General features: G+C 71.5%; 48 protein-coding genes (2 of these 48 cut by a window edge). 24 read left to right on the top strand and 24 right to left on the bottom strand.

Annotated features, from left to right (window positions below):
- Together ACFO6V_RS07995 and ACFO6V_RS07990 are read left to right on the top strand one after the other, a co-directional pair.
- Window positions 1-84, top strand: the 3' end of a protein-coding gene (locus tag ACFO6V_RS07995) for a peptide MFS transporter (RefSeq protein WP_377134006.1). It extends 1497 nt beyond the left edge of the window; the window shows 84 of its 1581 coding nt (coding positions 1498-1581); its start codon lies beyond the left edge, outside the window; its stop codon occupies window positions 82-84.
- Window positions 85-139: 55 nt separating this feature from the next.
- Complete coding sequence (locus ACFO6V_RS07990) at window positions 140-1195, top strand: LacI family DNA-binding transcriptional regulator (RefSeq protein ID WP_377134004.1); 1056 nt, start codon at window positions 140-142, stop codon at window positions 1193-1195.
- Window positions 1196-1290: 95 nt separating this feature from the next.
- Here ACFO6V_RS07990 and bglS read toward each other — a convergent pair whose 3' ends face one another.
- Window positions 1291-2103 (bottom strand): beta-glucanase, encoded by an 813-nt coding sequence (gene bglS / locus ACFO6V_RS07985; protein ID WP_377134002.1) that lies wholly within the window; start codon window positions 2101-2103, stop codon window positions 1291-1293.
- Between the two features lie 50 nt (window positions 2104-2153).
- Window positions 2154-3452 carry a glycoside hydrolase family 6 protein gene (locus tag ACFO6V_RS07980; protein ID WP_377134000.1) on the bottom strand — a complete coding sequence of 433 codons (1299 nt, stop codon included), beginning with the start codon at window positions 3450-3452 and terminating at the stop codon, window positions 2154-2156.
- 344 nt (window positions 3453-3796) lie between these two features.
- On the opposite strand from ACFO6V_RS07980, the gene ACFO6V_RS07975 reads away from it, so the two are divergent.
- Both ACFO6V_RS07975 and ACFO6V_RS07970 read left to right on the top strand, forming a co-directional pair.
- Window positions 3797-4693, top strand: coding sequence for an aminoglycoside phosphotransferase family protein (locus tag ACFO6V_RS07975; RefSeq protein ID WP_377133997.1), 897 nt, complete (start codon window positions 3797-3799; stop codon window positions 4691-4693).
- A 100-nt stretch (window positions 4694-4793) separates the two neighbouring features.
- The gene (locus tag ACFO6V_RS07970; protein ID WP_377133995.1) at window positions 4794-5573 is read left to right on the top strand and encodes a glutamine amidotransferase-related protein; all 780 of its coding nucleotides are present in this window, start codon (window positions 4794-4796) and stop codon (window positions 5571-5573) included.
- Here the strand turns inward: ACFO6V_RS07970 and putP are convergent.
- Window positions 5563-7065 carry a sodium/proline symporter PutP gene (putP, locus tag ACFO6V_RS07965; protein ID WP_377133993.1) on the bottom strand — a complete coding sequence of 501 codons (1503 nt, stop codon included), beginning with the start codon at window positions 7063-7065 and terminating at the stop codon, window positions 5563-5565. The two genes, ACFO6V_RS07970 and putP, sit on opposite strands and share 11 nt — an antisense overlap.
- Window positions 7066-7321: 256 nt before the next feature.
- On the opposite strand from putP, the gene ACFO6V_RS07960 reads away from it, so the two are divergent.
- The 7 genes from ACFO6V_RS07960 to ACFO6V_RS07930 all read left to right on the top strand — a co-directional run bounded on the left by ACFO6V_RS07960 (window position 7322) and on the right by ACFO6V_RS07930 (window position 13825).
- On the top strand, window positions 7322-8731 hold the full coding sequence (locus ACFO6V_RS07960) for a hypothetical protein (protein WP_377133991.1): 1410 nt from the start codon (window positions 7322-7324) through the stop codon (window positions 8729-8731).
- A gap of 45 nt (window positions 8732-8776) precedes the next feature.
- Window positions 8777-10276: an arylsulfatase gene (locus tag ACFO6V_RS07955; protein ID WP_377133989.1), complete on the top strand. Its 1500-nt coding sequence runs from the start codon at window positions 8777-8779 to the stop codon at window positions 10274-10276.
- Window positions 10273-11286 carry a formylglycine-generating enzyme family protein gene (locus ACFO6V_RS07950; RefSeq protein ID WP_377133987.1) on the top strand — a complete coding sequence of 338 codons (1014 nt, stop codon included), beginning with the start codon at window positions 10273-10275 and terminating at the stop codon, window positions 11284-11286. Before ACFO6V_RS07955 ends, ACFO6V_RS07950 begins: the two co-directional genes overlap by 4 nt.
- The gene (locus ACFO6V_RS07945) at window positions 11283-12260 is read left to right on the top strand and encodes a haloacid dehalogenase-like hydrolase (protein ID WP_377133985.1); all 978 of its coding nucleotides are present in this window, start codon (window positions 11283-11285) and stop codon (window positions 12258-12260) included. The genes ACFO6V_RS07950 and ACFO6V_RS07945 overlap by 4 nt, the downstream gene beginning before the upstream one ends.
- Before the next feature lie 54 nt (window positions 12261-12314).
- The gene (locus tag ACFO6V_RS07940; RefSeq protein WP_377133983.1) at window positions 12315-12743 is read left to right on the top strand and encodes a DUF6325 family protein; all 429 of its coding nucleotides are present in this window, start codon (window positions 12315-12317) and stop codon (window positions 12741-12743) included.
- 96 nt (window positions 12744-12839) lie between these two features.
- Entirely contained in the window at window positions 12840-13121 is a 282-nt protein-coding gene (locus ACFO6V_RS07935) for an SHOCT domain-containing protein (RefSeq protein ID WP_377133981.1), read from the top strand.
- A 35-nt stretch (window positions 13122-13156) separates the two neighbouring features.
- On the top strand, window positions 13157-13825 hold the full coding sequence (locus ACFO6V_RS07930; RefSeq protein ID WP_377133980.1) for a hypothetical protein: 669 nt from the start codon (window positions 13157-13159) through the stop codon (window positions 13823-13825).
- Window positions 13826-13920: 95 nt separating this feature from the next.
- Here the strand turns inward: ACFO6V_RS07930 and ACFO6V_RS07925 are convergent, their stop codons facing one another.
- The 6 genes from ACFO6V_RS07925 to ilvD form a co-directional block, all read right to left on the bottom strand.
- Window positions 13921-16677: a LuxR C-terminal-related transcriptional regulator gene (locus ACFO6V_RS07925; RefSeq protein WP_377133977.1), complete on the bottom strand. Its 2757-nt coding sequence runs from the start codon at window positions 16675-16677 to the stop codon at window positions 13921-13923.
- A 205-nt stretch (window positions 16678-16882) separates the two neighbouring features.
- On the bottom strand, window positions 16883-17335 hold the full coding sequence (locus ACFO6V_RS07920; RefSeq protein WP_377133975.1) for a DUF7144 family membrane protein: 453 nt from the start codon (window positions 17333-17335) through the stop codon (window positions 16883-16885).
- A 66-nt stretch (window positions 17336-17401) separates the two neighbouring features.
- Window positions 17402-17899, bottom strand: coding sequence for a DUF1269 domain-containing protein (locus ACFO6V_RS07915; RefSeq protein WP_377133973.1), 498 nt, complete (start codon window positions 17897-17899; stop codon window positions 17402-17404).
- 127 nt (window positions 17900-18026) lie between these two features.
- A complete protein-coding gene (locus ACFO6V_RS07910; protein ID WP_377133971.1) occupies window positions 18027-19724 on the bottom strand; it encodes a SulP family inorganic anion transporter in 1698 nt (565 codons plus the stop codon).
- A 129-nt stretch (window positions 19725-19853) separates the two neighbouring features.
- Window positions 19854-20399 carry a TM7S3/TM198-like domain-containing protein gene (locus ACFO6V_RS07905; RefSeq protein ID WP_377133969.1) on the bottom strand — a complete coding sequence of 182 codons (546 nt, stop codon included), beginning with the start codon at window positions 20397-20399 and terminating at the stop codon, window positions 19854-19856.
- 178 nt (window positions 20400-20577) lie between these two features.
- Window positions 20578-22287 (bottom strand): dihydroxy-acid dehydratase, encoded by a 1710-nt coding sequence (gene ilvD / locus ACFO6V_RS07900; protein WP_377133967.1) that lies wholly within the window; start codon window positions 22285-22287, stop codon window positions 20578-20580.
- 76 nt (window positions 22288-22363) lie between these two features.
- Between ilvD and ACFO6V_RS07895 the strand changes: the two genes are divergently transcribed.
- From ACFO6V_RS07895 to ACFO6V_RS07870, 6 genes are all read left to right on the top strand, one after another.
- Window positions 22364-23398, top strand: coding sequence for a TerC/Alx family metal homeostasis membrane protein (locus tag ACFO6V_RS07895; RefSeq protein ID WP_377133965.1), 1035 nt, complete (start codon window positions 22364-22366; stop codon window positions 23396-23398).
- Between the two features lie 124 nt (window positions 23399-23522).
- Window positions 23523-24353 carry an SDR family NAD(P)-dependent oxidoreductase gene (locus ACFO6V_RS07890; RefSeq protein ID WP_377133963.1) on the top strand — a complete coding sequence of 277 codons (831 nt, stop codon included), beginning with the start codon at window positions 23523-23525 and terminating at the stop codon, window positions 24351-24353.
- Between the two features lie 34 nt (window positions 24354-24387).
- On the top strand, window positions 24388-25377 hold the full coding sequence (locus ACFO6V_RS07885; RefSeq protein ID WP_377135190.1) for an aldo/keto reductase: 990 nt from the start codon (window positions 24388-24390) through the stop codon (window positions 25375-25377).
- 136 nt (window positions 25378-25513) lie between these two features.
- Window positions 25514-27052 carry a sugar ABC transporter ATP-binding protein gene (locus ACFO6V_RS07880; protein ID WP_377133961.1) on the top strand — a complete coding sequence of 513 codons (1539 nt, stop codon included), beginning with the start codon at window positions 25514-25516 and terminating at the stop codon, window positions 27050-27052.
- Complete coding sequence (locus tag ACFO6V_RS07875) at window positions 27049-28071, top strand: ABC transporter permease (protein ID WP_377133958.1); 1023 nt, start codon at window positions 27049-27051, stop codon at window positions 28069-28071. Before ACFO6V_RS07880 ends, ACFO6V_RS07875 begins: the two co-directional genes overlap by 4 nt.
- A 71-nt stretch (window positions 28072-28142) precedes the next feature.
- Window positions 28143-29129 carry an ABC transporter substrate-binding protein gene (locus tag ACFO6V_RS07870; RefSeq protein ID WP_377133956.1) on the top strand — a complete coding sequence of 329 codons (987 nt, stop codon included), beginning with the start codon at window positions 28143-28145 and terminating at the stop codon, window positions 29127-29129.
- A 99-nt stretch (window positions 29130-29228) separates the two neighbouring features.
- Here ACFO6V_RS07870 and ACFO6V_RS07865 read toward each other — a convergent pair whose 3' ends face one another.
- From ACFO6V_RS07865 to ACFO6V_RS07820, 10 genes are all read right to left on the bottom strand, one after another.
- Window positions 29229-29933 (bottom strand): FadR/GntR family transcriptional regulator, encoded by a 705-nt coding sequence (locus tag ACFO6V_RS07865; RefSeq protein WP_377133954.1) that lies wholly within the window; start codon window positions 29931-29933, stop codon window positions 29229-29231.
- Window positions 29920-31287: an enolase C-terminal domain-like protein gene (locus ACFO6V_RS07860; RefSeq protein WP_377133951.1), complete on the bottom strand. Its 1368-nt coding sequence runs from the start codon at window positions 31285-31287 to the stop codon at window positions 29920-29922. Before ACFO6V_RS07860 ends, ACFO6V_RS07865 begins: the two co-directional genes overlap by 14 nt.
- Before the next feature lie 322 nt (window positions 31288-31609).
- Window positions 31610-32854: an amidohydrolase gene (locus tag ACFO6V_RS07855; RefSeq protein ID WP_377133949.1), complete on the bottom strand. Its 1245-nt coding sequence runs from the start codon at window positions 32852-32854 to the stop codon at window positions 31610-31612.
- A 23-nt stretch (window positions 32855-32877) separates the two neighbouring features.
- Complete coding sequence (locus ACFO6V_RS07850) at window positions 32878-33597, bottom strand: DUF4232 domain-containing protein (protein WP_377133947.1); 720 nt, start codon at window positions 33595-33597, stop codon at window positions 32878-32880.
- Between the two features lie 97 nt (window positions 33598-33694).
- Window positions 33695-34543 (bottom strand): alpha/beta fold hydrolase, encoded by an 849-nt coding sequence (locus ACFO6V_RS07845; protein WP_377133945.1) that lies wholly within the window; start codon window positions 34541-34543, stop codon window positions 33695-33697.
- 140 nt (window positions 34544-34683) lie between these two features.
- On the bottom strand, window positions 34684-35349 hold the full coding sequence (locus ACFO6V_RS07840; RefSeq protein WP_377133943.1) for a DUF4097 family beta strand repeat-containing protein: 666 nt from the start codon (window positions 35347-35349) through the stop codon (window positions 34684-34686).
- Between the two features lie 195 nt (window positions 35350-35544).
- Window positions 35545-36744 carry an MFS transporter gene (locus tag ACFO6V_RS07835; protein ID WP_377133941.1) on the bottom strand — a complete coding sequence of 400 codons (1200 nt, stop codon included), beginning with the start codon at window positions 36742-36744 and terminating at the stop codon, window positions 35545-35547.
- A gap of 53 nt (window positions 36745-36797) precedes the next feature.
- The gene (locus tag ACFO6V_RS07830; protein ID WP_377133939.1) at window positions 36798-37190 is read right to left on the bottom strand and encodes a hypothetical protein; all 393 of its coding nucleotides are present in this window, start codon (window positions 37188-37190) and stop codon (window positions 36798-36800) included.
- Between the two features lie 114 nt (window positions 37191-37304).
- Window positions 37305-37934 (bottom strand): hypothetical protein, encoded by a 630-nt coding sequence (locus tag ACFO6V_RS07825; protein ID WP_377133938.1) that lies wholly within the window; start codon window positions 37932-37934, stop codon window positions 37305-37307.
- A 133-nt stretch (window positions 37935-38067) separates the two neighbouring features.
- Window positions 38068-39093, bottom strand: coding sequence for a LacI family DNA-binding transcriptional regulator (locus ACFO6V_RS07820; RefSeq protein WP_377133936.1), 1026 nt, complete (start codon window positions 39091-39093; stop codon window positions 38068-38070).
- Between the two features lie 103 nt (window positions 39094-39196).
- Here ACFO6V_RS07820 and ACFO6V_RS07815 point away from each other — a divergent pair, with 103 nt between their 5' ends.
- Entirely contained in the window at window positions 39197-40408 is a 1212-nt protein-coding gene (locus ACFO6V_RS07815; protein ID WP_377133934.1) for a Gfo/Idh/MocA family protein, read from the top strand.
- A gap of 83 nt (window positions 40409-40491) precedes the next feature.
- The gene (locus ACFO6V_RS07810) at window positions 40492-41565 is read left to right on the top strand and encodes a Gfo/Idh/MocA family protein (protein WP_377133932.1); all 1074 of its coding nucleotides are present in this window, start codon (window positions 40492-40494) and stop codon (window positions 41563-41565) included.
- Window positions 41566-41786: 221 nt separating this feature from the next.
- On the opposite strand, the gene ACFO6V_RS07805 is transcribed toward ACFO6V_RS07810, so the two are convergent.
- From ACFO6V_RS07805 to ACFO6V_RS07795, 3 genes are all read right to left on the bottom strand, one after another.
- Window positions 41787-42956 (bottom strand): hypothetical protein, encoded by a 1170-nt coding sequence (locus ACFO6V_RS07805; protein ID WP_377133930.1) that lies wholly within the window; start codon window positions 42954-42956, stop codon window positions 41787-41789.
- 79 nt (window positions 42957-43035) lie between these two features.
- Window positions 43036-43407: a YybH family protein gene (locus ACFO6V_RS07800; protein ID WP_377133928.1), complete on the bottom strand. Its 372-nt coding sequence runs from the start codon at window positions 43405-43407 to the stop codon at window positions 43036-43038.
- A gap of 79 nt (window positions 43408-43486) precedes the next feature.
- Window positions 43487-44194, bottom strand: a complete 708-nt coding sequence (locus ACFO6V_RS07795; RefSeq protein WP_377133926.1) for an SDR family NAD(P)-dependent oxidoreductase — start codon at window positions 44192-44194, stop codon at window positions 43487-43489.
- A gap of 77 nt (window positions 44195-44271) precedes the next feature.
- Between ACFO6V_RS07795 and ACFO6V_RS07790 the strand changes: the two genes are divergently transcribed.
- Window positions 44272-44919 carry a TetR/AcrR family transcriptional regulator gene (locus tag ACFO6V_RS07790; RefSeq protein WP_377133924.1) on the top strand — a complete coding sequence of 216 codons (648 nt, stop codon included), beginning with the start codon at window positions 44272-44274 and terminating at the stop codon, window positions 44917-44919.
- Window positions 44920-44947: 28 nt separating this feature from the next.
- Here ACFO6V_RS07790 and ACFO6V_RS07785 read toward each other — a convergent pair whose 3' ends face one another.
- Window positions 44948-46003, bottom strand: a complete 1056-nt coding sequence (locus ACFO6V_RS07785; RefSeq protein ID WP_377133922.1) for a hypothetical protein — start codon at window positions 46001-46003, stop codon at window positions 44948-44950.
- A gap of 94 nt (window positions 46004-46097) precedes the next feature.
- On the opposite strand from ACFO6V_RS07785, the gene ACFO6V_RS07780 reads away from it, so the two are divergent.
- Complete coding sequence (locus ACFO6V_RS07780; protein ID WP_377133920.1) at window positions 46098-46676, top strand: dihydrofolate reductase family protein; 579 nt, start codon at window positions 46098-46100, stop codon at window positions 46674-46676.
- Window positions 46677-46966: 290 nt separating this feature from the next.
- Here the strand turns inward: ACFO6V_RS07780 and ACFO6V_RS07775 are convergent, their stop codons facing one another.
- Window positions 46967-48820, bottom strand: coding sequence for an HNH endonuclease signature motif containing protein (locus ACFO6V_RS07775; protein ID WP_377133918.1), 1854 nt, complete (start codon window positions 48818-48820; stop codon window positions 46967-46969).
- Between the two features lie 362 nt (window positions 48821-49182).
- Between ACFO6V_RS07775 and ACFO6V_RS07770 the strand changes: the two genes are divergently transcribed.
- The 3 genes from ACFO6V_RS07770 to ACFO6V_RS07760 form a co-directional block, all read left to right on the top strand.
- Window positions 49183-49713: a glyoxalase superfamily protein gene (locus ACFO6V_RS07770; protein ID WP_377133916.1), complete on the top strand. Its 531-nt coding sequence runs from the start codon at window positions 49183-49185 to the stop codon at window positions 49711-49713.
- A 500-nt stretch (window positions 49714-50213) separates the two neighbouring features.
- The gene (locus ACFO6V_RS07765) at window positions 50214-55151 is read left to right on the top strand and encodes a rhamnogalacturonan lyase family protein (RefSeq protein ID WP_377133914.1); all 4938 of its coding nucleotides are present in this window, start codon (window positions 50214-50216) and stop codon (window positions 55149-55151) included.
- Between the two features lie 312 nt (window positions 55152-55463).
- On the top strand, window positions 55464-57671 hold the 5' portion of the coding sequence (locus ACFO6V_RS07760; protein ID WP_377133912.1) for a CARDB domain-containing protein. 1293 nt of this gene lie beyond the right edge of the window; only the first 2208 of its 3501 coding nucleotides appear in the window; it begins with the start codon at window positions 55464-55466; the stop codon falls past the right edge of the window.

The raw sequence follows: 57671 nt of genomic DNA, 5'->3' as shown, positions 1-57671 counted from the left end.
CTGCTCGCGCTGCTCGGCCCGTGGGTCACGCGGCACGTGCGCCTGGCCGACCGGATGGAGGGTGTGCGCACGGCGGGGGACTGAGCGGCGAGAGCGTGTGCGGAGACCAGGAGCCGGACGACGGCACTAGGCTTGCCGGATGCTAGACCCCATGACCACCGGCCCGGGCCGAGCGCCGAAGGTGCCCACGCTCGAGGAGGTCGCCCGGCGGGCAGGGGTCTCGCGTTCCGTGGCGTCCCGCGCGATGAACAACGCCCGCAACGTGAGCCCGGCGAAGCGCGAGGCGGTCGCCCGCGCGGCGAGCGAGCTCGGCTACGTCCCCAACGCGACGGCGCGTGCCCTGGCGACGAGCACCGGCGGGTCGGTGGTGCTCGCGATCTCCAACGACGACCCCGCGCTGTTCGGGGACCCGTTCTTCTCGCAGGTCCTCGTCGGCGTGGCCGCGGCGCTGGACCGGTCGGAGCTCGACCTCACGCTCATGCTGGCGTCCTCGCAGCGGGCCCAGGCCCGGCTCGAACGGCTGCTGCGGTCCCGTCGTTCCGACGGGGTGATGCTCATGGCCCTGCGCGGCGACGACCCGCTGAACCGCGTCGCGGCGGCGACCGAGCTGCCGGTGGTCATCGGTGGCCGGCCGCTGCACGGCGAGGCCCGCTGGTACGTCGACGTCGACAACCGGGGCGGGGCCCGTTCGGCCACCGAGCACCTGCTGAGCTCCGGATGCCGGCGCATCGCGACGATCGCCGGTCCTACGGACCTGCAGGCGGCGGTCGCCCGGTACCAGGGGTTCGCGGATGCCATGGCGGTGGGAGGGCAGCCGGCCGACCGGGTGGAGCACGCCGACTTCAGCTTCGAGGACGGCGCCAGGGCCATGACCCGGCTCCTCGACGCGTACCCCGACCTCGACGGCGTCTTCGCGGCGTCGGACAACATGGCCGCGGGCGCCCTGCGCGCCCTCAAGGAGGCGGGGCGCCGCGTCCCTGAGGACGTGGCGGTGGTGGGGTTCGACGACCTGGAGATCGCGCGCCGCACGGAGCCGGCGCTCACCACGGTCAGCCAGCCGATCCGTGGCCTCGGCCAGGAGATGGCGACGATGCTGGTGCGCCTGATCGACGGCGAGTCGCCGACCCCGGTCATCCTGCCCACGCGCCTGGTGGTGCGGGGATCGGCGCCCGGTGGGGCACCTGGTCACGACTGAGTCGTGCATGAGACACCGGCGGGAGGGGTTGGGACGTCACCCTCCCGCCGGGCGTTTTCGAGGTCAGTACCAGTTCGAGATCAGTGTGCTCGAGCTCAGTACTGCGTGTACCGGACCCAGTCGTAGGTGGCGGTCTTCTGACCGGTGTAGTTGAACGGCCCGAGCCAGCCGTCGACCCCGGTCCCCGGCCACAGGTTCATCATGATGCGCTGCGGACGTGTCGGGAGCGCACCGCGTGAGCCGTTCTCCTCGTGCACCTGGCGACCGTCGACGAACCACTTGATGTTGCCGTTCCGCCACTCGATGGCGTAGTTGTGGTACCCGGCCGCGGCGTCGAAGCCGAGGTTGATGACGGCCTCGTGCCCGCCGGTCCCGTTGGTGAAGTAGTTGGTCTGCATCTGCCAGGTGTTCTTGCCGAGGATCTCGACGTCGATCTCGTCCCACGGCTGGCCGTCGCTCGGCCCGGTGTAGGTGAAGAACGAGGAGACGAGCCCGGATCCGGACGCCGCCTTCATCCGGACCTCGTAGCGCCCGTAGGAGTACAGCTCGTTGGTGCGGTACTCCCCGGAGGCGTACGGCTTGTTCGAGCAGCCGCCCGGGCACGGGGTGTTGTTCAGGTTCAGGCCCAGGACGCCGCCGCTGTGCCAGACGTGGTCGGCGCGCCAGCCGGCGTTGAACATGCCGCCGTTGCTCCACCCGTCGGCCTTGTTCCAGCGCCCGCCGTTGTGCGAGTCGAAGTTGTCGGTGAAGCTGCCGCCGACGGCGGCGGCAGGGGGCGTGAGTCCCGGCGTCGCCGAGAGCCCGAACAGCAGGCCCAGGGCCAGAGCGGGAGCCAGGCCGAGGAGCCGGCGGCGTGAGCGTGCGGTGGAGCGGGGCTGCGTCGTCGTTGATCGCATGGTTGATCGCATGAGTACCTCCATTGGTACCGGTGGGTGACTTGTGGGCTGGTGGTGGGTCTTCAGCTGCCGCCGCCGAGCGGGGGCTGGGCGAGCTCGATCAGCTCGCGTGCCTGCTCGGGGAACCACTGGCCGGCGGCCGGGTCGACCATGCCGCGCTCCGGGTCCTCGGGTCCGCCGAGGCCGCGGAAGCACTGGCCGTCGGACTCGCCGGGGATCTTGATCCAGAGGAGCGCGTCGACGAGCTCGTTGCCGGTGCTGGTCGTCGGACGCAGGCCGAGGCCGCGGTCCGGCGGGTTGCACCAGGTCTCGGCGTCGGGGTAGACGCCGGCCGGTGCGGCCCAGGCGCCCCGGCCGTTGCGGCTGGTGTCGATGACGAAGTGCGTGCTGGGTTCGACGCCGCCGAGCGCTGCCTCGTAACGCGAGTCGATGCCCGCGGTGTTCAGCGCGGGATCGGCCGCCGTCGGGCTCCAGATGCCCTGGTTGGACAGGGTCACGCCGGTCCAGTCGTTCGCGGGGCCGCCGCTCCAGTACTGGTTGCCGCAGCTTGCGTAGTCACCGGGAACGACCTGCGTGGCGTAGGCGATGCACTGGGAGATCCAGGTGCCGTAGGCGGTGCTGTTCTCGGTGAACTCGTAGTTGGACACGTTCAGGAAGAACCCGTCCGCGCGCTGGACGCCCGCCTTGACGAGGCGGTCGGAGGCCTCGCCCACGTTGAGCCAGGACGTGTTCGTCCCGTCCAGGTACACGACGGTGTTCGGCAGCTGCCCCAGGCGGTCGACCGCGTAGTTGAGCATCTCGAAGCGCTCGGCGGCGGCGTCCCGGCCGGTGGTCACGGGGTCGTACTCCGGCGGCTGGCACCGCTCGAGCTGCCCGTCCAGCGTGGTGTACCAGGGGATGACGCCGAGCCCGTCGGGCTCGAGCATGACAGCGACCTCCTCCCGTCCGATCCCGGCCGCGAAGCCGTCGATCCACGCCTTGTACTCGGCGACGCCGAGGGCGCCACCCGCCGAGTAGAGCGCGCAGTCGCGGAACGGGATGTTGTACGCGACCAGGACCGGGACCTTCCGGTCGGTGTGCTTGACCAGCTTGCGGACCTCGCGCTTCACCTCGGCGGGCGTGCCGTCCGTGAACCAGGTGGAGCTGGGCACCCGGCTGAGCTGGAGCGCGTCGAGCTTGGCCTGCCCGCGCAGCTTGCGGGCCGCTTCCCTGGTGGAGCTGTGGGGGTCGTTGTAGATCTGCGTCCCGGGGGACAGGACGTCGTTGCTCGCCTGGGCGGGGCCGGCGCCGAGCAAGGCCGCGCCGATGGCGCAGACGGTCAGGGCGGCCAGGAGCCGGCGCCGAGAGGTCGGTCGGGTCATGTGGGGGATCTCCCAGGGTCTCTGCGAACAGGGTCTCCGCGAACGCTTCGTTGCTGTTCGCTACGGTGAGCTTCCGCTGCGGTGGGCATGCGACTGGAAGATTGTGGAAGCGCTCCCAGTCGCACCATGGTCAGGTCCGTCCGGCGGCTGTGTCAAGGTTTCGTGCGTCGCAGTTCCGTCGCTATCAGATTGCCGGCGGATCCGGTGCCGGCCCGCGCACCCGGTCATGTCGCGGACCCGCAGGCAGCATGCGTGGTGAGCATCACCTCTTGCCGGAAGGGCAAGGCGGCGGGCATAGGGTTGCCGGGCGCGGGTAAAGCGCCCGCTTTGCCCAAGGAGCATGCGTGACATCGGACTTCCTCACCGTCCCCGAACCGTTCGCCGTCCAGACCGTCGAACGCGAGCAGCGGGCCGGGCGCGAGTGGCTCGACCGGCTCCCGGGCCTGGTCGAGCAGCTCCTGCGCGACTGGGACCTGACGCTGGCCGGCCCGCCGGTCGCCGGCAACGTCGGCCTGGTGTGGGAGGTGCGCCGTACGGACGGGAGCGCCGCCATGCTGAAGGTGGGCTGGCGTGACGCGGAGACGAGGAACGAGGCGGAGGCCCTGCGCCGGTGGGACGGGCAGGGCGCGGCGCGGCTCATCGAGGCGTCCGGTGCGGCAGGCGCCCTGCTGCTCGAACGCCTCGACGCGGGGACGAGCCTGACCTCCGCACCGATGGACGCCGCGATCGAGGTCGCCGCTGGGCTCCTGAGCCTCCTGCACGTCGCGGACTGGTCGGGCTCGGGATGGTCAGGGCTTGACGACGCGCTGGAGCTCGAGTCGCACGCCCCGGAGCCGGGCGAGACCTACCGCGAACCGATCCGCGAGCTCCGCCCCGACGTCGAACGCGCCTTCCGCAGCGCGCCCCACGTGCTGCTCCACGGCGACTTCCACTACGAGAACGTGCTCCGGTCGGGAGCGTCCTGGAAGGCGATCGATCCCAAGCCGTCGCACGGCCCGGGCGAGTGGGACCTCCTGCCGCTTCTGAGGAATCGCTTCGACGAGTTCCCGCCGGGTCCGCAGCTGCTGCCGGGGATCCGGGACCGCCTCGAGTCCCTGATCGCGGCGACCGGCGCGCATCCCGAGCGGGCCTACCTGTTCGCCCACTACCGGGCGCTCCGGGACGCGGACTACGCCCGCCGGATCGACGACGGCGGGTTCGAGGAGGTCGCGACAGCGATAGCGGAGGCCACGGCCAGCTAGCGCCTCGGCTTCCCGTCGGCGAAGATCCCCGTCAGCGCCGATCCCTACCAGCAAAGATCCCTACCAGCGAAGACCGGAACCTGGCCGAGGAGCCGCACCCATGACCCACCCCATGACGCGCGACGCGCTCGCGATCCGGCACGTGCCCTTCGAGGATCTCGGGCTGCTCGAACCCCTGCTCCGCGCCCGCGGATTCCGGACGTCGTACCTGGACGTGCCGGTCGAGCCCGTCACCCCGGAGGCCGCGCTGGAGCCGGACCTCCTGGTCGTGCTCGGCGGCCCGATCGGCGTGTACGAGACCGAGGCCTACCCCTTCCTGGGTGCCGAGCGGGCAGCCGTCGCGGCGCGGGTCCAGGCAGGGCGCCCGACCCTCGGCGTCTGCCTGGGGGCGCAGCTTGTCGCCGCAGCGCTCGGGGCGGACGTCGTCGCCACCGGCCGCAAGGAGATCGGCTACGCCCCGCTGACCCTGACTGCCGAAGGCCGTGACACCGTCGAAGGCCGTGACACCGTCGAAGGCCGTGACACCGCCGAGGGCCACGACCCGGTGCTGGCGCCGCTGGACGGCGTCCGGGTGCTGCACTGGCACGGCGACCAGTTCGCGATCCCGGAGGGCGCCGTCCGACTCGCGGAGACACCGGGCTTCCCGAACCAGGCGTTCGCGATCGGCTCGCACGTCCTGGGGCTGCAGTTCCACCTCGAGGCCGACCACACGCAGATAGAACGGTGGCTGGTGGGCCACGCGCACGAGCTCGCGAGCGCCGGTATCGACCCGGCAGGCATCCGGTCGGACGCCGCCGCGTACGGCCCGGCGCTTGCCGAGGCCGCGCGGCGCACGTTCGACCGGTGGCTCGACCAGTCGCTCGGCGCCGTCAGGCCTTGACGGTCCGCTTCGCCGACGCGAGGCGGGTCGCCTCGGCGAACTCCGCCCGGACCGCCTCGGACGGCGCGGGCGTGAGCAGGCTGACGACTATCGCGACGAGCCCGCCCAGCACGAAGCCGGGGACCAGCTCGTAGAGCGTGTCCGCGAGCGGGGACCGGCCCCAGGCGAACGCGACGACGGCGCCGACGAGCATGCCGGACAGCGCACCCCAGCTGGTGAGGCGGCGCCAGTACAGGCTCAGGAGCACGGTCGGCCCGAACGCGGCGCCGAACCCGGCCCACGCGAACCCGACGAGGTCCAGGATCGTGTCGGTGCGGTCGAACGCGATGATCCCGGCGACCAGTGCGACGAGCAGGACGCCGGCGCGGCCCAGCATGACCTCGGTGCGCGGGGTCATCGGGCGGCCGGTGATCTTGACCAGGTCCTCGACCAGGGCGGACGAGGAGACGATGAGCTGCGACGAGATGGTCGACATGATCGCGGCGAGGACCGCAGCCAGGACCAGGCCCGCGATCAGCGGGTGGAACAGCACCTGCGACAGGAACAGGAACACCGTCTCGGGGTTCTCCAGCGTCTCGCCGTGGATGTTCGTGTAGGCGACGCCGATCAGGCCGGTGACTATCGCGCCGAGCGCGGTGAGCACCATCCAGGTGATGCCGATGCGGCGTCCGGCGACGGCGTCCTGCGGGGAGCGCATGGCCATGAAGCGCACGATGATGTGCGGTTGGCCGAAGTAGCCGAGGCCCCACGCGGCGGCCGAGACCACGCCGGTGAAGGTGGCGCCGGCCAGGAGCGACAGGTGGTTCGCCGCGTCGCTGGTCTCGGCGGCGAGGATGCCGTCGTGGATCGGGCCCCAGCCCCCGAGGTCGATGAACGCCACGACGGGCACCGCGACCAGGGCGAGCAGCATCAGGATGCCCTGCGCGACGTCGGTCCAGGTGGCGCCCAGGAAGCCGCCGAACAGCGTGTAGGCGAGCGTCACGCCGCCCACCACCCAGATACCCGTCGTGTAGTCGAGCCCGAACGAGCCCTCGAAGAACGTGCCGCCGGCCACCATGCCGGAGGAGACGTAGAACGTGAAGAACACCAGGATGATGGCGCCCGACGCGACCCGCAGGAACCGCGACGTGTCGTGCAGCCGGTTCTCGAAGAAGCTCGGGATGGTGATCGAGTTCTTCGCCGTCTCCGTGTAGGCCCGCAGGCGGGGAGCGACGAACTTCCAGTTCAGCCAGGCGCCGATCGTCAGGCCGATGGCGATCCAGGCCTCGACGAGACCGCTCACGTAGATGGCGCCGGGCAGACCCATCAGGAGCCAGCCGGACATGTCCGACGCGCCGGCGCTGAGCGCGGCGACGCCCGGGCTGAGCCGCCGGCCGCCGAGCATGTAGTCGTCGAGGTTGTCGTCCGTGCGGCGGAACGCGGCGTAGCCGATACCCAGCATCAGCGCCAGGTACGCGACGATCGCTATCGTCTTCCAGGCCTCGGGGGTCATGGAGGTGCTCCAGTACTTGTTGCGAGTTCTTGCTTCGGAAAACTTGTTACATGCGGGTGCGTCAGCCCGGCAGTCTGGCACGAAGTGCCGCCGGGGGACCAAATTCACCCCTGACCCCCTGCCCTGCCCCGCCCCGCAACCGTTCCCGGCCCCGTGACCACCGATCACCCGTTCTGGGTGAGGCCCCCGGGGGATGCGCTGGCGACCATCGAACCCAGGTGCCGCCGATCCGCGGCGAGCGCCGGGGGGAGCCAGCATGAGCGAGCCTGCGGGGGCGGAGAGCGGTGTCCGGTCACCTGACGCCGCTGCGCGTCTCGCCGCCCTCGAGCGGGAGAACGCGGATCTCCGGCGGCGGCTCGACGAGGCGGCGATCTCGCCCGGCAACCTGGCGGGGCGCTCAGCCGGCTCACCTGACGTGCCAGGACGGCACCGCTCGCGGAGTGCCGCCGCCGTCGTCCTGATAGTGGTCGGCGCGCTGCTCGCGCCCGTGGGCGTGGTCGCGGCCTGGGCAGAACGCACACTGACCGACACGGACCGCTACGTCGCGACGGTCGGCCCCCTGGCGGACGACCCGACCGTGCAGTCCGCGCTCGCGGGCCGGATGACCCAGGCCGTGATGACGCGGATCGACGTCGGCTCCCTGCTCGACTCCGTCGCCGGCGGCCTGGCCGAACGGGACGTGGCACCGCGGGCCGCCGCGGCGCTGCCCCTGCTCGAAGCACCTCTGACCAGCGGGATCGAGTCGTTCGTCCGCAGGGCCGCGGACCGGGTGGTGACGAGCGACGAGTTCGCCGGCTCGTGGGAGCGGGCCAACCGCGTGGCGCACGAGCAGCTCGTCGCGGTCATGCGGGGCTCCGGGGGCGACGTCGTCCAGCTGGGCCAGGACGGTCAGCTCACCGTCCAGCTCGCGGGAATGATCGACCTGCTCAAGACCCGGCTCGTCGACGGCGGGTTCCAGCTCGCCGCCAACCTGCCGACGATCAACGCGACGTTCACCGTCCTGCAGACCCCACAGCTCGTCGAGGTCCGGAACCGGTACGCCCAGGTCGTCGCGCTGGGCACCTGGCTCCCGTGGGTGGTGCTGCTCCTGCTGGGCGCCGGCGTCGTCCTCGCGGTCCGCCACCTGCGCGCCCTGGTCGTCGCCGGGCTCGCGCTGGTCGCCGGCATGCTCGTCCTCGCCCTTGGCCTCGCGGTCGCCCGCGGCCTCTACCTCGACGCGCTCAGCGGCGTCGTGCTGCGGCTGGATGCCGCTGAGGTCGTCTTCGACCAGCTCGTGAAGTTCCTGCGTGCCGCGCTCCGCACCGTCGGCGTGCTCGGCCTGGTCGTGGCGCTCGCCGCGTACCTGGGCGGGTCGAGCCCGTCGGCGCGCGGTCTGCGGGCCGGCGTCGGCAAGGGCTTCGGCACCGCCAGGGCCTGGGCCGAGGGCCGGGGCGTGACCTCGGGCCCGGCCGGGGTGTGGCTCGCCCGGTACCGCGGCGTCGTGCGCGCGGCTCTGATCGCGCTCGCGGCCCTGGTCCTCCTGCTGGCGGCCAACCCGACACCGGGCCTTGTCGTCGGGACCGCCGTCGGTGCGGGCCTGCTCATCGCGCTGGTCGAGCTGCTGGCCCGGCCACAGGCTCAGCCGCTGCCTCAACCCTTGCCCAGCACCCGGGACGACGCGTCCTGAGAGTGCGCTGCTCGCACGAGAAACCGTCTACACGAAGGAGACATCGTGGCCGACAAGCCGAACATCCTGGTCATCTGGGGTGACGACATCGGGATGACCAACATCAGCGCCTACTCCAACGGGGTGATGGGCTACCGCACCGAGAACATCGACCGGATCGCGGCGGAGGGCGCGATCTTTACCGACTACTACGGGGAGCAGAGCTGCACCGCGGGCCGCGCCGCCTTCATCACCGGGCAGAACCCGTACCGGACCGGACTGACGAAGGTCGGCATGCCGGGTGCCAAGCTCGGCCTGCAGGACGAGGACCCGACCATCGCGACCGCGCTCAAGGAGCAGGGATACGCGACCGGCCAGTTCGGCAAGAACCACCTCGGCGACCGGGACGAGCACCTGCCGACCAGGCACGGGTTCGACGAGTTCTTCGGCAACCTCTACCACCTGAACGCCGAGGAGGAGCCGGAGCTCGACGACTACCCGGACCCCGAGGAGTTCCCCGACTTCCGCAAGAACTTCGGGCCGCGCGGGGTGCTGCACACCTGGGCGAACGGGGACGGGACCCAGCGCATCGAGGACACCGGCCCCCTGACCCGCGAGCGCATGCGGACCGTCGACGAGGAGTTCCGCGACGCCGCGCTCGGCTTCATGCGGGACAAGGCGGGTGACGACCAGCCGTTCTTCGTGTGGTTCAACTCGACGCACATGCACTTCCGCACCCACGGCAAGCCCGAGAGCAGGGGCAGGGCCGGCCGGTGGCAGTCCGAGTACCACGACACGATGCTCGACCACGACGACGTCGTCGGCTCGCTGCTGGACCAGCTCGACGAGCTGGGCATCGCGGAGAACACGATAGTCATCTACTCCACGGACAACGGCCCGCACATGAACAGCTGGCCCGACGCCGGGATGACGCCGTTCCGCAACGAGAAGAACTCCAACTGGGAGGGTGCGTACCGGGTCCCGGCGATGGTGCGCTGGCCCGGACGGATCCCGGCCGGCACGGTGCTCAACGGGCTGTTCAGCCACAACGACTGGTTCGTGACGCTGCTGGCGGCGGCGGGTGATCCCGGCATCGCGGACCGGCTCAAGGAGGGGACCGACCTCGCGGGCACGCGCTTCAAGGTGCACCTGGACGGGCACGACCAGCTCGCGTACCTCACCGGCGAGACCGAGGAGTCGCCGCGCAAGCACTTCTTCTACGTGTCCGACGACGGCGACCTCACCGGGCTGCGGTACGACAACTGGAAGATCGTGTTCCTGGAGCAGCGGGTCGTCGGCACGCTCGACATCTGGCTGGAGCCCTACGTCGAGCTGCGCGCACCGAAGATCTTCAACCTGCGCACCGACCCGTTCGAACGGGCCGACGTCACGTCCAACAGCTACTTCGACTGGATGCTGGACCACGTCTGGCTGCTCGTGCCCGCGCAGACGTACGTCGGCGGGATGCTGGCCAGCCTCGCCGAGTTCCCCGCCCGGCAGGAGCCCGCGACCTTCAACATCGACCAGGCCCTGGCCAAGCTCAAGTCGGGCGCACCGAGCGCATGACGGCGCGCACCGGGCACGTCCGGGCCCGAGGCCCCCGGACCCACGACACCGTCCGGCTCGACGGCGGGACGTTCACCATGGGCTCCGACGCCCACTACCCGGAGGAGGCGCCCGCGCACCCGGTGCGGGTCGACGGGTTCCGGATCGACCGGTTCGCCGTGACGAACGCGCAGTTCGAGGCGTTCGTCGAGGCGACGGGCTACGAGACCGTCGCAGAGCGCCCGGTCGATCCCGCGCTCTTTCCCGGGGCACCGCCGGAGAACCTCGCGCCCGGGTCGATGGTGTTCGTACCGACACCGGGCCCGGTGGACCTGCGCCACCTCAGCCAGTGGTGGGCCTGGGTCCCCGGAGCCTCGTGGCGCCGGCCCGAGGGGCTCGGGTCCGGGATCGACGACCGGGGCGACCACCCCGTCGTCCACGTCGCCCACGAGGACGCGGCGGCGTACGCCGCATGGGCCGGCGCCGAGCTGCCGACCGAGGCCCAGTGGGAGTACGCCGCCCGGGGCGGTGTCGAGGGCGCGGCCTTCACGTGGGGCGACGAGGCCCGGCCCGCCGGCCGCATCCTCGCGAACACCTGGGACGGCCCGGACTTCCCGTGGCGGTCCACGGGGGAGTCGGGCTGGCTGCGCACCGCACCCGTCGGGTCGTTCGCCCCCAACGGGTACGGCCTGTACGACATGGCCGGGAACGTCTGGGAGTGGACCGGGGACTGGTGGACCGACCGGCACCCGGACGCCGTGCCGGACCCGTGCTGTGCTCCGGTGAACCCGCGCGGGGGCGACGCCGGGTCCAGCACCGACCCCCGCCAGCCGCAGTTCGCCGTGCCACGAAAGGTCATCAAGGGCGGGTCGTTCCTCTGTGCGGACACGTACTGCCGGCGCTACCGCCCCGCGGCACGCCGGCCGCAGGCGATCGACACCGGGATGAGCCACGTGGGCTTCCGGTGCGTCCACCGCGACACGGCGCTCGCGATGTCGCCAGACGCCGAGCCTCTGGAGATGGCTTCATGAACCGGGACGACGTCAGGAACTCCGGTCATCCGCTGCCGTCCTGGCGCCCTGGACCCACCCGGGACGCGGTCCTCGGGTTCCTCGCGGACGCGAGCTCGATCCCGCCGGAGGACCGGGTCGCCTACTTCGACAACGACGGCACGCTCTGGTGCGAGCGGCCGACGTACGTCCAGTACGAGTTCTTCCTCGACGCCCTCCGACGCCGGGTGCACGGCGATCCGGCGCTCGCCGAGGAGGCCGAGTTCCGGGCGGTGCTCGCGGGCGACGCGTCGGCGGTCGGCGAGATCGGGCTCGAACGGGTGGCCCTGGCGCTGGCCGGCCTCTTCCGGGGGATCAGCCCTGGCGCGTTCACGCGGGAGGTCCGCGCGTTCCTCCGCTCGGGTACCCACCCGACCCTCGGCCGTCCCCTGAGCGACCTCCGGTACGGCCCGATGCTGGAGCTCGTCGAGGCGCTGCGAGGGCTGGACTTTACCGTCGGCGTGGTGACGGGGGGCGGCACGGAGTTCGTCCGCTCGGTCAGCGAGGAGCTGTACGGCGTGCCGCCCGAACGCGTCGTCGGCACGATGATCGCCTACGACCTGGAGGAGGACGCGCACGGCCGCCCGGCCCTGCGGCGCACCGGACGGGTGCTCGGCGACGTCAACGAGGGCGCAGCCAAGGTCACCAACATCCAGACGCAGCTCGGCAGGCCGCCGGTGCTCGCCGCGGGCAACTCGACGGGGGACACCCAGCTCCTCGAGTGGGCGGCCGCCGCCGAGGGGCCGCACCTCTCGCTGCTGGTGGACCATGACGACCCCGACCGCGAGTTCGCCTACGCCAGCGAGGCGCAGTCGTTCGCGGCGGGGGAGCCCATCACGACGACGGCGCGGCGGCTCGGCTGGACGGTCATCAGCATGAAGGACGACTGGGCGTCCGTGTTCGCCGAGGACGGTCGGCGGCAGAGCGGAGGCGACGTCGGCGCACCGGGCGGGTGACCGCCCGAATCGCAGTGCCCACCTTCGTCCGACCAGCCAGCCCTGGAGGTTCCCATGTCATCGTCGTTCGGCCCCGTCGAGCTTGTCGCACTCGCCTTCGACGCGCCCCGCATCCCGCCCCCGGTCGTTCGCGCGGTGTTCGACGTCGCCGCGTCCGGCGCCGTCACCCTGCTCGACCTCGCCGTCGTACGCCGCAGCGACGAGGGCGGCCTCGTGATCCTGGAGGCGCAGGACCTCGGTGACGAGGTGGACCTCGTGGCGCTTGAGCTGCCCGCCACCGGCCTCACCGGTGACGAGGACCTGCGCGAGATCGCCGCCGAGATCGACCCGGGCACGTCGGTGCTCGTCCTCGCGATCGAGCACACCTGGTCGCGGCAGCTGGTCGCGGCGGCCGTGGAGGCCGAGGCCGACGTGATTCTGCACGAGCGAGTGCCCGCGGCGGCGGTCAACGAGATCGCCGCTCTGGCCGAGGTCCGGTCCTAGCCGTCGCGCCACCCGACTACCACCACCACTCCCACCACCGAACGGAGCAACACCATGTCCCCCTTACGACGTGTCGGCAGACCAGGTCTGCTCGGCATGGCGGCACGCACAGCCGTGGTCGCCGGCACGGCCCAGGCGACGGCGGGGGCGGTCAGCCGCCGCCAGGCCAACCGTGCCCAGCAGCAGTACGAGGCCCAGCAGTACGAGGCGGCACAGCAGGCGCCGCAGCCCGCCGCGCCACCGCCGTCCGCCACACCTCCTGGGGGCGGCGTCAACGACGCGCTGCTCACGCAGCTCACTCAGCTCGGCGAGCTGCACGAGAAGGGCGTCCTGACGGACGCCGAGTTCGCGGCCGCCAAGGCCAAGCTGCTGGGCTGATCTACGGACAGCAGGGCGTGGACAGGAGAAGGACAGTGGACACGACGCGTCCTGACGACGCGCCGTCGGCCGACGAGCACACTGCCGGGAGCCGTTCGCCGCTGGTGGAGCACGTCGCCGTCGCGCTGCTGGCGATCACGGCCGTGCTCACCGCGTGGAGCGGGTTCGAGGCGAGCAAGTGGAGCGGGGAGATGTCGATCTCGTTCTCCAGGGCCTCGACGCAGCGCATCGAGGCGTCGCGGGAGGCGACGACGGCGGAGGCGGCCCGGGCAGTGGACCTGCAGGTGTTCGGCATCTGGCTGGAGGCGACGTCGGAGGGCAACCATGAGCTGGCGGAGTTCGCCCGCGAACGGTTCACCGACCACTTCGCGCCGGCGTTCGACGAATGGCTCGCGACGCGTCCGCTGAAGAACCCGGACGCGCCGCGCAGCCCGTTCGCGATGGACTCCTACGTGCCGCCCGGCCGGGTCGAGGCAGCCGAGGCCGACGCTCGCGCCGACGCCTACTTCGCCGACGCGCTCGCCGACAACCAGCGCGGGGACAACTACACGCTGCTCACGGTGCTGTTCGCGCTGGTGCTGTTCTTCGGGGCGCTCTCCAACCGGTTCGGGTCGGAGCGGAAGTCCTGGACGATCCTGGTCGGTGCGGGCGTCCTGCTGCTGGTCGGGGTAGGTCTCCTGATCTTCTTCCCGAAGATCATCTGAGGAGGCGTCCCCGACGCGACCCCGACCCTCTGCACGCGACACGCCGACGATGCGCTGCAGTGTGTTGGGGTCGCCGGCAGTGAGCCCGTCGCCGGTCAGAGCAGGTGGAAGCTGCGGGCGATCTTGAGGGCCTCGCTGCGGCGTGACGCCGCGAGCTTGGTGTAGAGGCTGGAGACGTGCGTCTTGACGGTGTTCTCCGAGACGAACAGCGCGGCGGCGATGTCGGCGTAGGTGGCGCCCCGGGCCAGCTCGTTGAGCACCTCCCGTTCGCGCGGGCTGAGGGCCGGCGGAGCGAGCGCCCGGCTCACCTCGTCCAGCTCGCTGGGGGTGGCGGTCATCGACGCGTAGATGGTCGTGACGTCGGGCCGCCCCTCCGCCGTGGTGGCGAGGTCGTGCAGCCATCTCGTCGTGGGGCGCTTGGCCAGCCGGCGCAGCAGCGTCTCGATGGGCGTGCCCTGGCGGGCCCAGCCGAAGAACGGCACGGCGTTCCGGCGGGCCTCGGTGACCGAGACCGCCTCGATCAGGCGCTCGTGCGAGCGCACCGGGTCGCCCAGGGCGTCGAGCAGCTGCGCCTCGCAGGCCAGCGCGAGCGCGCGGGTCGGGGGCTGCGAGTAGGTGGCGTCCGCCGAGGCCGTCTCGAACGCGGCGGCGGCGGCGCGCCGGTCGCCGTCCCGGTCGGCGCGCAGGCCTCTGACCAGGGCGGACTCTCCGACGGCACCGAGCCGGCCGAGGGTGTCGTGCAGGGACTTGAGCGTGTCGCGGTCGCTCGCCAGCGCGGCGACGAACGCGCGCTCCACGAGCAGCGCGACCCGCAGGTGCTCCGGGAGCTGATCGTCGGTCAGCCGCAGGCACTCACCGGGGCCGGACAGGAGGCGCTGCGCCTCGGCGACGTTGCCGGCGAGCACCTCCTGGCGTGCGTCCCACAACCGGAACCAGAAGCGCGTGCACAGGTCGCCGCTGTGGTACCGCACACCGGGGAAGGGATCCACGGTGAGCTCGGTGGGGGTCGGCACGTCGAGCAGCCGCGCGAGGAGCCGCGCGAGGTTGGCCCGCGCCTCGACGAACCGCACCTTCGCGGCGCCGGGCGCGCGGGCGGCGACGAGGACCTCGTCGGCCAGCTCGATGCACGCGCTCTCCCGCCCGCGCATGTACTGGGTGAGCGCGAGGTGGCTCAGGGCGCAGGTGCCCAGCGGTGCGAGACCCTGGCCGTGCGAGAGGCTGACGGCGAGCGTGAGGCTGGCCTCGGCGTCGGTGAGCTCGCCCAGCCAGTTCTGCGCCACCCCCAGCTCGGTGGCCAGCACGGGAAGTACCTCGGCGTTCGCCTCCCGCACCGCCGGGCGGGTCTGGGACGCGACGAGCACGCGCTTCGCGTGGCCGACGGCGGCGTAGGCGGGCTCCAGCCCGAGGGCGACCCGCCACAGCCGGACGCACGCGACCGTGGCGTCGAGACCGTCCAGCCCGCCGGGCAGCCAGGCGTTCGACCAGCGGCGCCGGGCGTCCAGGATCCGGTCGGCCCAGTGGCGCGTACCCTCGACGTCGTCCCGCAGCCAGCAGCCGAGCGCGATGGCGAACCAGATGTCCGGCCGGTCGTCGACGACCTCCGGCTCGGCGCGGACGAACGCGGCCACCTCGTCCGGCCCGCACCGGTTCAGCACCATGCGCACGCCGTCCTGTGCGAGCACGTCGGCCGCCTCGGCGGGCGCGCCGACCCGGACGAGCCGGGCGAAGGCCCCGGTGAGGTGGCCGCGGGCCACGTCGAGACCGACGGCGCGGCTCACGGTGGCGCGTGCGCGCGCGGCGTCGACACCACCGGCGGCGAGGCGCTGCCGGACGACCTCCACGAGGAGCGGGTGGACGCGGAAGCCTTCCGCGCCGGCCGTCGGGGTGTCGGCCGGACAGTGGTCGGCAGGATCGTCGGCGCGCCGCACGAGCAGGCCGGTGTCCTCCAGCTCGGCGAGGATCTCGCCCGCGTGGGGATCGTGGGACAGGTGCGCCGCGGTGGGGACGCTCACCGCGTCCTCGCCCGCCACGCACAGCAGCAGGTGTCGTTGCCGCGGGGTGAGCGTGCTGAAGACCTCGCCGGCGACCCGGTTGGCGATCGGCTCGGTGTCGGCGGCGAGCAGGCGTGCCGCGGCCGCGGGGTCCGGTGCGCCGCGGAGGCCCCGTGCCGCGAGGACCGCGGCGGCACACCAGCCGTCGGCGTGCCGCGCCACGGCGGCGAGCACCTCCGGGTCGTCCGTCCTGGCGTGCTCCGCGATCAGGGACGCGCTCTCGGCAGGGCTGAGCCGGAGCAGGTCACCGCGCAGAAAGGTGAAGTTGCCGAGAAGCTCCGGCACCAGCCGGGTCAGCGGGAGGGCCCAGCGGCTCAGCAGGACGATCCGCATCGACTCCGGCGACGAGTTCAGCCGTTCGTCGATGTGCCGCAGCGTCGCGGCCGGGAGCCGGCCGGCGTCGTCGACCACGACGAGGGACGGTGATCTGTCGGGTGTCACGACGGGGACCCGGGCGTCGAGGACGGCGCCGAGCCGCTCAGGCGTCCAGGTCTCGTCGGCGCGGACCCACACGGCGCCGTCGGCCCTGGCCGATGCCGTGGAGCGCAGCCATCCGGCGACGCCCAGCGTCTTCCCGGCCCCGGCCGGGGCCACGACCAGGGTGACGGAGCCGTCGGCAGCCTCGTCGAGCCGCTGCCAGAGGCGGGGCCGCGGCACGTAGACGCGCGGCAGGCGTGGTGCGAGATCGTCGGCGGCCAGCGGGTGGGCGCCGCCGGGTAGGTCGGGTGCGACGGCGAGCCGGGGGGCCCGCGACGCGAGGGTCGTCCCGCGCCGTGCGACCGGAATCGGTTTGGGGTGCATACCGCGGCGTCCTCCACTCGTACTGGTGAAGTGGCAGCCGCCCCCTGGCCGCCGATACACGTCCGGCAATCTCACGACCGTTTCCTGTGCATTGCTGGACACCAACAACCCTGCATCAGCAACCGGTCGTGCGCTCACCGACAATGCCGTCCTTGGCCCGCGATCACCGCGCACAGAGGGTGAAATAGACCCGCCATCTTGCGGTTCACGCAGGATTGTCAGAGGCGAGAAGCGTGCAGAGAGACCAGATCACGGCCACGTTGAAGGCGATGACTATCCCACTCCAGATGGGGAAATAAGGCAGGAACGCAAAGTTTGCGATGCTCGAGAGCGTCGCCAGAACAATTCCCATCAAATAGGCCCAGGTCCGGCCGGTGAGGATCCCGATTCCCGTCGCGAGCGCGACCACCCCCACGACAATGTGAATCCATCCCCAGCTCGTCATGTCGAGCTGATAGACGTACTCGACACCGGTCAGGTAAACGGTGTCCTGGGCGACCGCGGCGATTCCCTGGAGGATCTGGAACAGCGACGCCATGATCAGCATCGTTCCCGCGAACCCCGAGGTCGTGAGAGCCACGGACGGGGGCGGGCCGTAGTTGGCGACGGGGGCCATACCCGGATAGGGGTCGGTCCCTGATGCGTGTGCGCCGGCCATGACAGCTCCTTCGGTAGTGGGTTGGGTGCGGGTGGGCTCGTTGCGGGTGGGCTCGGCGCGAGCCGGTCAGTCCTCGCCGAAGACCTCGCGCAGCGCGGCCTCCTGCTCGGTGTTGAGGTTGGTGAAGATCAGCTCGGGCGGCTCCTGGCCGGCGAACGCGTCGCGGATCTTGTCCATCACCGCGTCCGACGACATGACGAACAGCGCCGACGTGCCCGGCGTGATCTCGTCCCGCACCCGGTTGATGAATCCGTCGTCGATCCCGACGTCGGTGAGGGATCCGCTCAGCGCGCCCGTGGCGGCGCCGATTGCCGCGCCGAGCAGCGGGACGAAGAACAGGAGACCGAAGAGCATCCCCCAGAACGCGCCGCCGAGGGCTCCCGCCCCAGTGGTCGAGCTGAGCTGGCGCGTCTTGGGCTTCTTGGCCCCTTCGTCCCACCGCACCGTCGCCGCGTCGTGGACGGTGACCAGGTTTTCCTTGGACAGCTGCTGGAGGGTCTTCGACGCGGTCTCCGCGCCGTCCGCGGTCTTGAACTTCCAGACGGTCAGCGTTGTCTGAGACATGAGGGGCTCCTTCGGGATCAGTGTTCGGGATCGGTTCGGGATCGAGCTCGGAGTCAGGGGAGTGGCCTGACCCTGCTACTCCAGCCCTCGCGTGCGCTCCGCGCCTCACCCGTTCCCGGTGAACTGCTCAGGCACCCGGGTCGCGGTCGCGACCGGCCCCGACGGCGTCGTCGAGGGTCGTGAACAGCACGGGCTCGCCCTCCGACCCGACGCGGGCCAGGACGTCGCGCACCTGCCCGATGCCCTCGGCGAGCGCCAGGTCGCCGCCGTCGCGCCGGAGGTCGCCGCGCAGCTGGACCAGCATCGCGGCGGCGGTCACGTCGACCGACGGCGTCGCGCGGCCGTCCAGGACGACGAGCTGCAGCCCGGGCTCCGCCGCGGCGAGCTCCCTGATCCGCGTGCGCACGTACTCCGCGTTCGCGAACATCAGCGGCCCCTCGACCCGGACGGCGAGCACACCCGGCACCGTGGCGTACGTGGGGTTGCGCTCCGCGTCCACCCAGGGCCGGCCCGACTCGTCACCGACGGGCGCAAGGACGGCGACGCGCGGACGCGAGGTCCGGGCCAGCAGCAGGATCAGCGACACGGCGATGCCGATGACGAGCCCCGGCAGCGTGTCGAAGATCAGTACCCCCAGCAGCGCGGCACCAGCGGCCATGAAGTCGGCCCGGGCCGTGACCTGGTAGAAGTGCACCATCCGCCCCGTGCGCACCCGCCACAGCCGGCGCAGTGACCGGACATCGACCAGCTCGACGACGGCGACCACGACCACCGCGGCCAGCGTCGCCAGCGGCAGCTGTTCGAAGATCCCGGTCAGGAACAGCAGGGTCAGGATCGTCAGCGCTGCGGCGGTCAGCGCCGAGACCTGGGAGCGGGCGCCGGCGCTCGCGTTCACCGCCGTCTTGGACAGGCTGCCGTTGACGACCATCCCGGAGAGGATCCCGGAGCCGAGGTTGGCGATCCCGAGCCCGGCCAGCTCGCGGTTGGGGTCGACGTCGTAGCCCCGGCTCGCCGCGTAGGTCTTCGCGGCCCCGAGGCCCTCCGCGAAGCCCACGAGCATGAGGCCGACGGCGCCGCCCAGCAGCTCCGTGAACTGCGGGCCCGTCACGTCGGGCAGCCCGACCCGGGGCAGCCCGGCGTCGATGTGGCCGACGACGGCGAGCCCGCGCTCGCCCAGGCCGAACAGGATCGTGGCGCCGATCGCCAGGAGCACCACGACGAGCGACCCGGGCAGGAACGGCATGGTGCGGCGCACGACGACCAGGGCGGCCAGGCTCGCCAGGCCGACGGTGATCGTGAGCGGGTCGACGTCGCCGAGCTGGCCGAGCAGGGCCCAGGTCTTCTCGAAGAAGCTGCCGTGTCCGCCCTCCACGCCGATCAGGTCGGGGACCTGGCCGATCATGATCGTCAGCGCGAGGCCGATGATGAAGCCCTTGAGCACCGGCTCGGAGATGAACGCGGCGAGAAAGCCCAGGCGGAGCAGGCCCGCGACGACCGCGACGATGCCCGTGGCCAGGGCGAGGGCGGTGGTCAGGGCGACCGGGTCGCCGTCGGCCCCCGCGATGCTCGCGACGATGCCCGCTGAGAGCGCCGCCGTCGCCGACATGGGCGACACGACGAGCTGCCGGGACGTCCCGGCGATCGCGTAGAGCGCCAGGGCGGGCACGGCGGCGTAGAGGCCGACGACCGGCGGTACCCCCGCGATGGTGGCGTAGGCGAGGGACTCGGGGACGAGCACCGCCCAGACCGCGAGGCCCGCGATGATGTCGGGGCGTACCGACGCGCGCCGGTACCCCGCGAAGGACGGGGCGAGGAAGCTGGGCACGCCGCCGACCGTAGGCGCGTGGCACTGGCCGGCAGGTCACCCGGAAGGGGTGACGCGGCCGACTCCGCGGCCCGGGGGAGCGGTCGAGCAGGGTGATCGGGTGGCGCCGCCCGGGTCTTCGCCTGCCGGCTAGTCCCGGCGGCGGCGCTGCACGCTGTAACCCACGGCGGCGAGCACCACCCATACCACTATGACGACGACGACGCCGGCGGTCGTCCCAGGTCGCCACAGTTCACCGGCGGCGTCGGCCCAGAGACGCCCGACGCCGGACAGCACCAGCGCCGCCCCGCCGAACGCCGTGGCCCAGACGAGGAACGGACGCTCGAACCGGCGGGCCAGCAGCCCGCTGGTGAGGGCCACCGCGGGGACCATGACGAGCAGGAGGAGCAGGTCCGCGCCGCCGCCCTGCACCAGGACGAACAGCTTGGCGCCGATCACCGCCCCGACGCACAGGCCGCCGACGAAGAAGAGGAGCCGGGCGGTTAGCAGGGTGAGCACGAAGGCCAGGACGGCGCCGCCCAGGCTGATCAGCAGCGTCGTGCCCGTGTCGGCGTCGAACGCGACGGCGAGCGTCCAGGCGACGCCGAAGCCGGCGGCCAGTACGGCGAGACGGACCGACAGCGCACCCGCCAGGCACAGGAGCAGGCCGACGAGGATGATCGCGAGGGCAGACATCAGGGGCCTGCGGAGGGGTCGGGCGTCGGGTCGGACGGCGGGATGCCGCCGCCGTCGTCCGGCACCGCCGGGAGGTCGTGGTTGCTCACGGCTCATCGTGGACCGTGCCGCGGTCCGGGCGGGTCACCCTGTTCGGGTGACGCCGCCCGGCCCGCCTGCACTGCCGACGAGCAGGCTCCTACGCCAGCACAGCGCCCTTCGACGCCGACTGGACCAGCTTGGTGTACTTGGCGAGCACACCCCGCGTGTACTTGTGGGGGAGTGGCGCCCAGCCGGCGGCCTCGCGCGCCGCGAGCTCGGCCGGCTCCACGAGGATGTCGAGCGTCTTGGACGCCACGTCCAGGCGGATGCGGTCGCCGTCGCGCACGAACGCGATGGGCCCGCCGTCGACCGCCTCGGGCGCGATGTGGCCGACGCACAGGCCGGTGGTCCCGCCGGAGAACCGGCCGTCCGTGATGAGCAGGACGTCCTTGCCCAGGCCCGCGCCCTTGATGGCGCCGGTGATGGCGAGCATCTCGCGCATGCCGGGCCCGCCCTTCGGGCCCTCGTAGCGGATGACGACGACGTCGCCCGCCTGGATCGTCCCGTCCTCCAGGGCGTCGAGCGCGCTGCGCTCGCGCTCGAACACGCGCGCGGTGCCCTCGAACACGTCGGAGTCGAAGCCCGCGGACTTCACGACGGCGCCCTGCGGCGCGAGCGAGCCGTTCAGGATGGTGATGCCACCGGTCTTGTGGATCGGGTCGTCCATGGCGCGCAGGATCTTGCCGTCCGGGTCCGGCGGGGCGATCTCGGCGAGGTTCTCGGCCATGGTGCGGCCGGTGACCGTCATGACGTCGCCGTGCAGCAGTCCGGCGTCCAGCAGCGCCTTCATCACGACGGGCACGCCGCCGATCCGGTCGACGTCGTTCATCACGTACTGCCCGAACGGCTTGAGGTCGCCCAGGTGCGGCACGCGGTCGGCGACGCGGGAGAAGTCGTCGAGGGTCAGGTCGACCTCCGCCTCGTAGGCGATGGCGAGCAGGTGCAGCACCGCGTTGGTGGACCCGCCGAACGCCATGACCACGGCGATGGCGTTCTCGAACGCCTCCTTCGTCATGATGTCGCGCGCGGTGATGCCCTTGCGCAGCAGGTTCACCACTGCCTCGCCCGAGCGGTGCGCCCAGGTGTCGCGACGGCGGTCCGCTGACGGCGGCGCCGCCGAGCCGGGCAGCGACATACCGAGCGCCTCGGCCGCCGACGCCATCGTGTTCGCGGTGTACATGCCGCCGCACGCCCCCTCGCCGGGGCAGATCGCCCGCTCGATCCGGTCGACGTCGCCCTGGCTCATGAGCCCGCGCGAGCACGCCCCGACGGCCTCGAAGGCGTCGATGATCGTCACCTGCTTCTCGGTGCCGTCCTCGAGCTTGACCCAGCCGGGCATGATCGAGCCCGCGTAGAGGAACACGCTGGAGAGGTCGAGGCGAGCGGCGGCCATCAGCATGCCGGGCAGCGACTTGTCGCAGCCGGCCAGCAGCACCGAGCCGTCCAGCCGCTCGGCCTGCATGACCGTCTCCACCGAGTCGGCGATGACGTCGCGGGACACGAGCGAGAAGTGCATGCCCTCGTGGCCCATCGAGATGCCGTCGGAGACCGAGATGGTGCCGAACTCCAGCGGGTACCCGCCGGCGGCGTGCACACCCTCCTTGGTGGCCTTCGCGAGCCGGTCGAGCGAGAGGTTGCACGGCGTGATCTCGTTCCACGAGCTCGCGACGCCGATCTGCGGCTTGACCCAGTCCTCGTCGCCCATCCCGACGGCACGGAGCATCCCGCGCGAGGCGGTCGCCTCCAGGCCGTCGGTCACCGTGCGGGAACGGGGCTTGACGTCGACAGGGCTCTCGGTCTTGCTCATGAACTCTCCTCGGGCACAAAGACACTCAATAGGCGATATTCAATACTGTCAGTGCCGGCAACCGACGGAGAGACCTTTGCTCGAGATCAGTCCACTCACGTGGGGCGTGACCATCGGCTTCATCGTCCTGCTGCTGGCGGTGGACCTGGTGCTGGCGGCGGCCCGTCCGCACCACGTCGGCTTCAAGGAGGCTACCGCCTGGTCCGTGTTCTACATCGCGGTAGCCATCGGGTTCGGCGTCTGGTTCGGCCTGCAGTACGGGAACACGGCGGGCACCGAGTACTTCGCGGGCTACATCATCGAGAAGAGCCTGTCGGTCGACAACCTGTTCGTCTTCGTCATCATCATGAGCACCTTCGCGGTGCCCGACAAGCACCAGCACAAGGTCCTCGTCTTCGGCATAGTGCTCGCGCTGATCATGCGTGCGATCTTCATCGCGCTCGGCGCGTCGCTCATCAGCCTGTTCTCGTTCACGTTCCTGTTCTTCGGGTTGCTGCTGATCTACACGGCGGTGCAGCTGTTCCGGCACCGGAACGAGGACCCGGACATCGAGAGCAACCTGATGGTGCGCGGCGCACGCCGGTTCCTGCCGGTCAGCGACGACTACATCGGCGGCAGGCTCGTCGCGAAGGTGGACGGCCGCCGGGTCGTCACCCCGCTGTTCATCGTGCTGATCGCCATCGGCAGCGTCGACCTGCTGTTCGCGCTCGACTCGATCCCCGCGGTCTTCGGCGTCACCGAGGAGGCGTACGTCGTCTTCACCGCCAACGCCTTCGCGCTGCTCGGCCTGCGGGCGCTGTTCTTCCTCGTCAAGGGGCTGCTCGACCGGCTCGTGTACCTCTCCGCGGGGCTCGCGATCATCCTGGCGTTCATCGGCGTCAAGCTGATCCTGCACTGGGGCCACGTCGACATCGACGAGTCGATCCCGGAGATCCCGACACCGCTGAGCCTCGGCGTGGTCCTCGGCGTCCTCGCCGTGGTGACCGTCGCGAGCCTGATCCGGACGCGCGCCATGCCGGACGAGAAGGCCCATGCGGGCTCGCTCACGGCCACCAAGGTCAGGGTGGAGGTCCGGCCGAGGCCCGGAGCCGATCAGGAGCCGCCGCACTGAGACCGGGAGCCGCCGCGCTGAGCGGGGTGTCGGCCTCGACAGCCGCTGTGCTATACATCGGACGCTCATACATCTGATGTTTCCGCGCCGGGCTGACCGGGGCGGAGCCGGGGAAGGGTCACACATGACGGACGAGACCACAGCAGAGGCATCAGCGGGAGCCGCGCCGGGCAGCGTCGCACCGGGCAGTGCCGCGCACGGTGAGCTCGCCGGCGTCCGCGCCGTCGTCACCGGGGGCGCGTCGGGCATCGGGGCCGCGATAGTGCGCGCCATGCTCGCGCGCGGCGCGGCGGTGACGTCGATCGACCGGGTGGCCGACGGCGTCCCCGCGGGCGCCGGCGCGCAGGTCGCCGACGTGACGGACGACGCGGCGGTGCGCGCCGCCGTCGTGGCCGCGGCCGAGGCGATGGGCGGCATCGACGTCGTCGCGAACAACGCCGGGGTCGGCGCGCAGGGCACGGTCGCGGACAACGACGACGCAGAGTGGCTGCGGGTCCTGGACGTGAACGTGCTCGGGATCGTCCGCGTGACGCGCGCCGCGCTGCCGTACCTGCGCGAGTCGCCGCACGCCGCCGTCGTGAACACCTGCTCGATCGCCGCGTGGACCGGACTGCCGAACCGGGCGCTCTACTCGGCGTCCAAGGGTGCGGTGCAGTCGCTCACGCTCGCCATGGCCGCTGACCACGTCCGCGAGGGCATCCGGTTCAACTGCGTCAACCCCGGGACCGCCGACACGCCGTGGGTGAGCCGGCTGCTCGACGTCGCCGCCGACCCGGCCGCCGAGCGGGCGGCTCTGGAGGCCCGGCAGCCCTCGGGCCGGCTCGTCACCGCCGACGAGGTGGCGCACGCCGTCTGCTACCTCGCGAGCCCGTTCGCCGGCGCCACGACGGGCGCCATGCTCGCCGTGGACGGCGGATCGCACGCGCTGCGCACCCGCGCGCCCGAGCAGGGCTGAGTTGAGCACACGGTCGAGCGGAGGGCACGACACCATGGAGACGACGACGGTGCGCGACACCGGGATCCGGCTCACCACGCTCGGCCTCGGCGCCGCGCCGGCGGGCAACCTGTACCAGGCGATGACCGACGAGGACGCGCACGCGACCTTCGAGGCCGCCTGGGCCACCGGGATCCGCTACTTCGACACCGCGCCGCACTACGGGCTCGGCCTGTCGGAGCGCCGGCTCGGCGCCTTCCTGCGCACCCGGCCGCGCGACGAGCTGGTGGTGTCGACCAAGGTCGGGCGGCTGCTCGTCCCGTCGCCCGAGACCGCGCACCGCAAGGACCCGGACATCTTCGAGGTGCCCGCCGCGACCCGCCGGGTCTGGGACTTCTCGCGCGACGGGGTGCTGCGGTCGCTCGAGGCCAGCCTGGAGCGCACGGGCCTGGACCGGGTGGACGTCGTCTACCTGCACGACCCCGACGAGCACTGGGAGCAGGCCGCGCACGAGGCGCTGCCCGCACTCGTCGAGCTCCGCGACCAGGGCGTGGTCGGCGCGGTCGGCGCCGGGATGAACCAGTCCGCGATGCTCACGCGGTTCGTCCGCGAGACCGACGTCGACGTCGTCATGTGCGCCGGGCGGTTCACGCTCCTGGAGCAGGCGGCGCTGGCCGACCTGCTGCCCGCGGCGGCCGAGCGGGGCGTCGCGGTGGTGGCCGCCGCCGCGTACAACTCCGGCATCCTCGCGTACGACGCGCCGCCGTCGGACGCCACGTACGACTACGCGCCCGCGGCGGCCGGGCTGCTCGACCGGGCCCGGCGGATCGCCGCCGTCTGCGCCGAGCACGGCGTGACGCTCCCGCAGGCGGCGCTCGCCTACGTGCGCACGCACCCGGCGGTCGTGAGCACCGTCGTCGGGCTCGCGACGCCCGAGCAGGCACGGCAGGCCGGGGAGCGGGCCGCGGCGCGGGTGCCGGCGGAGCTGTGGCGGGCGCTGGCCGACGTCGGTCTGCTTCCGGAGGCGGCGGTCCCCGCGCGCTGACAGTCATCGGTCATCCGATCTATCAGAGCCAACGGGCGATGTCGCGGCACGGTTTGGTAGAGATCTGGCCGGGGATCTTGAGATGCATCGGATGTCTGCGGTATGAATGCGCTACACGGAGGCAAAGGAGCATCGCGTGTCGGACCCAGCACTTCTCCGCGCCACGGGGATCAGCAAGTCCTTCCCCGGCGTGCTTGCGCTCGACGACGTCCACCTCGACCTGCGGCCCGGTGAGGTGCTCGCGCTCGTGGGCGAGAACGGGGCGGGCAAGTCGACGCTCCTGAAGCTGCTCTCCGGCATCTACCGGCCGGACGCCGGGACGATGGAGCTCGACGGCGCGCCGATGAGCCCCGCCGGCCCACGCCAGGCGAACGAGCTCGGCATCAGCGTGATCCACCAGGAGTTCCACCTGATGCCCGACCTGACGGTCGCGCAGAACATCTTCATCGGCCGGGAACCCCGGCGGACCGGTCTCATCCGGGACGACGAGCTCGTACGCCGGGCGACCGCGCTCTTCGGACGTCTCGGCATCCCGCTCGACCCGCGGCAGCCGGTGTCGCACCTGAGCGTGGCGGGCCAGCAGATGGTCGAGATCGCCAAGGCGCTCTCGTTCGACGCCCGGGTGCTGATCATGGACGAGCCGACGGCGGCGCTCACGGAGACCGAGGTCGCGACACTGTTCCGGATAGTCCGCGACTTCGTCTCGCCGCGTACCGGAGTCATCTACGTCTCGCACCGCATGGACGAGATCAAGGAGATCTCCGACCGCATCACCGTGCTGCGCGACGGCCGCTACGTGGACACGCTGCCCACCGCGAGCACCGAGACCCGCGACGTCATCGCGGCGATGGTGGGCCGGCAGCTCGAGACGGGGGTGCGGCCGGACCCCGCGGCGGCGTCGGACGCGACAGGGCGGGAGGTGGTGCTCGCGGTGCGGGGCCTGAGCACCCGCAAGCTCCTGAAGGACGTGTCCTTCGAGCTGCACCGCGGCGAGATCCTCGGCTTCGCGGGCCTCATGGGGGCCGGGCGTACCGAGGTCGCCAGGGCGATCATCGGCGCGGACCGGTCGACCGGCGTCGTCGAGGTGCGGGGCAAGCCGGTCACGGTGCGCAACCCCGCCGACGCCGTCCGGCACGGCATCGGCTACCTCTCGGAGGACCGCAAGCGCTACGGCCTGCTCCTGGACCAGGACGTGGTGCGCAACGTGATGCTCTCCTCGCTGCCGGGCATGACCCGCGCGGGCTTCGTCCGCGACGGCGACGGGCGCCGGGCGGCCACCGAGATGGTGGACCGGCTCTCGATCCGCACGCCGTCGGTCACCCAGACGGCCAGGAACCTCTCGGGCGGCAACCAGCAGAAGGTCGTGCTGGCCAAGTGGCTCGTGCGGGACTGCGACGTGCTGATCGTCGACGAGCCGACGCGCGGGATCGACGTCGGCGCCAAGGACGAGATCTACGGCCTGCTCACGAGCCTGGCCGCGCAGGGCAAGTCGATCATCGTGATCTCGTCCGAGCTGCCCGAGGTGCTGCGGCTCGCCGACCGGATAGTCGTCATGTGCGAGGGCCGGGTCACCGGCACCCTCGCGGGCGTCGACGCGAACCAGCACGACATCATGGAGCTCGCGACGCGGTTCGGTGCCGACCGCTCGCTCGTCAAGACCGGAGACCCAGCATGACGACACCCAGCACGACTCCCAGCACCACGACGACCGGCCCGGCCCCGAAGCGTGCCACTCGGCCGATCAACAGGGTCGGCAACCGCCAGCAGCTGCAGCAGGTCCTCGCCTTCGCGGGGCTGGTGGTCATCTTCGCCTTCTTCTCGTTCGCCAGCCCGTACTTCCTCGACTGGGCGAACGTGAAGGGCATCCTGCTCGCGACGGCGGTCACGGGAATCATGGCGCTGGGCGCCACCTTCGTCATCGCGACCGGCGGCATCGACCTGTCGGTCGGCACGGGCATGACCCTGTGCTCGGTGATGACCGGCGTGTTCCTGGCGAACCTGGGCCTGCCGCTCGTCGTCGGCGTGCTGGGCGGTCTCGCGATCGGCGCGCTGATCGGCCTGCTCAACGGCCTGAACGTCTCCTACCTGCGGCTGCCGCCGTTCATCGCGACGCTGGCGATGATGATGGTCGCGCAGGGGCTCTCGCTGGTGATCTCCGGGACGAAGCCCATCTACTTCAGCGAGGTGGGCGGGTTCGACCAGCTCGCCGCCGGGGAGCTGGTCCCCGGGCTGCCCAACGCCGTCCTGATCTTCTTCGTCGCGGCCGTCATCGCCGGCGTCACGCTGAGCAAGACGCTCACCGGCCGCTACGCGCTCTCGATCGGCTCCAACGAGGAGGCGACGGCGATCTCCGGCGTCGACGTGCGGCGGTGGAAGGTGGTCATCTACACGGTCGCCGGACTGTTCACGGGTCTGGCCGGCGTCGTCATGGCCTCCCGGCTCAACTCCGCGCAGCCCGGCCTCGGCCTCGGGTACGAGCTCGAGGCGATCGCCGCCGTCGTCATCGGCGGCACCTCGCTGCGGGGCGGCAAGGCCACGATCCTCGGCACCGTGATCGGCGCGCTGATCATGGCGACGCTCACCAACGGCCTGCGGATCATGTCGATCCCGCAGGAGTGGCAGAAGGTCGCCGTCGGCATCGTGATCGTGCTCGCCGTCTACGCCGACATGCTGCGCCGCGGCAAGGAAGCCTGAACCGACCACCCGCGTGAACTGACGTGAACCGACCACCCGCGTGCACTGACCATCGAAGGAGCTGGATCAGCATGAACATCCACACCACCACGCGCAGGCGGCTCGCCGCGGCGGCCGCGGCGTCCGTCGCCGCACTGCTCGCGCTCACGGCTTGCGCCTCGGGCGGGGGCGAGGCGCCGGGGTCCGGCGACAAGCCGTACGTCGCCCTGGTCTCCAAGGGTTTCCAGCACCAGTTCTGGCAGGCGGTCAAGCAGGGGGCCGACGACGCAGCGGCCGAGCTCGACGTCGAGGTCACGTTCGAGGGACCCGAGACCGAGACCGAGGTCGAGAAGCAGCTCACCATGCTCCAGACGGCCCTCGACAAGGGCCCGGACGCGCTGGGCTTCGCGGCCCTCGACTCCGAGGCGTCCATTCCGATGATGACCGACGCCTCCTCGCGCGGGATCCCCGTCATCGCGTTCGACTCCGGCGTCGAGTCGGACGTGCCGGTGACCACGGTGTCGACCGACAACCTGGCGGCGTCGGCCGAGGCGGCCAAGCACATGGCCGAGCTGGTCGGGAGCGGCAAGATCGCCATCATCGCGCACGACCAGACGTCGCAGACCGGGCAGCAGCGCGTCGAGGGGTTCACGCAGTACATCGAGGAGAACGCCCCCGACATCGAGATAGTGGACACGCAGTACGCGGCCGGCGACCAGCTCAAGTCCGCCGACGCCGCCAAGGTGATCATGCAGGCCCACCCCGACCTCAAGGGCATCTACGGCGCCAACGAGGGCTCCGCCGTCGGCGTGGTCAAGGCGGTGCAGGAGACCGGCAAGGCGGGCGAGCTCACCGTGATCGGCTTCGACTCGGGCAAGGCGCAGATGGACGCGATCCGCGACGGGCTGATGGCCGGCGCGATCACGCAGGACCCGATCAAGATGGGTTACGAGACGGTCAAGGCCGCGGTCGCCGCGATCAACGGCGAGGAGCTGGAGCCGGTCGTCGACTCGGGCTTCTACTGGTACGACAAGACCAACATCGACGACGAGGACATCGCGGCGGTCCTCTACGAGTAGCCCTCGACTCGTCAGACCCGCGCGCACGTGTCAGACGTACAGGTCACCCGAGTGACCTGTACGTCTGACACGTGCGCGCGGCTCTGACAGGTGGGCAGGTCAGGGGAGGTCGTTCAGGCTTTCCGGTTTCGGGAGCGAGTCCTCGACGCCCAGCAGGTGGCTCGCCATGCGGATCCGCGCCGCCTCCGGGTCCCGCGCGGCGAGCGCGCGCCAGATGGCCTCGTGCTCGCCGTGCGTGCGCTCCTCGATGCCCTCGGTGTGCAGGCCGCGCCACAGCCGCGCCCGGACCGTGCGGCCCGCGAACGACTCGATGAGCGCCTCCAGCACCGGGTTGCCGGTGTGCGCCGCGATGACGCGGTGGAACGCGATGTCGATCTCGATGAACCTGTCGTGGTCCACCGACGCGCCGTGCATGATCTCCGGGACCCGGTCCAGGATCGCGCGCGCCTCGGCCACCGCGTCGTCGGTCATCCGGATGGCGGCCAGGCCCGCCGCCTCCGTCTCCAGCACGCGGCGCACGCTGTGGAAGGCGGGCATGGCGCCGTCGTCCTGCAGGTCCAGGACCATCGCCATGGGGGAGAGCAGGCGGGCGGGATCGAGGCTCGTGACGTAGGTGCCGTCGCCCTGGCGGGTATGCACGACGCCGAGGATCGACAGGGCGCGGACGCCCTCCCGGAGGGAGCCGCGGGAGACCTGGAGCGTGTCGGCCAGGTCCTTCTCGACGGGCAGCCGGTCGCCGGGCCGGAGCTGTCCGTCGAGGATCATCCTGCGGATGCCGTCGACTACCTCGTCAGTGCGGGACATGCTCGGAAGTATCGCGTACCGGAGCATCGCGCACCCAGTAGGTCCCGTGCGGGAACCTGAACCGGTCGAGGGAGTCCTCGTACATCTGCGTGGAGTAGCCCGGCAAGGACGGCAGCACGTAGGCGGTGCCCGCACCCTTGTCCGCGACGACGCACGGGTCCGTGAAGTGCTCGTGCAGGTGGTCCACGTACTCGGTCACGCGGCCCTCCAGGTCGCCGCCGATCGCCACGTAGTCGAGCACGGAGACGTGCTGCACCATCTCGCACAGGCCGACGCCGCCCGCGTGCGGGCACACCGGCACCCCGAACTTCGCCGCCAGCAGCAGCACGGCGACTATCTCGTTGATGCTGGCGAGCCGCCCGGTGTCGAGCTGGCAGTAGTCGATCGCCTCGGCCTGGAACAGCTGCTTGAACATCACGCGGTTGTGGCAGTGCTCGCCCGTCGCCACCCCGACCGGCGCGACGGCGCGGCGGACGGCCGCGTGGCCCAGGATGTCGTCGGGCGACGTCGGCTCCTCGATCCACAGCGGGTCGAACCGGGCCAGCTCGCGCATCCACTCGATCGCCTGCGGCACGTCCCAGACCTGGTTGGCGTCGATCATCAGCGCGCGGTCCGGGCCCAGCACCTCGCGCGCGATCGCCAGGCGGCGGACGTCCTCGTCGAGATCGGCGCCGACCTTGAGCTTCACGTGCTGGTACCCGGCGTCGACGGCCTCCTGGCACAGCCGCCGGAGCTTGGCGTCGCTGTAGCCGAGCCACCCGGCCGACGTCGTGTACACCGGGTATCCGGTCCGCTCCAGGTGGGCGATCCGCTCCTGTTTGGTGCCCTCGCGCTCCCGGAGGATCTTGAGTGCGTCCTCACGGGTCAGCGCGTCGGAGAGGTAGCGCAGGTCGGCGACGTCGACCAGCTCCTCCGGCGTCATGTCGACCAACACGCGCCACAGCGGCTTGCCCGCGCGGCGTGCGACCAGGTCCCAGGCCGCGTTGAGCACCGCGGCCAGCGACAGGTGCACCACGCCCTTCTCGGGCCCGAGCCAGCGCATCTGGCTGTCCGACGTCAGGTCCCGGTAGACGGCGCCCATGTCGGCGGCGAGCTCGTCGACGTCCCGGCCCACGAGCGCGGCCGCCTGCTGACGCGCGGCCTCGGCGACTATGTCGTTGCCCCGGCCGATGGTGAACGTCAGCCCGTAGCCGCCGAGCGTGCTGCCGGGGTCGCCCGGGTCCGGCGCGTCCGTCTCCAGCACGACGTAGGCGGCCGAGTAGTCGCCGTCCTTGTTCATCGCGTCGGAACCGTCGGCGGTGACCGACGTCGGGAACCGCACGTCCTCCACCCGGACCCCTGTGATCGTGGCCATGCCCGCCCTTTCCCAAACATCAGATGAACTGCCAGCAATCTACGGACGGCGGGCGCGAGGGTCAAGGCGGTGGTGGGTGGCTTGGGTGATTGGTTTGATCAATAAGCGCGCAAGGTGCGCCCAGAGCCCGCAGCGGACTGCCGACCTGGGGGACCCGGCTCTCGGCGCACCGTCGGGCTGCTGCGCGGGCGGGCCCATGAGTTCGGTCCCTTGCACGGTCGCCGAGATGACTTCGGTCGGTTGCCATGAGATCGGTCGGTTGATTGACCGATCTCATGGCAACTGACCGAAGTCGTTCACGCGCCTGAGTAGCTGACCGAAGTCAGACCAGCACCTCGCCGTCGCGCGCGACGACCCGGCCGCCCGCGACCACGAGCGCCCGGCGCGGTGCGCGGACGACGGCGTCGGGCACGTTCTCGGCGTCGACGAGCACGACGTCCGCCGGCGCGCCCACGACCAGGTCGTGCACGGCCCGCCCGACGAAGCGGCCGGCGTCCGCCGACGCGATCCGCGCAGCGGTGACCAGGTCCTCGTCGTAGCGGAAGCCGGACAGCCGCGCGAGCTGCGTGGTCAGCGCCAGCAGGTCGCCCGTGCCGTAGGGGGACCACAGGTCGCGGATGCCGTCCGTGCCGAGGCCGACCGCGACCCCGGCGTCGCGCAGCGCGTGCAGCGGCAGAGGAGCCGCGCCGATCGGCGCGACCGTCGTCATCGTGATCCCGGCCTCGCCCATCGCGGCGACCAGCTCGGCCTGGCGCGGTACAGCCAGCTGCCCGACGGCGAAGCCGTGCGCCACGTTGACCCTGCCCTGGAGGCCTGCGCGCAGCGTCCGGTCGATGATCAGCTCGATCTGGAAGGCACCGAGGTCGCCGCCGTCGTGCAGGTGGACGTCGATCCCGACGCCGCGCCGCTCCGCGATCGCGAACAGGCCGTCGAGCTGGCCGACCGGGTCGCGGTCGATCGTCGCGGGGTCGAGGCCGCCGACGTGCTCGGCCCCGGCGGCCGCCGCGGCGTCGAGCAGGTCCAGGACGCCCGGGCGGCGCAGGACGCCGTCCTGCGGGAACGCCACGACCTGCGCCGTCACCGCGCCGCCCAGCGCCGCGACCGCCTCGCGCACCACCTCGATGCCGCGGAGGCCGACGCCCAGGTCGACGTCGACGTGCGTGCGGACGGCGGTGGTGCCGGTGCGGATCGACTCCCGCAGCACGGCGAGCGTCACGTCGACGCCGGGGATGCCGAGCTCGTCGCGGTGCGCCCGCTCGTGCGCGATGCGGCCCTGCACGCCGCCCTCGCCGCCGTAGCTGACCCACGGCTTGCCCCACCACGACTTGTCGACGTGCGCGTGCGCGTTGACGAGACCGGGCAGCGCGAGCAGGCCGCGTCCGTCGATGACGCCGCCGTCGACGACGACGCCATCCGTGGGTGCGTTCGCGTCGTGCGGCACGACGGCGGTGATCACCCCGCCGGCGACGTGCAGGTCGCTGCGGGCGCCGCCCCAGGGGCGAACGTCGCGCAGGACGGTGACGGTCGTGGTGCCGTCGGCGGGAGAGTGCATGGCGGGAGAGTGCATGGAAAAACGGTAGCCGGGACCGGTCAGCTCTCCGGCTGGAAGGCCTGGACGTCGAGCAGCTCGTCGTCCGGGTTCGCGCACGCCAGGAGCGTGAGCTCGTCGTTCTGCACGAACAGCGACCGCTTCTCGCCGGGCGGGTAGACGCGGAGCCCGTCGGCGGTCGTCTGCTCGCAGCCCTCGTCGAAGTTCTGGGCGTTCGCCACGGAAAGGTTCGCGTGCGCCGAGGTCCCGGGAGCGAGCGTCACCGAGCCGTGCGGGCTCGACCGGTCGAGCGTGGCCGGCGCGCCGATCTGGGTGCCGTCCCCGTCACCGACGAACGAGACGCCAGGCCAGCCCTGCAGGACGCACGGCTCGGACGCCTCGTTCTCCAGCACTATCTCCAGCTCGTAGTGGCCGGCGGACGCCCCGCCCTCTACCGCCTCCAGGCTTCCCGCCAGGTCCGGGGTCAGGCACCGCGGGGGCGACGCCGCTCCGTCGGACGGGGCCGGCGCCGTGCTCGAGCCCGGCGTGCTCGCGTCCGGCGTCGTACCCGGGTCCGACGCCGCGCCGTCGAGGGAGGGCGACCCATCCGCCGTCGGGCCGGAGGAGGTGCTCGTGGTCGCCGACGGCGTACCCGAGCCGTCCGTGCCGGCGCTCGAGCCCTCGTTCGCGGCGGCCGAGCAACCCGCCGTCGCGAGGAGCGCCGCGACCCCCGCGGCGCCCCACACGGTCCTCCACGTAGTGCCGGTCCTTGGCTTGATCACGTCGGCCTCCCCTTTCCCCCTGCCGGGTCCGCCCCGGCAACCACGGCTCGCTGAGCAGTCTCGTCCGATGCCGGCCGAGCTACCTCTTCCGAGACTGTCAGACGGCCGAGGGTCCCGCGACGTCACGCACGGCCTCGGCAATGGCCGGCGCGTCCTTCTTCAGCAGCGCGCCGTGGTTGCTGGCGACCTTCGCGCTGACCTTGATGTTCGGGTTGCGGGCGGTCACGCCGTCCAGGCTGGTGCGGATGACTTCCTGCTCGTCGCCCTTGCTGCCCAGCGACGTGCCCGAGGCGACGACGTACCGGGTCTGGACGGCCAGGCGGTCCAGCACGGGGCCGAGCTCGCTCGTGCGGGACAGCTCGCCGAGCTCGATGTTGCTCTCGGCCTGCTGTGCGGCATTCATCCGGGGGGTGATGCCCGTGATGCGCATCGGGACCATGAACCAGCTCATCTGCTTGAACATCTTGCGGATCCGCTGCTTCATCGCCTCGTCGATCCAGTCGTACGGGAAGGCGCCGTCGACGAGCACGAGGCCGAGGGTGCGGCCCGGGTTGCGGTCGGCCCAGTGGGCGGCGACGACCGCCCCGTAGGACCAGCCGACCACCACCGCACGCTCGACGCCGCGGGCCGCCAGGATCGCGTCGACGTCCCGTACGGCGGCCTCGAACGAGTAGTCCGCCGAACGCAGCGACTTCTTGCCGCGGGCACGCTCGTCGTAGGTGATGTGCCGGAACCCCGTGCCGAGCTCGGCGATGGTCCGGCGCCAGTACCCCTGGGTGGCGAACTGGCCGTTGAGGTAGACCACCGGGATGCCGGTGCCGCCGGTGTCCGTGACGGCGAGGGCCGTGTCCTCGACCGGCACCATGCCGGTCCACTTGCCGGTCCACTTGCCGGTCCACTTGCCGGTCGACCTCGAGTCGGTGGAGGAGGTGCTGCTGCTGTTCATCTTCTTCTCCTGATCGTGTGGAACGTGGTGTCGAGCCGAGGGTCTGCTGTGCGGGGCCTTGCTGCGCGGGGGGTCTGCTGTGCGGAAGGGCTCAGGAGGCGCCGGATCAGAGGCTGTGCTGGATCAGAGGCCGTGCCGGATCAGAGGCTGTGCGCGGCGATGTCGCCCTGCATGGTCGTGGCCCGGATCTCGAGCTCCGTGGTGCCGTCGTTCTTGAGGGAGTTGCTGACCCGGCCGAGGCTGGTGCCCGCGTCGAGCGTGGCCGAGACGCCCGCGGCGGCGGCGACCGAGATGTTGCCGGACTGGGTGCTCAGCACGACCGTGCCGCGCACCGCTTCGCCGATCCGGATGTCGCCCCGCATGGTGCTGATCTCGGCGGGCCCGTTGAGCCGGCCGACCTCTACGTCGCCGTCCACGGCGCTGAGGCGGACGGCGTCGGCCTCGTCGATCTTGATGTGGCGGTATGCGCCCTCGAAGTCGACGTCGCCGAGAGTGCCGACGGCGCGGAGCTCCGTGCTGGCCGACCGTGCCTCGACCTTGGAGCCGGCGGGCAGCTGGACCGTCACCTCGACGGATCCCGAGTGGCCGACCAGCGAGTTCTTGGGCTCGGGGGTCGTGATCCGCAGGACGCCGTCGGAGTAGGCGACGGCGACCTGCTCGGCGAGCCGGACGTCGCGGCTCTTGCCGGAGTCGGCGGGCAGCACCTCGACGGTGGTGTCCGCACGGTCGGCGGCGATGAGCTGGACGCGTCCGGCGGGGAGGTCCAGGACGACGGAGATCGCGGCGGGGGTGTCGAAGTTCTGCATGATGTTCTGCTCCTGTGCTCGGTGGTTCGCGGTGTTTCTGATATCGCAAACGCTACGTTGCTTTCCAGAATCGGGCAACAACATCGTTGCACCGACCAGGCATCAGGGCAGGTCAGGGGGTATAAAATGTTGCAACGGTCCAGAAGATAACGCAATGCGCGGTGATCCACGCGTTGCAATATGGGGAAGTGAACGCTACCCGCGGCGCTTGCGGTCGGCCTTGCCCGTCCAGTGGCCCACCCAGACCGCACCCAGCAGCGCCAGCGTGCCGATGACCACCGGCGCGGCGGCCAGGGGTGCGATCGCGGCCACCGCGGACACGAGCAGCGGCCCGCCGGTGTTGCCGATGTCCCCGCACAGCCGCCAGCCGCCGAGGAACTGCGCGCGGCCCTCCTGCGGCGCGGCGTCGGCGCCGAGGGTCATCACGATCCCCGAGCCGAGCCCGTTGCCGGCCGCGATGATCGCCATCACCAGGCCGACGCCGAGCGCTGAGTCGGTGAGCGGCAGCAGCAGGCAGCCGATGCCGACGGCGACGACCACCGGTATCGCGACCACCTGCCGGCCGCGTGTGTCGAGCAGCCAGCCGCCCGGCAGGGTCAGTGCGATGTCGATGGTCGCCGCCACCGCGAAGAGCAGGGAGACCACCGCGGCGGAGATGTGGATGTGATCGGCCCAGAGTGGCAGCAGGCCCGTGCGGACCGAACGCGAGGCGCCGATGATGATGACCGCCACGCCGAGGGTGAGCAGCGTGCGCCGGTGCTCCCACAACACCGAGCGCACGGACAGCGGGGCGACGCCGCGCGTCACCCGGCCGAAGTCCGGCATGCGGGTGACGATCAGCGCCGAGGCGAGGGCCGCGCACACCGCGAGCAGGAACACCGAGCGCACCCCGAACACGTGGATCAGCAGGGCCCCCAGCAGCGGGCCGATCAGGGCGCCGAGGCGCATCGACCCGCCCAGCAGCGCCATCGCGCGCGCCCGGTGGCTGATCGGCACGGCGTCGATCAGGAATCCCTGCCGGGCCTGCAGGAAGGTCGTCCAGCTCATGCCGCTGACGAAGACGCACAGGCACAGCAGCCAGACCGAGGGCACGAGGAAGGCGGCAAGCATCGCCGCCGCGTCCACGAGCCCCGCCATCACGAGAGTGCGGCGCTCGCCGAGGCGAGCCACCAGCGCACCCGACGGAAGGGAGTTGGCGAGCTGCCCGATCCCCAGGAGGGCGACCACGAACGCGGCCACCGCGGTGGTCGCGCCGAGGTTGCTCGCGTGGATCACCAGCACCGGCATGACGGCGCCGTGGCCGACCGAGCTGACCACCGACGGCAGGTACGCCACGACGGCGATGTCGCGGAAGCGGAAGTCCGGATCGTCCCCTGGGTCGCCCGTGCTCGTCACACGGGCATCCTGTCAGATAGTTAGCCGCGGCAACGACCTGGTCCGCAGGATGGTCAGTGCGGGTTCGCCGTGCGGATCGCGTCGGCGACCACCCTGCGGGCGTCGTCGCCCCGCAGCAGCTCCTCGCCGCGGAAGAGCAGCACCACCCCCTTGCCGTCGTGGAAGATGCCGCGCGCCGCGAGGCCGGCTCGTTCCCACAGGAGCGCCAGCTCGGCGCCGAGCCGGGCGATCGCCCCGTCGGTCGGCCGGTCCGTGTCGAACGTCCACTTCCCCAGCGGTACGCCCGCCACCCCGGCGATCGTCCACGCGAGCCCGCTGGTCAGCGGGTAGGTGGAGCCGAGGACTGGTGTGTACGCCCGGACGAAGACTTCGGCGGCGAGCTCCGCACGATCCATCGCGAGCAGCGCGGCGAGCTCTGGTGCGGGTCCTGCGGCAGGTTTGGGCACGCGGGCACGCTAGCGGCGCCGGGTTGCCGTCCGGTGAACGGCTGCCCGGCTGTGCCGCTAGCCGGGTCTTTCGCTGCCTGGCCGTGTCGCTGTCCGACGGCGCTGCCGCCGTCGTCAGGCCATCTCGGGTACGTGGAGGTGTGCGAACGCGATCTCCATCTCCTCGACGTTGTCGACGGTGGCGCCCAGCTCCGCTATGACTCGTTCGCGGATGCCGGTGGTGGCCTCGCGGCTGGCCTCCAGCGCCTCGCGGCTGTCGTAGGCCACGGTGCCGACGACCCGGCCGGTCTCCCGGTCGACCATCAGGCTGGCGCTGCAGAAGCCGTCGAACTCCTGGATCTGCGGCACGATGACCATCCGGAACATGTCGATGGCGTTGTCGACCATGTGCAGGTCGCCGCCGCTCAGCCAGGTGAGGCGAGCGCAGGCGCCTTCGGGTGTGGCGTGGTCACGGTGGACGACGGCGACCTCCCACTCGTGGACGTACCGTCCGGAGGTGCTGCCCAGCGCCCGTTCGGCGCGGTCGCGCAGCGGGCGCACGGCCGCGGCGCTCTCCTGCATCGCGTCCTCGGACGACCACGCCGTCGTGGTGATGCAGCGGCCGCTCTGCCGGTCGACCAGCATCGACATCCCGACACAGCCGTCCATCGCGGAGACCGCCGGGAAGATCTCCTCACGAACGAGGCTCAGCCCGGCGTCGATCTCGGCGGGCTCGCCCTGGATCTCGGTACTGCGGATGTACATGGCGGACTCCCTGTGCTCGTCAGCAGCGTCCGGACGGCGCTGCCGTCCCTTCTCACGTTGCGCCGACCGGCGCGCCCGGTCAAGAGGGGAACTCGTCGAGTTCGGTCGGTCCGGCAGCTCCTGATGGTTCCCGTCAGTCCGGCGGTCTCGCGGCGCCCGTCGACTCCCGCCAGACGATGCGCTGGAGGCTCGCCTCGCGCGGCGGCGGTGCCTCGCCCCGCAGCGCCGCGACCAGCTGCCGCATGGCGTGGTGCCCGGCCGCCTGGAAGTCGACGTCGACGGTGGTGAGCGACGGCATCGTGTACGCGCCGAACGCCGCGTTGTCCCACCCGGTCACCACCAGGTCGCCGGGTACCGTCCAGCCGCGCTCGGCGGCGGCGCGCAGGACGCCGATCGCCAGCATGTCGTTGGCGGCGAGCACGGCGACGGGGGGCGCGTCGTCGGGCAGCGCGAGGATCGCCTGCCGCGCGGACTCCGCGGACCACTCGCCGCCGACCACCCCCAGCGACTCGAGCGGCTCGCGCGACCCGGCGCCGAGACGCTCCAGGCAGGCGACGTAGGTGTCGCGGCGGGCACGCGCGGAGGCGAACTCCTGGGAGCCGGCGACGTGCAGGAACCGGCGGTGCCCGGCCGCGACGAGCGCCTGGAGGAGGACCTCCATGAGGTCGGCCTCGGCGAGCTCGCCCGAGCTGCGCATCTGTTCGTCGAACGCCGTCGCGGCCAGGACCGGAGGCGAGTCCCCGCCGTCCGACAGTGCGCCGGGGAGCACCGGGACGAACGTCAGGACGCCTTCGTACTGGCCACCGGCCGCCAGCTCGAGCACCCGCTCGGTCCGATCTGCCACGCTGCCGTCGACGCTGCTGGTCTCGATGGCGTAGCCGGCCTCGGTGGCCGCTCGGCTCGCGCCGGTCAGCATGCGCATCTGGTTCCCGACGGCGGCGACGCCGGTGATCACGGCGAGCCGCCCGGAGCGGCGGGTGCGCATCGACCGGGCGGCGAGGTTCGGGCGGTAGCCGATCGACTCGGCCGCCCGCAGGACGCGCTCCCGGGTCGACGGCGAGATCGAGCCCTTCCCGGTCAGCACGTAGGACACCGTGGCCTGGGAGACGCCCGCGAGGCGCGCGACGTCGCGGCTCGTCGGGGGGACTGCAGTGCTCACGACGCTCCACTCTCTGGACAGCTCTCTTGACAGCGGCCTACCCGGCCACAACCATAGTGACACGTATCACCAGTGACACGTATAAGTCGCATCCGGGGGAACAGTGCTCAAGATCGGGATCATCGGGACCGGCGGGATCTCCCGCACCCACATCGACGGCTACCAGCGGTTCGGCGCCGAGTGCGAGATCGTCGCCCTGTGCGACATCGCGCCGGGCAAGGCCGCGACGCTGGGCGCGGAGCTCGGCCTCACCTCAGCGCGGGCGTACGAGCGGGTAGTGGACCTGCTCGCGGCCGAGGACCTGGACCTCGTCAGCATCGCGACGCCGCCGTCCACCCATGCCGAGCTGACGATCGCCGCCCTGCGCGCCGGTGTCGACGTGCTCGTCGAGAAGCCGATGGCGCCGTCGCTCGAGGAGTGCGACGCGATGATCGCGGCCGCTGCCGAGAACGACCGGATCCTGTCCGTCGTGGCGCAGAACCGCTTCCGCGACGACATGGCCACCCTGAAGGAGGTGCTGGACTCGGGCCTGATCGGCCCCGTCTCCCACGCCCAGGTCTCCTCGTCCTGGTGGCGCGGCACCTCCTACTACGACCTCTGGTGGCGCGGCACATGGGACCGGGAGGGCGGCGGGTGCACCCTCAACCACGCGATCCACCACCTGGACCTCACCTCCTGGATGCTCGGCGCGCCCAGCGCCGTCACCGCGGTGCTGACCAACGCCCAGCACGAGAACTCGGAGGTCGAGGACCTCTCCGTGGCAGTGCTGCAGTACGACCGGGCGCTTGCCGAGGTGACCAGCTCGGTGGTGCACCACGGCGAGGAGCAGGCGATAGTCGTCCACGGGCGGCACGCGCGGGTGTCCCAGCCGTGGAAGGTGGTCGCCGACGTCGCAGAGCCCAACGGGTTCCCCGCCCCCGGCGGAAACCCTGCCCTGGTGGCCAAGATCGAGGCGCTCGCCGCGACGCACAGCCCGCTGGATCACGAGGGCCACCCGGGACAGATCGGCGACGTGCTCGGTGCGGTGCGCGAACGCCGTCGTCCGGTGGTGGACGGCGCCGACGGGCGCCGCGCGATCGAGCTCGTGACCGCGATCTACCAGGCGGGTATCGAGCGCCGGACGGTCGACCTGCCGCTCCCGCCGGACGACCCGTACTACCACGCGGGCACGCTCGTCGAGCGCGCGCCGCACTTCTTCGAGAAGACGACGGCGGTGGCCGACCTGCCCGGCGACATCACGGTCGGCAGCTCGGCCGGCAGCTCGGCCGGCAGCTCGGCCAGCAGCTCTGCTGGCAGCGCAGCCAGCGACGGCTGACCTGCTCCAGGAATCGAATATCCCGAACGAAGCCCTGAACGAAGCCCTGAACGAAGCCCTGAACGAACAGGACCAGAGATCTCATGACGACGACCAGCGGCGCCGCCTACGCGCCGGAACCGATCCCCGCGCCCGTAGTGGGCGCCGGAGACTTCTCCTTCGCCGCGGTGGGCCTGGACCACGGGCACATCTACGGCATGTGCGAGGGCCTGATGGGCGCCGGCGCGACGCTCAAGTGGGTGTACGACCCGGACCCGGCGAAGGTGGCGGAGTTCCGCGACAAGTTCCCTGACGTGCGGGTCGCGCGCGCCGAGGACGAGATCTTCGGCGACGACGAGGTCGGTCTCGTCGCGGGTGCCCCGGTCACGTCCGAACGCTGCGCGCTCGGTCTGCGGGCCATCGAGGCGGGCAAGGACTACTTCGTGGACAAGGCTCCGCTGACCACGCTCGACCAGCTCGCGGCGGCCCGGGAGGCGACCGCCCGGACCGGGCGCAAGTACGCCGTCTACTACTCGGAGCGGATCCACGTCGAGGCGGCGGTCCTCGCCGGCCAGCTCATCGAGCAGGGGGCCATCGGCCGGGTGCTGCAGGTCATGGGCCTCGGGCCGCACCGTCTGGGCACCGGGCGCCCGGACTGGTTCTACGAGAAGGAGAAGTACGGCGGGATCCTGTGCGACATCGGCAGTCACAACTTCGAGCAGATGCTGCACTTCGCCGGGGCCAAGGACGCCGAGGTCGGTTACTCGGCGATCGCCAACTACAACCACCCCGAGCACCCGGGGCTCGACGACTTCGGTGAGGCGTCCATCGTCATGGACACCGGCGCCAGCGGCTACGTCCGCGTGGACTGGTTCACCCCGGACGGCCTGAGCACGTGGGGTGACGGGCGCACGTTCGTGCTCGGCACCGAGGGCTACCTCGAGCTGCGCAAGTACGCCAACGTCGCTACGGACCAGGGCCCCGGCCACGTGTTCCTCGTCGACGGCAAGGGCGAGCACCACATCGTGGCGGAGGGGAAGGTCGGGTTCCCCTACTTCGGCCAGCTCGTCCTCGACTGCCTGGAGCGCACCGAGACCGCGATGACGCAGGAGCACGCGTTCAAGGCCGCGGAGCTCAGCGTCCTGGCCCAGCAGGGGGCGCGGGTCCTCTCCGCGTGAGTCCGGCTCCGCGTGAGTCCGGCTCTGTGTGAGTTCTGGTTCTGTGTGAGTGAGTTCCGGTTCCGTGTGAGTCTCGGCGTGACCTCCCGCCCGTCCGGTTCGCCGGGCGGGCGAGGTCGCGTCGCCGGCTGCTCGGGTCACTGGTCGTGGGTCACTGGTCGTGGGTCACCGGTCCCGGATCACTAGTCCCGGATCACTAGTCCCGGATCACCAGTCCCAGGTCACCAGTCCCGGGTCGCGTCGACGCCGTCGATCAGCGCCTGCCGTTCCGCGGTGACGTCGAGGCCCCGATCCGCGGCCGCGGCATCGAGGAGGCCGACCACGGCGTCGTACAGCTCCTCGCGCTCCTGGGTCATGATCAGGCCGGCTCGGGTGGCCTCGTCGATGGCGTTGAAGGCTTCGCCGTACTCGGAGCCGACGCGCTCCAGGGTCTTCGCCCGGTCGCCCGGGGCACCGTCGAGCGCGGCCAGGATCTGGTCACGTGTCTTCCCGATCTGTGCCACCGACTTCTGGTAGGTCCTCTTGCTGACCCCGGGACGCGTGTCCCAGTCCCGCAGCGGGTTGTCCTTGTTCTCTGTGACCCAGTCCGGCCCCCGCGCGCCCGAGACGCTCAGGTAGGTGCCGTTGGCGGCCTCGGGTCGCCAGGCGCGTCGCATCGCTGTGGCGTACTCGCGCGGGACGTTGTGCAGGTCGATGTGCTCCAGCTCCGGTGTGCCCGCCACGGTGACGTGGTCGGCGGCAGTCATGCCGAAGTAGCCGGTGATCGAGAGCTCACGCAGCCCGGTGAGCCGGTTGAGGGCCACGGCGTTGGTCAGCTCGCTGAGCTTGCCGTGCAGCCGGAGCTCCGTGAGGTCCGGGAAGGTGTCCGCGAGAGCCGCGGCGTCGAGGTGCTCGACACCGGTGACGAGCAAGCGGCGGACGGTCGACGTATCGACGTCGTCCGGGATGCGGAGCTCGGTGCCCCTGATCGAGAGCTGCGCCGGGTCGTCGTCCCAGTGGGCACGGCCGCTCGCGGCGAGCCGCTCCCGGTGCAGCGCGTCGCCGACACCCCAGCCCAGGCCGTAGCTCTGGGAAGGGCTCGCGATCAGCGGGGTGGTCGTGCCGATCACCGTGCAGCTGCGCGGCAGCACCCACGGGTAGTAGCAGTGGCTGCGCCGCCCGTTCCAGCTGCCGGCCTGCCGTGCCAGCGGACGAAGGACGCCCAGGTCCGTGAGGGTCTCCGGCCGGGTCGTGCTTGACCAGTCGAGGTCGAGCACGTCGGCCAGCTCGTTCTTGGCGTCGAGGCTGGTGACCTGGGCCGCGGCCCACTCGCCGAGGTCGGCGTGCCAGGTGACGACGACGTCTCCCGGAGCGAGCGGGCGGGGCGGGTTCTTCGTGAGCAGGGGAGCCATGGCCGCTAACGTAGCCGTGGCCACTGACATCGAGGCGGCGGGGCGGCAGCCGGGGCTGGCCCGGGCTGACTGACCAGGGCTACCGCACGCGGGAGACGTGGTAGTGACTGATCAGCCACTGGCCGTCCACCTTGACCGCGACGACCGTGAGGTGGACCTGCACCGGAGCGTCGGGCCGGTGGAAGGTGACTGCCGCGTAGCCGAGCACGGCGCCAGGGGCGAGCGTCCGGCTGTGGAGCAGCGTGTGTTCGGCGGTCAGCCCGGGCGGCTGCTTGCCGTAGTACGCGCTGACTGCGGCCCTGCCGAAGGCGGGCTCGGGGTCGAAGCCCTGGAACAGGGCGTCGTCGGTGAACTGGGCGGCGATCTGGTCGAGGTCCCGCCGACGGATCCCGTCGGCCCAGCGGTCGAGCAGGGCAGAGACGACAGCGGCGGTGTCGAGTTCCTGGGTCATGGTCTGTCTCCTTGTCAGGTCGTGCGTGTGTGCTGCGGCCGGGCGTGCGGGGCGGCCCTCTCGGGCCGCCCCGGTACGGTCAGTGCCCGGCGATCTGTCCGCCGTCGATGTGGAGGAACTCGCCCGTCACGAAGGGCGACTGCTCCAGGTAGATGACGCCGCGGGCGACGTCCGCGATCTCGCCGAGGGTGTTCAGCGGGTGCAGGCCGGCGAGTGCCTCGTGCGTCTCCTCCGGGTGCATCGGGGTCTTGATGACGCCGGGGGAGACCGCGTTGAAGCGGATGCCCTGCGACGCGTACTCGATGGCCAGCGCGCGGGTCGCCGAGGCGACACCGCCCTTGGTCACCGATGCCAGGGCCGAGGGGAAGACCGAGAGCGCGCTCTCGACCAGTGTCGTGGTGATGTTGACGACGTGCCCGCCACCGGCGGCCTGCAGCTGCGGGATGACGCGCTGGGTCAGGTGGAAGAAGCCGCCGACGTTGATCGCGACCATAGTGTTGAAGTCCTCGGTCGTGTACTCGGTGAACGGCTTGGCGATGAAGACGCCCGCGTTGTTCACGAGCGTGTCGACGCGGCCGAAGCGCTCCACGGCGGTCTTGACGATCAGGTCCGCGGTCGCCGGGTCGGAGATGTCCCCGGCGACGGTGGCGAGGTCGTCGGCCTCGCCCTGGTCGATGGTGCGCGAGTTCGCCACGACGGCGTACCCGAGCTCCCGGTACGCGGCCACGAGGCCTGCGCCGATGCCCTGTGAGGCTCCCGTGACGATGGCTACCTTGCGAGTGCTCATGATGTTCGATCCCTTTATAGACGGTCGGTCAACTACTGGAGGTTCCAGTTATAGTTGACCAGTCGTATACTGTCAACATGCCGCGAACCTCAGATGGACGAGAGCGCCTGATCGAAGCGGGCGTCGAGCTGTTCTCCCAACGCCCCTACGGTTCGATAGGCGTCGCGGAGCTCTGCGCGCGCGCCGGTGTGAACAAGGGGTCCTTCTACTACTTCTTCCCGTCCAAGGAGGCCCTGGCGCTCGCCGTCATCGACCGGCACTGGGCGTGGCAGCAGGGCGTATGGGCGGAGATCCTCAACGGGCCCGGGACCATTCTCGAGCGGCTCCGCGCGCTGTTCGCCGCCACCGCGCAGATGCAGATCGACGCCCGGACCGGGACGGGCTGGGTCGCCGGCTGCCTCTTCGGGAACCTGGCGCTCGAGGTCAGCTCGCAGAACGAGCCGGTGCGGATGCGCCTGCAGGAGATCTTCGACGAGCAGATCGAGCTGATCCGTGCGCCCCTCGCCGCGGCCGTCGAGTCCGGCGAGCTCCAGCGTCCGGCCGAGGACGTCGACGGCGCGGCGAAGGCGATAGTCGCTCAGGTCGAGGGGCTCGTGCTGTTCGCCAAGCTGTTCAACGACCCGGCGCACCTCGACTCGCTCTGGCAGAACAGCCTGCGGCTCCTCGGGCTGGAGCCCGTTAACGCCGCGGGTATGGCGAACGCCGCAGCCATGGCGAAGGAGTGATGATGGCGGTGGACGGCTGACCGGCTGGTCAGGACCTGCGCGCCTTGACCATCCGCTCCTCGCGGAGCGCCACCTCCAGCGCCATGAAGGCCAGCACGTCCAGGACCAGCCCGAACGCCGCCGTCCACCGCAGTGCGCGGAACACCAGGAGCTGGGTGAACAGCAGGCTGATGAGTACTGCGCGGCGCATCCAGACGGCGCCGCGCAGGTGATTGTTGCGGCCGACGACGATACCCACGATCAGCAGCACCACTGACGCGCCGACGGCGGCGAGGATGGCGAAGCCGGTCCACTGGGGCAACCCGGCCACCTCGCCGCGTACGACGCTCAGTCCGACCATCGCCTCGGCGGCGCCCACCAGCACCAGGACGCAGATCAGCAACCATGCCGCCCATGCCCGGTCCACGAGCGCGTCCAGCCAGCGCACGACGCGGTCGACGCCGCCACGGACGGGGTCGGGCAGGTCGGTGTGGTCGTCGGGCACCGCGTCGACCAGCTCGGCGACCAGGTGGGCGCCGGGCTCGCCGGCGCCCTTGGCGGCGAGCTCGCGCGCCTCGGCGCGGGCCGTCGGGGTGAACCCGCCGGCCAGCCCGGCGGTGAGCCGGTCGGCCGCCACGGCGAGGTACTCGGCCGGATGGTGGGCGCGGCGGCCGTGCAGCCCTTCGACGATGAGGACGAGCACCACGGTGACGAAGTAGATGATCGCCGCGGTCGGTGCGTAGAAGTAGTCGTTGTCGGCGGTCACGAACTTGCCGACCTCGTCGATGAACAACCCGAAGCCCACGCCGCCGAGCGCCGCGCCGAGGGAGCGCGGCACGGGACCCACGTAGGACAGCAGCAGCATCATCGCCAGCGCCATGAGCAACCCGCCCCACAGCACGTGCGCGACGTGCAGATCGCCGCCGCCGATCTGCGGGTAGTCCGCCGCGGCCAGGTAGGCGCGCGTGGCCAGCACCGTCACGACGCTCGCCACGAGGAACGTCACCAGGTGCCGCACCGCTGACGTGTCGCGCGGAGCTCCCAGCCGCAGCAGCTGGCCACGGCCGGCGAGGCCACCTGATTCGGTCGTCAGCTCGTTCGTCACGCTGTGTCCTCTCGTGCCGTCCGACGGCGATGAGATCCGCCGCGGTTCCCGGTCTGTATCGACGTACCCGGACAACTATTCCCAGGAGACCATCATGACCACTACCTACACGTTCGACGTGTTCTCCAGCCTCGACGGCTTCGGCGCCGCCGGCGGCGACTGGACAGGCTACTGGGGCAAGCAGGGCCCGGAGCTCCTGGAGCACCGGCTCGCCCTCTACTCGCAGGAGCAGCGATTGGTCCTCGGGGCCAACACCTACCGTGCGTTCGCGCAGATGCTGTCCGAGAGCTCCGAGGACTCCGACGTGCGCGACCCGTGGGTCACCCGGATGCGGAACCTGCCGACGACGGTGGTGTCGAACACGCTGGAGGGCCCCCTCGACTGGCCGGACGCGCAGGTCGTGGACGGCGACGCGGTCGACGTCGTCGCCCGGCTCAAGGAGGAGTCGGAGGTGCCGCTGTGTTCGCACGGGAGCCTGTCGATGAACCGGGCGCTGATGGCCGCCGGCCTGGTCGACCGGGTCCGGGTCACGCTCTTCCCGGTGATCACAGGCCGGACCGGCCTGGACCCGATCTTCCACGGTGCTGCCGACTTCGACCTCGAGCTGATCGAGCACGTGACGCTCGACGGCGACATCCAGGAGCTGGTCTACCGGCCGACGCTGCATGCGTGACGAGCCGGTGGGCCGAGCGCGGGGATCGGACCGGAAGGCTTGGGGCATGCCCGGCTAGTCGCAGGTCAGGCTGCCTCGGCGGTCGCCGCAGGTGGCGGGTCCGGTGAGCGGGTGCCGTTGTTTGGCGTGGAGAGGGTTTCGGTGGGTCGGTGGGTCGGTGAGCTTGGTGGCCTCGCTGGTTCGGCGAGCTTGGTGGGGTTCGGCGGTCTCGCTAGGGCGCGCCAGGCCTGCTGGCCCGCTGGCCTGACCGGTCCGGCGGCTTCGGCGGGTTGCCGGGTCCGACCGGCCGCTCAGGCGACTTCGGTGGTGGGCGGGGGTGGGGCCTCGGTGGGTTCAGGGAGGCGGATGCGGTGCCCACGGGCGTCCGTGAACGCCCACCCTGTCTCGAGGAGGGCACCGGCCGTGGTGTTCGTGGCGGGCTTGCCGGTCCAGTGCATGGTGATGCCGTTGGCATCCACCAGCTGGTGGTGGTACCAGCACAGCAACGCACTGTTCGTCACTGAGGTGTCTCCGCCGTCGGCCCAGTGGGTCAGGGCGTGGTGGACCTCGCACCGTGACGGCGGCTGGTCACAGCCCGGGTAGACGCAGTGCTGGTCTCTTGCGATGACGGCGCGGCGCATCTGCCCCGACACCGTGCGCTGCGCACGTCCGACGTCGAGGACTGCGCCGTCGGGTCCGAACACGATCCGGGTGACCGCGCTGTGGCATGCCAGGCGGCGGATCAGCGCGCGTGGGGCACGAGCGCCGGTCTCGGTGAACACCGGGCCACCGGAGGACAAGAACCCGGACACCGTCATATCTGCTGCACTCCAGGTACCCGGGCCTCCGCCCGGACCTGCGGTCGGACTTCCGGTCGGGCTTTCGGCGGCTGGGCCGGTGTGCAACGCACCTGCACCTGCACCTGCACCTGCATCCGCATCCGCGTCCGCACCCGCACCCGTGCTGGTGCTGCTGGTGGTGCTGGTGCCGGTGGCGCTGGTGCTGGTGCTGGTGGTGGTGGTGGTGCCAGTGGTGGTGCTGGTGCCGGGGATGCTCGGCCCCACGCCGAAGCGGGTGCCGCGCCCTGGTGGGGTCTGCCCGCAGGTCAGGCACAGGCCGTCCCGGGTCCTCGTGACCTGGGTGACGAACTCGTTCCACGACACCGTGACGTTCAGGTGCGGTGCGATCGCCGCACCCGGGGAGGCCTGGTTCGTGTCCAGCACCACCCGCGCCACATCCGCCAGACCCTGCGCCCGACGCTGAGTCGTCGTGCGGGTGTCCTCCGCCGCCGGGGCGCCCAGGACCGCGTTGATCGCGGTCGTCAGCTGCAGGCCGTGTTCGTCGGTGAGGAACCCGGCGACGTGGTACCCGCCGAAGGTCTTGGCCAGGTCGAGGAACTCGCCGTGGGCGGCCTTGTCGTCGTCCACATCGTCGGTATCGGGATCGGTGATGGTCGCGAACCGGCGGGCGACCTTCCGGAACTGGTCCGCGTTCAACACACCAGCCTCACGCAGGACCAGGGCTTCACCGGTGACCAGGGTCCCCTCCGTGATCGCACCCTCCAGGACCTGGGTGACCAGCTCACGGGTCCGGGTCCCGTCGGGGTCGTCTACCGGGTCGGGGAAGTCGACCGGCACCGACTGGACGAACTGTTCCGGCGTGGTGGTGTGCCCGGTGCGGGTATCGATCAACCACGCCAACGCATCCGTACGCGTTTCGCTGGTGGGCGCGACCTCCGTCATCACCCGGGCATGGTCGACACCCAGGGTTCCCGCGACCAGCCGCTCCCGCGTCACGGGCAGCGCGGTCGCCAGACGGCGGGCGATCGTCATGTCCTTACCCGCCGTGGATGCGGAGATGCCTTCGCGTAGGCGCAGCCAGGTCGTGAACGTGCGGGCCGTGCCACCCGAGCGCCAGGAACCCTCATTCTCGATGCGGGGTAGCAGGGTGTACCGGACCCCGTCCAGGCGACCGGTCAGCCGACGGATACGGGTGTGTGCCTCGGTCAGGCGGCTGATGCTCGGCGCGTCCCAACCGGTCAGCGTCTCGGGACTGGTCAGGGCGGTGAGGTTGTCTATCTCGTTCTCGATCCGGGCGAGAGTTTCCTCGATCGAGACCGCAGCGGGCAGAGCAGCAGCGGGACCGCTGTCGGTCGTCTGATCCACCCTGCCCACCTCCCACTCATCTCGATGCTCGCCTCTAGTTCTCACTCCCTCACTGTGTCTATTATCTCGAACACTCGTACGGTCCGCTTGCCGGATTCGAAATCTGTGGATAACTCTTCGAAGGTCACGACCGCCCGACCGCCCCGGCCCGAGAGCCTGCGAGCGCACACCGCCCGGTGGGCCGGGCGCTGGCTTGCTAATCTCTTCCCGGGCACTCGATGAGCCCGCCGCCCGCGCCGAGATGATCGGTTCGGTGAATGCATCGACGAAGACGTCCTGTCAGAGGTTCGTGCCTACCACGGTGCCCCGGACGGCAATGCGGGCACCGACGACGCTCACGGCACCGGGATAGCGATGAAATCGTGGACCTGACACTCTCCGACGCGAAGGCGGCCGCTCGCGCGCTGCGCCGGACGCTCGCCGCCACCGACGTCACCATCAGCCACAGCCGCGCGCTGGAGATCGTCGCCGTGCAGCTCGGATTCGCCGACTGGAACATCGCGTCCGCGCGGCTGCCGGGAGGGCCGCCGGACTTCGGGCGCGCCGTCCCTGTGCTCCGTGTCCAGGACGAGGCGCTTGCACGAGAGTTCTACGTGGACTACCTCGGGTTCGGCGTCGAGTGGGAGCACCGCTTCGAGCCCGGCATGCCCCTCTACCTGCGGGTCCGCCGGGGCCAGGCGGTGCTGGACCTGTCCGAGCACCACGGCGACGGGACGCCGGGAACGGTGGTCTGGTTGCCTGTTGCCAGCGTCGACGCGCTCCACGCGGAGCTCTCGGGCCGGCCGCGTGCGCGGCTTCGGCCCGGTATTGACCGCGACGCTCCGGGCGGGCCGACCATCGAGCTCGTCGATCCGTTCGGCAATGTGCTGCGACTCTGTGAGCCGTCCGGCTGACGCCGAGCCGTCTCGCTGACACTGAGCCGTCCGGCTGACGCCGAGCCGTCTCGCTGACACTGAGCCGTCCGGCTGACGCCGAGCCGTCCGGCTGACGCCGACTCGACCGCCCGGCTCGGTGCAGGACAAGCCGCGATGAGGTTCGGACGAGATGCCGACCGCCCCAGAGGAAGCGGCAGGCATAGCGGTACGGCTCGGGCTCGCCGCCCGACCGGACCCTGCGCCAGGTGGCTGCCGACGTCTTCGGCGACGCGGTCGTCTGCCGGCGCCACCGCTGCTGACTGACTCTTTACAACCTCAGGCGGGCGCGGCAAGATGACTGCCTGGCCGGGATTGAATCCATACAATCCCTGCCGATCGGCCCCAACGCCGGGGCTTGTCCGGTCCGGTCCGACTCGACGACGAGACGACAAGGTGATCCCATGCCCCAGCTTCGATGGCGCGCTCCTGCCATGCTAGAAAGCGCTTACCGCCTAGGTTCGAGAGTCCTGGGTTCACGCGTGCTCTCGCAGTCCCGCCCTGTCCGACCGGTCGTCGCCGGCCTGGCCGCCGCGGCGCTCGTGCTCCCGCTCGCGCCTGCGATCTCGGCTGCGGCAGCCCCCGTCCCGCCGACGTCGGTGCGCGTCGCGCACGCCACGCCCGGCGCGCTCGGGCTCCGCTGGAACGCGGTGCCGGATGCGACCGGCTACGTCCTGACCCGGAGCGACACGCTCGGCGGCGAGTACACGGAGATCGCGCGCACCGACGCGCGGACTGTGTTCGCCACCGACGCGGGGGCCGACACCACCGAGGTCAGTTACTACCGCGTGCGTGCGATCGGCGCCGACGGCGAGTCCGCGCCGTCCGCCGCCGCAGTCGGCACGCTGGTCGGCGACGGGGTTCCCGAGCCGGCGTTCCCCGAGAACGGCGTGCTCACCCTCGACCTCGGCAGCGGCGCCGTCGCCGCGGGTGCGACCGGCATCGACGCCGACACCAGGTACGGCGTCGACCAGCGGATCGGGTTCGTCGACCCCGGTCAGGTCACCGCCACCGACCGGGGCGGCGCGGACGCCCTGCGCTCTGACTTCGTCACCGTCGGTGACACCGAGCTCGTCGCCGACCTGCCGAACGGCGACTACCGGGTACGCCTGGTCGCGGGCGACGCACAGGGCGCCACCGACATCGCGCTCACCGCCGAGCAGATGGTCAAGGTCCAGTCGACCCAGAAGGCTGCCGGCGAGTACCTCGAGATGGAGTTCGACCTCGCGCTGGTCGACGGCCAGCTCAACCTCGAGCTCTCCGGCGGTGCCGCGAACCTCGCCGCCCTGACCCTCACGCGGACGTCGCCGCGCGCTGCGGGGCCGAAGCCCACCGTCTACCTCACCGGCGACTCGACGGTGCAGACCTACGACCAGTTCTGGGCGCCGCAGGCCGGCTGGGGCCAGATGATCGACAGGTTCCTGTCCGACGACGTGGTCGTCGCCAACCACTCCATCGGCGGTCGGTCGTCGAAGAACTTCATCAGCCAAGGCCGCCTCGACGCGGTGCTGACGCAGATCAGGCCGGGCGACTACCTGTACGTGCAGTTCGGCCACAACGACAACTCGTACGGCGTCGACGACCGCTACGCGGCGCCCGCCGACTACCGCGACTACCTCCGCACCTACGTCGAGGGTGCCCGCCAGCGCGGGGCGACGCCGATCATCGTCACCCCGGTCTCGCGGCGCAGCTACGACGCCGCCGGGCAGGCGAACGTCTCGTTCCCGCAGTACGTCGAGCAGGCGGCAGCGCTCGCGGCCGAGACCGACACACCCCTGGTCGACCTGTCGGCGTCCAGCCGCCAGTACCTGACCGAGATCGGCCCGGAGGAGGCGAAGTCGGTCTTCCTGCACGTGCCGGCAGGCGTCTACCCGAACCGGCCCAACGGCACCGCCGACGACACCCACTTCCAGGGTTACGGGGCCATCCAGATGGCCCGCCTCGTCGCCCGCGACACCGCAGAGCTGGACGTGCCGCTCGCCGGTGAGGTGGTCGACGCCGAGCCGCCCGCCGCCGTCCCCGAGCCGCCGGCCGGCGTGGTCGCGGGCAGCATCACCGCCTCCGGCGCCACGCTGAGCTGGACGGAGGCCGACGGCGCGGACATCTACCGGGTGTACGCCAAGACCACCGCCGCACCCGAGTCGGGCTTCGCCCTGGCGGCCACCTCCACGGTCGGCGTCGCGAACCTCACCGGCCTCACCGAGGGCACCTCCTACGACCTCCGGGTCGTGGCGGTCAACGGGCGCGGCGAGTCCGCGCCGTCGGACGTCGTGACGTTCACGACCAAGGCGCCGCTCCTGCGGTTCGACGTCCAGCTCGCCGGCAGCCCCACGAAGGCCGGCTACACCGCCCTCGACCAGAACACCCTCTACACCGAGGAGCTGGGCTACGGCTTCACCTCGGCCGCCGGCCCCGGCGGCCGGGACCGCGGGGCCGGCGAGGAAGGCCTCGACGACCTCCAGCGCGACTTCCTGCTGCCGAGCGCCGCGACGCCCCTGCGGTTCGACGTCCCGAACGGCACCTACGCCGTCGAGGTGATCTGGGGCGACCGGACCGGCACCGCACGCCTCGGCGTCACCCTCGAGGGCGTCAACCACGGCACCGCCAATGCCCCGCGCGGCAGCACGTCGAACAAGGTGATCCAGCCGGTGGTCGTCACCGACGGGCACATCGACCTCGTCGCCGACGGCTGGCTGAACGGCCTGCAGATCACCTCGCTGCTCTACGCGCCGACCGCGCTCGTCGCGGGCGACGTCAGCATCGACGGCTCCGCCGTCTCGGTGCCGCTGACGTGGGAGCCGGCCCGCGACGTCGCCGGCTACCGCGTCTACCGCCAGGCCGAGGGTGCCGCCGAGCCGGCGGCACTCGCGGACGTCACGGACGCCTCGTACGTCGACACGACGGCGGACGTCGGCCTCCGCTACACGTACACCGTCGTGGCGCTCGACGGCGCGGACAACGAGTCCGTCCCGTCCAACGCGGTGGAGCTCACCACTGTCGACCCCGACGTGCCCACCGCTCCGACGCCGTCGGGCCTGGCAGTGGCCGACGTCGAGAAGCACGCCGTCTCGCTCGCCTGGGAGCCGGTGGAGGGCGCGCTGTTCTACCACGTCTACCGGACCGACCGGTCGGGCGACCAGGTGCTGCTCGCCCGTACCGCGCGGCCCGAGTACACCGACACCGACGTGCTCACCACCATCGGGTACACCTACGCGGTCGCGGCGGTGAACGCCGGCGGCGTCTCCGAGCTCTCGGACACCGTCGTCTCCGCCGCCGTGACGAACCTGTCCCGGCAGACCGAGCGCATCGGGCGGCAGCCGGTCGCAGCCGCAGGCCCAGACGGCGTCCACGTCGGCTGGCGCATGCAGGGCGACGACCCGCAGGACGTCGCGTTCCACGTCTACCGCGACGGCGAGCGCATCACCGACGCGCCTCTGACCGGCACGACCAGCCTCCTGGACCCGGACGGCACCGCGGACGCGACCTACCGGGTGGCGACCGTCGCGGACGGGATCGAGCACTGGGCCACCGACGAGTTCACGCCGTGGGACGGCCAGACCCTCGACATCCCGCTCGACAAGCCGGCGGACGGCACCACGAAGGACGGCCAGCCGTACACCTACTCGGCGAACGACGCCTCGGTGGCGGACCTCGACGGTGACGGCGAGTACGAGTACGTCGTCAAGTGGTACCCGTCCAACGCGAAGGACAACTCGCAGGCGGGCTACACGGGCAACACCTACCTGGACGCCTACGAGCTCGACGGCACCAAGCTGTGGCGTATCGACCTCGGCCGCAACATCCGCTCCGGCGCCCACTACACCCAGTTCCAGGTCTTCGACTACGACGGCGACGGGCGGGCCGAGGTGGCGATGAAGACCGCCGACGGCACGACCGACGCCGCCGGGACGGTCATCGGGGACGCCCGGGCGGACTTCCGGACGTCGGCCGGCTACGTGCTGTCCGGGCCGGAGTTCCTCACGGTGTTCGACGGCGCCACTGGCGTCGCGCTCGACACCATCGACTACGTGCCTCCGCGCGGCGACGTCGGCTCGTGGGGCGACGGCTACGGCAACCGCGTGGACCGGTTCCTGGCGACCACCGCCTATCTCGACGGGGAGCACCCGTCGATGGTGTTCAGCCGCGGCTACTACACACGGACCGTGATCGCGGCGTTCGACTTCGACGGCGAGGAGCTCACCCAGCGCTGGGTGTTCGACTCGAACGACGCAGGCGACCAGTACCGCGGCCAGGGCAACCACGACATGCAGACCGCCGACGTGGACGGCGACCAGAAGGACGAGATCGTCTTCGGGTCGATGACCATCGACGACAACGGCGAGGTGTTCGTCAACACCGGGCTCGGGCACGGCGACGCCATGCACGTGTCGGACTTCGACCCGGCGCGGCCAGGGCTGGAGCAGTTCGCCGCCCACGAGAACATGGCGCAGTCCGGCAACGCGGGGGCGACCTTCCGGGACGCCGAGACCGGAGAGACCATCTGGTCGATCCCGGCCACGCGGGACACGGGCCGCGCCGCCATGGGCGACATCGACCCGCGGCACGACGGCGCCGAGGGCTGGGCGGTCGGCGGCGACGCCGCGTGGAACTCGCCGGTCGGGAAGGTCGTCTCGTCCTCGACGGGCGAGGTCCTCTCGGAGAGCATCCCGGCGGCGAACTTCCTGACCTTCTGGGACGGGGACCTGCTGGCGGAGATCGGCAACCACGACTGGGACGTCGCGACCTCCACCGGGGTGCCGACCATCGCGAAGTGGGACTACGAGAACGGCCGCGAGGTCGAGCTCTACCGGGCCGAGGGCACGCTCTCGAACAACAGCACGAAGGGCACGCCGTCCCTCCAGGCGGACCTCTTCGGCGACTGGCGCGAGGAGCTCGTCACCCGCACCGCGGACTCGACGGCGCTGCGGATCGCCACCACGGTCATCCCGACCGAGCACCGCCTGCGGACGCTCATGTCCGACCCGCAGTACCGCACGGCCGTGACCTGGCAGAACACGGGCTACAACCAGCCACCGCACACCTCGTACTTCATCGGCGAGGGGATGACGACGCCGGACGCGCCGCGCCTTGCCTACACGAGCGCGGCGGCGGACGCCGAGCGGGTGCCGGGTCCGGCGCGCGGCGTGCCGGGCAAGGTCTCCGTCGAGGTAGAAGACGCCGAGGACGGGCGGATCGAGGTCGAGGCCTGGATCGCCTACGGCGCCAACGCGCAGCGCATGGCACTGCTGGTCGACGGCGAGGTCGTGCGGACCGTGGAGCTGGTGGACCGCACGCCCAGGAAGCAGGAGGCGACGCTCGCAGCGACCGGTATCGGGCGGGGCACGCACCGGATCGCCGTCGTGGCGACCAACCAGCACGGCGAGACGTCGAGCAAGGAGGTGCGGGTCCGGATGCGCTGAGCCGTGGCCGGCGGCCGGTCATCGGCGGCCGGCGACCGGCGTCCGAGCGAGGGATCCGGGCGGGGGCGGTGGGAGGGGTGCTCTGACGAGCGCTCCGCCCGCCGCCCCCGTCGTCGTCGTCGTGCCTGTGTCTTGCCCCCTGCCGCACCCTTGACGCCCGGTGCGCGGTCTCGTAACGTCCGTACAGCAAGCCGCAAGAAATTGACAGACGCTGAGCACAAAGCAGTGCGCACGCTGCAACTTTCTACTCTCGCCGGGCAATGCTGCCCCGCGGCTGGACGAGCCCGCCTCGGCGGGAGAACGAGGACGTTCATGAGAATCCCCTGGAACACGGGCTGGAACACGGGCTGGAACACGGGCTGGAACACGGGCTGGAACACGGGCCGGAATCACCGCGCCCGGAAGAACACGGTCGTGGCGGGCGTCGCGCTGGCGCTCGTCGCGCCGCTCGGCCTCGGCGCGGTCGCGTACGCCGCGGCGGAGGCCACCAATCTCGCGCTCGGCAAGCCGATCGCCGCGTCGTCGGTGACGCAGACCTACGTCGCGGGCAACGCCAACGACGGGAACGCGAGCTCCTACTGGGAGGGTGCAGGCGGCCAGTACCCGGCGCACCTCACCGTCGACCTCGGCGCGGCGGCCGACGTCGAGCGCGTGGTCGTCACCGTGCCGCCAGCTGCCGTGTGGGAGCCGCGCACGCAGACGTTCAGCGTGCTCGGCCGGTCCGACGGCGAGTCGTCGTTCCGCACGCTCAAGGCGTCTGCTGCACATCGCTTCGACCCCGCGAGCGGCAACAAGGTGGAGCTCACGCTGGGCTCCGAGGGCGGCTCGGAGATAGACACAGAGGTGGACGAGGTGCGCCTCGCCTTCACCTCCAACACCGGCGCGGGCAACGGCCAGGTCGCCGAGCTGCAGGTCTGGGGCACCCCGACGGGCGGCGGAGACCCGACCGACCCGCCCACCGATCCGCCCACCGACCCGACCGGCACCAACTACGCGAAGGACCGGCCCGCCGCGGCGTCGTCCACCGAGTGGTCCTACGTGGCGGCGAACGCCGTGGACGGGCAGGTCGGTACGTACTGGGAGGGCGCGGGCGGGCAGTACTCGTCGACGCTCGACGTCGCCCTCGCCGCGCCCACGCAGGTCAGCAGCGTGCGGGTGCGCCTGAACCCCGACGGCGCGTGGGGTCCGCGTACCCAGACGTTCTCCGTCTGGGGCCGCTCGGGCACCGCGGCGTGGCAGGAGCTCAAGGCGTCCGCCGGGTACGCGTTCGCACCCGGGAGCGGCAACCTCGTGAACGTCCCGGTGGCGGGCACCGTGACCGACGTCCGCCTGCGCTTCACGGCCAACACCGGCGCGGGCAACGGCCAGGTCGCCGAGCTCGAGGTCTACGGCGCCCCGGCGCCCAACCCGAACCTCACCGTCACGGCGGTGACCGCGTCCCCGGCGTCGCCCACGGCGACCACACCCGTGACGCTCACGGCGACCGTGAAGAACACCGGTGACCGGGCCTCGGCGGGCACCACCGTCGACGCGAAGCTCGGCGGCACCACCGTGGGCTCTGCGGACGTCGGCGCTCTGCAGCCGGGCGCGACCGCCCAGGTGCCGGTCGCCGCGGGCACCCGTCCGGCGGGGGAGTACACCGTCGGCGCGGTCGTCGACCCGGCGAACGCGGTGGCCGAGCAGAACGAGACCGACAACGCGTTCACGGCGACGGCGAAGCTCGTCGTGGGCGAGGCGCCCGGGCCCGACCTCGAGGTCGTCTCGGTGTCCTCGAACCCGGCCAACCCCGCCGTCGGAGCGGCGGTGACCTTCACGGTCCAGGTGCGCAACCGCGGCAACCAGCCGGCCGCCGCGGGGTCCGTGACCCGCGTCGTCGCGGGCTCCAGCACGCTGAACGGCACGACGCCGGCGATCCCCGCCGGGCAGACCGTCACGGTCACGCCGTCCGGCTCCTGGACCGCGACGAACGGCGGGGTGACGGTGACCGCGACGGCCGACGCCACCGACGTCGTCGACGAGACGAACGAGGAGAACAACTCGGGGCGGCTCGCCGTGACCGTGGGCCGCGGCGCCGCCGTGCCGTACACCACCTACGAGGCAGAGGACGGCGAGTACACCGGCACCCTCCTGCAGGCCGACCCGCTGCGTACGTTCGGGCACACCAACTTCGCCACCGAGTCGTCGGGGCGCGAGTCCGTGCGGCTGACCAGCACCGGCCAGAACGTGGAGTTCACGTCCACGGCCCCGACCAACTCGATAGTCGTGCGGAACTCGATCCCCGACGCCGCGGGCGGCGGGGGCCAGGAGAAGACGATCAGCCTGTACGCGAACGGTACGTTCGTGCAGAAGCTGACGCTGTCGTCCAAGCACTCGTGGCTGTACGGGACCACCGACCAGCCCGAAGGCCTGGTCAACACCCCGGGCGGCGACGCCCGCCGCCTCTTCGACGAGTCGCACGCGCTGCTGGGCCGGTCGTTCCCGGCAGGCACGGAGTTCAAGCTCCAGCGCGACGCCGGGGAC

Source organism: Promicromonospora alba (genome assembly GCF_042654905.1).
Taxonomy (GTDB): Bacteria; Actinomycetota; Actinomycetes; order Actinomycetales; family Cellulomonadaceae; genus Promicromonospora; species Promicromonospora alba.
The sequence above is the reverse complement of the archived record's forward strand: the minus strand, read 5'-3'. Positions and strand labels throughout refer to the sequence as shown.

Excerpts from the sequence above, each read along its gene's own strand:
- ACFO6V_RS07915 (WP_377133973.1), bottom strand. The coding sequence starts at position 17,899 with ATGTCTCAGACAACGCTGACCGTCTGGAAGTTCAAGACCGCGGACGGC.
- ACFO6V_RS07960 (WP_377133991.1), top strand. The coding sequence starts at position 7,322 with ATGAGCGAGCCTGCGGGGGCGGAGAGCGGTGTCCGGTCACCTGACGCC.
- ACFO6V_RS07885 (WP_377135190.1), top strand. The coding sequence starts at position 24,388 with ATGGAGACGACGACGGTGCGCGACACCGGGATCCGGCTCACCACGCTC.
- ACFO6V_RS07780 (WP_377133920.1), top strand. The coding sequence starts at position 46,098 with ATGACCACTACCTACACGTTCGACGTGTTCTCCAGCCTCGACGGCTTC.
- ACFO6V_RS07800 (WP_377133928.1), bottom strand. The coding sequence starts at position 43,407 with ATGACCCAGGAACTCGACACCGCCGCTGTCGTCTCTGCCCTGCTCGAC.
- ACFO6V_RS07860 (WP_377133951.1), bottom strand. The coding sequence starts at position 31,287 with ATGGCCACGATCACAGGGGTCCGGGTGGAGGACGTGCGGTTCCCGACG.
- ACFO6V_RS07870 (WP_377133956.1), top strand. The coding sequence starts at position 28,143 with ATGAACATCCACACCACCACGCGCAGGCGGCTCGCCGCGGCGGCCGCG.
- ACFO6V_RS07920 (WP_377133975.1), bottom strand. The coding sequence starts at position 17,335 with ATGGCCGGCGCACACGCATCAGGGACCGACCCCTATCCGGGTATGGCC.
- ACFO6V_RS07905 (WP_377133969.1), bottom strand. The coding sequence starts at position 20,399 with ATGTCTGCCCTCGCGATCATCCTCGTCGGCCTGCTCCTGTGCCTGGCG.
- ACFO6V_RS07940 (WP_377133983.1), top strand. The coding sequence starts at position 12,315 with ATGTCATCGTCGTTCGGCCCCGTCGAGCTTGTCGCACTCGCCTTCGAC.
- ACFO6V_RS07795 (WP_377133926.1), bottom strand. The coding sequence starts at position 44,194 with ATGAGCACTCGCAAGGTAGCCATCGTCACGGGAGCCTCACAGGGCATC.
- putP (WP_377133993.1), bottom strand. The coding sequence starts at position 7,065 with ATGACCCCCGAGGCCTGGAAGACGATAGCGATCGTCGCGTACCTGGCG.
- ilvD (WP_377133967.1), bottom strand. The coding sequence starts at position 22,287 with ATGAGCAAGACCGAGAGCCCTGTCGACGTCAAGCCCCGTTCCCGCACG.
- ACFO6V_RS07865 (WP_377133954.1), bottom strand. The coding sequence starts at position 29,933 with ATGTCCCGCACTGACGAGGTAGTCGACGGCATCCGCAGGATGATCCTC.
- ACFO6V_RS07840 (WP_377133943.1), bottom strand. The coding sequence starts at position 35,349 with ATGCAGAACTTCGACACCCCCGCCGCGATCTCCGTCGTCCTGGACCTC.
- ACFO6V_RS07970 (WP_377133995.1), top strand. The coding sequence starts at position 4,794 with ATGACCCACCCCATGACGCGCGACGCGCTCGCGATCCGGCACGTGCCC.
- ACFO6V_RS07855 (WP_377133949.1), bottom strand. The coding sequence starts at position 32,854 with ATGCACTCTCCCGCCATGCACTCTCCCGCCGACGGCACCACGACCGTC.
- ACFO6V_RS07990 (WP_377134004.1), top strand. The coding sequence starts at position 140 with ATGCTAGACCCCATGACCACCGGCCCGGGCCGAGCGCCGAAGGTGCCC.
- ACFO6V_RS07950 (WP_377133987.1), top strand. The coding sequence starts at position 10,273 with ATGACGGCGCGCACCGGGCACGTCCGGGCCCGAGGCCCCCGGACCCAC.
- ACFO6V_RS07845 (WP_377133945.1), bottom strand. The coding sequence starts at position 34,543 with ATGAACAGCAGCAGCACCTCCTCCACCGACTCGAGGTCGACCGGCAAG.
- ACFO6V_RS07925 (WP_377133977.1), bottom strand. The coding sequence starts at position 16,677 with ATGCACCCCAAACCGATTCCGGTCGCACGGCGCGGGACGACCCTCGCG.
- ACFO6V_RS07825 (WP_377133938.1), bottom strand. The coding sequence starts at position 37,934 with ATGTACATCCGCAGTACCGAGATCCAGGGCGAGCCCGCCGAGATCGAC.
- ACFO6V_RS07980 (WP_377134000.1), bottom strand. The coding sequence starts at position 3,452 with ATGACCCGACCGACCTCTCGGCGCCGGCTCCTGGCCGCCCTGACCGTC.
- ACFO6V_RS07790 (WP_377133924.1), top strand. The coding sequence starts at position 44,272 with ATGCCGCGAACCTCAGATGGACGAGAGCGCCTGATCGAAGCGGGCGTC.
- ACFO6V_RS07805 (WP_377133930.1), bottom strand. The coding sequence starts at position 42,956 with ATGGCTCCCCTGCTCACGAAGAACCCGCCCCGCCCGCTCGCTCCGGGA.
- ACFO6V_RS07945 (WP_377133985.1), top strand. The coding sequence starts at position 11,283 with ATGAACCGGGACGACGTCAGGAACTCCGGTCATCCGCTGCCGTCCTGG.
- bglS (WP_377134002.1), bottom strand. The coding sequence starts at position 2,103 with ATGCGATCAACCATGCGATCAACGACGACGCAGCCCCGCTCCACCGCA.
- ACFO6V_RS07810 (WP_377133932.1), top strand. The coding sequence starts at position 40,492 with ATGACGACGACCAGCGGCGCCGCCTACGCGCCGGAACCGATCCCCGCG.
- ACFO6V_RS07890 (WP_377133963.1), top strand. The coding sequence starts at position 23,523 with ATGACGGACGAGACCACAGCAGAGGCATCAGCGGGAGCCGCGCCGGGC.
- ACFO6V_RS07875 (WP_377133958.1), top strand. The coding sequence starts at position 27,049 with ATGACGACACCCAGCACGACTCCCAGCACCACGACGACCGGCCCGGCC.
- ACFO6V_RS07935 (WP_377133981.1), top strand. The coding sequence starts at position 12,840 with ATGGCGGCACGCACAGCCGTGGTCGCCGGCACGGCCCAGGCGACGGCG.